This is a genomic window from Asticcacaulis sp. P2_B1 (assembly GCF_056404915.1).
Window position 1 is genome coordinate 795373 of record NZ_JBFUDD010000001.1, and the last position, 57034, is coordinate 852406.

The following is a 57034-nucleotide window of genomic DNA, read 5'->3' on the forward strand; positions in this document are numbered from 1 at the left end:
GCGGCCAATATGATCGACCTGTTCGCTGTTTCAGCGGGGCCGCAGATCATCTGCATGCCGGGCCTGATCCTGGACACAGCCGGCCGCTGGGCGGGTCCGCCCGAGCAGGCCCTGTCGCCCGATATTTTCGTGTCGCGCGCTATCGACCGCCAGGCCAATGCCGCCCGCCGCGACGCCCTGCTCAGGATTTGTCATCCGCCCGCGCCGCCCAAGCCGCCTAAGCCTTAAAGCGACTCCATAAACCGGCAGGCTTCGCCCTGGCTCGGACCGACTATTTCGTCATCGCGCATGACGACCTTGCCGCGGATAATGGTCGCCTTGGGCCAGCCCGTGACCTCCATGCCGTCGAACGGCGTCCACCCGCTCTTGGTGCGCATATCGGCATGTTTCAGCACGCGCTTGTGCTTGAGGTCGACCAGGGTGACGTCGCCGTCATAGCCTTCGGCCATCCGCCCCTTGTTGGCGACGCCGAAGACACGCTGGGCGCCGGCCGAGGTCAGGTCGACGAGGCGCTCCAGCGTCATCCGGCCGGCCGCGACATGGTTCAGCATGACCGGCAGCAGGGTCTGCACGCCCGGCATGCCGGACGGCGACTGCGGATAGGGCTTGGCTTTTTCCTTCAGCGTATGCGGCGCATGGTCCGAGCCTAGCACATCGGCGACACCGCCGGTAATACCGCGCCACAACCCTGTCACATGATATTGGTCGCGGATCGGCGGGTTCATCTGGGCCAGGCCCTTGAGCCGCTCATAGGCCTCCGGCGCCACCAGGGTAAGGTGCTGCGGCGTCAGTTCGACCGTGGCGATATCCTTGTGGTCGGCCAGGAACTCGATCTCTTCGCGCGTCGTTACGTGCAGGACGTGGATGCGCTTGCCGGCCTCGCGCGCCAACCGCACCAGCCGGTGCGTCGACTGGATCGCCGTCTGGGCGTCGCGGACGAAATCGTGACTGGTCCAGTCGTTCTCGCGCGCCAGCGGCCGGCGTTCGGCCAGGCGGTATTCGTCCTCGCTATGGAAGGTGGCGCGGCGATTGACATTTTTCAGCACACTGGCCACGCCGGCATCATCGGCGATCAGCAGGGTACCGGTTGAGGCGCCCATGAAGACCTTGACGCCGCAACAACCCTTGATCCGCTCCAGTTCTCCCAGTTCGTGAACGTTTTCATGCGTGCCGCCGACATAGAAGGCGTGATCGCAATGCATGCGGTGATGGGCTCGCGCCAGCTTATCGGCAAAGGCTTCGGCATTGGTCGTGGTCGGATTGGTGTTGGGCATTTCGAATACCGCGACCACGCCGCCCATAACGGCGGCCTGACTGCCGGTCTCGAGATCTTCTTTCCATTCCAATCCCGGCTCGCGGAAATGGACCTGGGTATCGATAACCCCCGGCATGGCCAGCAGGCCGGTGGCATCGAAAACATCGGCCGACGCGGCCTGAGACAGATCGCCGAAAGCGGCGAACTTGCCGTTGCTGATGCCAATATCGCCCTTACCGCGCTCGGCATGATTGATGATGTCGGCATTACGAATGATGAGATCAAATGTCTTAGGCACTGTATGCCTCCATCATTTTATGTTGCGCTACCGCTCCGCTGCTTGAGCGCGGGTCGGCATTTCGGATGATGAGATCAAATGTCTTAGGCATGGCCGAGCTCCTTCAATGCACCGATATCGCTGGATGGGTCATCCTCTTCAGCGGTCCGCTCCGGCGTGGCGACGGCGATGCTGTCATAGACCTTGTCGATCGATAAATCCAACATATGGCAGACATTCTGCTTCAATTTCGGGTCAACGGCGCGGATATCGGCGAAGCGGCGCGGGCCACGAACAATATGAACATTATCGCCCATCGGCGCGTCGCCGTCGTCCGACGGCCCCAGCAGGCCGAAGGTCGGCACACCGGTCGCGGCCGCCAGATGCAGCCAGATCTCATCATTGCCGATAAAAGCGGCGCCGTGGCGGATGGCGGCATAGGCGCTCAGCAGATCCAGCTTGCCCGTCAATTCCATGACAAGGGCGCGCGGCGTCGCCATGCGCAAGGCCAGGGCGGTATCGTGGTCGGCCTGGGTGCCGAGAATCAGCAGATTGTGGTTAGAGAATGGTCCGTTCTCACGCATCAGCTTGGTCGCCAGTACGGCATAACGCTCGGTCGGCCATTTGCGCCCCAGCCAGGTCGCGCCGGGCGCGATGACGATCAGCGGCGCGATGCCGCGGCCATGGGCGTCAAGGAAAGTCCTCACCTGCGCTTCCCGCGTCGGCGAGACCTTGAGCATCGGCTTGACCTCTTCCGGATCGAGCGCCAGCTTGCGGCAGATTTGTTCCAGAGGTCCGGTCGGATCATTTGCGTCGAGGACGAAGCGCGTTTTCGAGCGGATCATACGCGAAATCATGGTCGGCCCGATATCGACCAGCAGCCCCCACGACCGGCGGCTCAGTTCGCTCAACGCTCCCAAAGCCTTGAGATTGAAGATCGCGCCTTCGAAGGCCTGGATTTCGTCAATGCCGTCGTCATCCTGGAACAATTCCGCCGACAGCTTGGTCGTCACCAGCGTAATGCGGGCATGGGGGATTTCGTGCTTCAAACGGCGGATGACGCCGCTGAGCGCCAGCGCCTTGGCCGGTTCGCATAGCGCCAGCAGAAGAATCGGAAAGTCAGATTTCATGCTTCCTACTTAATCGCAAAACCGCCTATAGCAAGAACAGGTCTTCATACACACGTATCTGTCATGACACGCATAACCTCCTTAGCCCACCGCGCCTTGATCAGCATTGCCGGCCCCGACTGGGCCGCCTTCCTGAAAGGTTTGTGCACGGCCGATATCGACGCCGTCATGGATGATTCGGCGAAGGGGCTGTTCCATAGCCTTCATTACGGGGCTTTTTTGCGGCCTCAGGGCAAGATGATCTGCGACTGTATCCTGCAGGCGGTATCTGCTGACGAGATCTGGCTGGATGTCCCGCTATCCGAACGCGATGAACTGCTGGCCAAACTCAACATGTACAAATTACGCGCCAAGGTGACGATAGTGGCGCTCGATCGCCCTGTCTTCGTCGCCTTTGGTGGAGACTTGCCGGTGGGCTTCGCGCCCGATCCGCGCGGCGCCATCGTTGGAGCCACGTTCGGTTTCGCCTACACGCCCCAAGCGGAAAATGCAGATACGGATACCTGGGTCGCCTTCCGCTTCCGGCACGGCTTCAGCGATCCAGGCGTCGATTTCGTCCAGGACGAACTCTATCCTATCGACGCCAATCTCGACCTCCTCGACGCCATCGATTTTCACAAGGGTTGCTTCATCGGCCAGGAACTGACCTCGCGCATGAAACGCCGTGGCCAAATCAAGAATCGCATCCTGCCGCTGATTCATGCGGGCCATCTCGTCAAAGGTGCGGAAATTCTCCTCGGAGAACGCAAGATCGGCGAGGTTCTCAATACGCATGACGGGGCGTCCCTCGGCCTGATGCGGCTGGACCGCCTCGAAGGCGGCCAAGCGACCTCCAGTGGCATGAACCTCGAAATCGACAGGCCCGACTGGATAAAAAGCCACGTTCCAACATCTGTATAAAAATTAGATATATCAGAGATTTAACCTATGTGCGACCTGCCACGCTGTTCCTGGCCCAAGTCCGATCCGCTCTATTGCGCTTACCACGACACCGAATGGGGCGTGCCGGAATTCGACTCGCGCGCCCTGTGGGAGAAACTCGTCCTCGACGGTTTTCAGGCCGGCCTGTCCTGGATCACCATCTTGCGCAAACGCGACGCCCTGCGCGCGGCCTTTGCCGGCTTCGATCCCGAAAAGGTCGCCCGGTTCAATGATGCCGACATCGAGCGCCTGATGAACGACGCTGGCATTATTCGCTCGCGCGCCAAGATTCTCGCCGCGATCGACAGTGCCCGCATCACCCTTGACCTGCGCGACAAAGGCACAAATTTCACCGACTTCATCTGGGCCACCCAAGATCACAAGCCGCTCAACAACCATTTCGAGCACGGCCAGATTCCGACCGAGACGAAAGCCTCGCAGGACCTGTCAAAGCTCTTGAAATCAAAGGGTTACAAATTCTGCGGCCCGGTCATCGTCTACGCCTTCATGGAGGCCGTCGGCATGGTCAACGACCACGTCGTCACCTGTTTCCGTCACGCGGAGGTTGCCGACCTGATGGAAAAGAGCTAGCCTCCCCAATAAGCTGGCCTTTTCAACATTGTGCGCCGGCAATATAAGGGGATTTCCATGGCCTTGATGTTTCAGCCTTTTGTGAAGTACGTCGATTTTCAAGGTCGGGCCCGTCGTAGCGAATACTGGCTGTGGTTCCTCTTTCAGGTGATCGTCGGCTTCATATTCGGGTTTTTGAAGAGTTCAATGGGTGGCAGCGGCGCCGCTGTCATCCAACTTGTCAACGGCGTGTTTTCGCTGGCTATCCTGCTGCCAACCCTTGCGGTCGGTGTTCGCCGCCTTCACGACACCAACCGGACAGGCTGGTGGGTCGCCTTCCCGATCGTCGTGGGCATCGCCGGCATCATCTTCTTTATCGCTACTCAGGGCCCCTCTGCCCTGCCGATCCTGCAGCAACTCAGCGAAGGTGGCACGGTGGCGTCTCCGGCGCTCAGCAAGCCGGCCGCGCTGATGCCGGTGATCTGGGTCGCTCTCGCCTATCTCTTATCCTGGCTGATCGTATTTATCTTCAACGTGCTCGACGGCACCCCCGGCCCCAACAGGTTCGGTCCCGATCCCAAAGGCCGCGGCGGCAATATCAACGTTTTCTGATCCCTATTCGATAACCAACGGTCTTGTCTGCGCCCGTGCAACTTCTGGATTGCCTGCGCTAAGGTTGCCGAACTGCTGAAAATGACATAAATTGCCGATAGCGTCGTTTTCGACCATAGGGGGATTTCATGGAATTAATGTTCAGGCCGTTCGTGCGTTATGTCGACTTTCAAGGCCGCGCGCGCCGCAGTGAATATTGGCTTTGGGCGCTCTTTCTATTCCTCGCCTACACGGGCCTGACCATCCTGCAATATGCCATGATATTCGGCATGGCCGCCAGCAGCCAGGGTAAAGACGGCGCGGCCGCCGGCGCAGCGGGTGCCATGGGCCTGATCTACCTGGTGAAGATTGTCTTCTGGCTTGCCGTCCTTCTACCTAGCACGGCCGTCGCTGTCCGCCGCATGCATGATATCAACCGTTCCGGATGGTGGATCGTCTTTCCCTATGTCGTCCTGCTGGTCGCTATGATCGTGGTCGTTTCTCTGAATGGTGAATCCTTCATTAATAACATAAAGACCATGGAAGGTATGTCGAACAGTAACGATCCACGTGCCGCCATCGCCATGGTTATGTCGATCATCCGTCCGATGATGTGGATTTTCCTGCCGTTCTTTCTCGCAAAAGTCGTAACCTTCGTTTTCCGCGTCACCGAAGGCACGCCCGGCAACAACCGTTTCGGCCCCGACCCAAAGGGCCGTGGCGGCAATATCAACGTCTTCTGACCACAGTATTTGGGAGTTTGCGCCATGTCCAAGACGCCCGCCATGTTCAGAGCACTCACTCGCTATGCCGAGTTCAACGGCCGCTCCAATCGCGCCGAATTCTGGTGGTTTCTGCTCGGCATTTACCTCATCGAGGGCCTGCTTTACGGCGGGCTCTATCTCAGCTCGCTGAAAAACGGCCGGTTCGATCTCGAGACCTTCCTGCCGCACTATATGCAGTTTTCGCCGATCATCAGCCTGTTCGGCCTTGCCATCCTGGTTCCGATCCTGGCGGTCACCGTCCGGCGGCTGCACGACATCAATCATAGCGGTTGGTGGATAGTGGCGCCCATGGTCATCAGCGTCGTGGCCTATGTCGTCTTCCTCATGGTCAAGGGTGAAGAGCTGTTTACCCTGATGCTCAATATGGGGCAGCAAATGCAGGAGATGGAGACAAGCAATCCTGGCGCCCTGATGAACCCCATGACCAGCATGACGACGGTTCTAAAACTGGAATGGCCGCTATTCCAACTCATGCTGCCCTGGGTCTTAATCCCTAGCCTGTGCGCGCAACTGATCTTCTACGTTTTCCTCGCCTTGCCCGGATCCGCCGGCGACAACAGGTTCGGCCCGGCGCCGGTCAAGGGTTGATTACAGCGAATTCACTTGCCTGTTAGAAGGGATTTGCCTAATTTTCGCCACAAATCCTGGAGGGGAAAACCATGTCGACTTGGCCTTTGATGTTTCAGCCGCTGCAAAAATACGCAGAATTCAACGGCCGTTCGCGCCGTTCCGAATTCTGGCTGTGGGTATTATTCCGCATCCTGCTCGGCATGGGCCTCGGTTCCATCGCCATGATGACGATCTTTACCGGCATCAATTTCGAGCACCCAGAACCCGAACAATTCATGGCCCGCTACTTTACCGTCATGCCGCTGTTCAGCCTGATTAATCTCGGTCTCTTTCTGCCCACCCTGGCCGTGGCGGTTCGGCGCCTGCATGATATCGGCCGCACAGGCTGGTGGCTGGTCATGCCGATTGTCGTCATGACGGTCGGCATGGTTTTGTTTTTCATCATCTTTGGGACGCAAGTCATCCCCCTGATCAGCAACGGCCAGGAACATATGAGCGATGAGCAAGGCGTCAAATTCGCCCTGACCATGTTCGGCTCGATGTTCCTCTGTGTCTTTCTCCCGATCCTCATCGCCGAGATCGTCATGCTGGTCTTCTACGTCACCGAAGGCAAACGCGGCCCCAACCGCTTCGGCAATGACCCCAAGGGCCCGGCGCTCAACGACACACCTTAACCAAAACTTTTAAGCTCGCTTTCAGCTATGGCGGTCTAGTCTGCGGAAACCTCCCCAGACAGAAAAAGCCGCCATGCCCCTGATCTTGCAGCCCCTGGCGAAGTTCGCCGTCTTTTCCGGCCGTGCCCGTCGCAGTGAGTACTGGCTGTTCCAACTGCTGCAATTTGCCGTCTACTTCACCCTCGCCATAATGGCGGTCGTCACCATGGCCGACAGGCCGGTCGGCGCTGTTGGCCTGTTCGGCATTATGGGGCTATTGGCTCTCATCCTGCTATTGCCCAATCTGGCCGTGACAGTGCGCCGTCTGCACGACAGCGGCCGCTCCGCCTTCTGGATGTTGCTCTATGTCCCCGGCCTTCTGAATGGCGCGCTTGCAGGCGCGCAGATGTCGGCAAACCACGGCCTGCCCGTTGCCAATCCCATTCTCAGCCTTCTATCAGGCGCAGCCAATATCGCCCTGTTCATCCTGATGGTGCGGAAAGGCGAAACCGGGGCTAATCGCTTCGGTCCCGACCCCAAACAAGGCGTCGACATCGCGTCCGTTTTCGATGCGCCCGAAAGCGAACTGGAACCGCATCAACCCGTCTTCGACTTCAGCTCCGTCGCCAAGCCGGTGCCGCGTAATATCACCTCGCCGCCGACGCGGCCCTTCGCCCGCCCCGCCACCGTGACGTCAAGCCCGCCGACCTTCGGCAAAAGGCGCTGACATCACCGACGATTCACTGTAAACGCCTCATCATGGTGGATTACAGTTATGAATCGGAAATCGTCGGCCTGGTTTGCGGCGTCGACGAAGCTGGCCGCGGTCCCTGCGCCGGTCCCTTATGTGTCGCCGCCGTTATCCTCGATCCCCAAGCCATTCCCGCCGGCATCACCGATTCCAAGGCTTTGAGCGAAAAACAGCGCTTCGAACTCGAACCGCAAATCAAGGCCGCCGCCCGCGCCTGGTCCGTCGTCACGGTGACGGTCGAAGAGATCGACACGCTTAACATCCTGTGGGCCACCATGGCCGGCATGAAGCGCGCCGTCGAAGAGCTCCGCCCCACCGCTCACCACGCCCTGATCGACGGCAATCGCTGCCCGAAGCTCACCATTCCTTCTACCGCTATCGTCAAGGGCGACGCCCTGTCGCTCAGCATCGCCGCCGCCTCGATCCTTGCCAAGACCGCTCGCGACCGTATCATGATCGAGATGCACGATATCTATCCGGTCTACGGCTTCAAAGGCCATAAGGGCTACCAGGCGGAAGCGCACCTCGAAGCCTTGCGTGTCCATGGTCCCTGCCCCATCCATCGCCAAACCTGGGCGACCATCAAAGACCTCGCTGTCCCGGCCGCTCCAGCAGTCCTGGCGGAATAGTATAGCCCCCCGAGCTCAACCGCTCTCTCCACCTCCGTAGAAGAACGAACTCTAAGTCTTGCAAAGACTTGGCCAAGAACTGGGCAAGCGCGACTGCGTGCCGTCCGGGGGGGCCTAGTCCCTATGCGGCGAGCCCTGCGGCGCCTGAGCAATAAAAAAGAACAAAACGAATCCAAAAGCGCGACCTTCGCGACTCACCCCTAAAAAAACGAATCCGCCGATTCGGCGACATGGTTAATTTAACCCGCTCTTAACTGCGTCCTGATTCTAGTCATGAGATTCAGAGGCTTATCCGCCTCGCTGGTCCGAAATGGACCGAATACCCGTGTCAGAAGGATCAACCCGTGCGCCAATCCCCCGTCCGCAAACTGCCCGCCCTCATCTCCGCGACGCCGGCCCAGCTGAAACTCGACACCATCCACCTCGGCGAATGCGTCGAAGTGCTGAAATCCCTGCCCGACGCCAGCGTCGATCTCGTCTTCGCCGACCCGCCCTATAACCTGCAATTAGGTGGCGACCTGCTGCGTCCCGATAACTCCAAGGTCGACGCCGTCGACGACGATTGGGACCAATTCGCCTCCTTTGAAGCCTATGACAAATTCACCCGCGAATGGATGCACGAATGCCGTCGCGTCCTGAAGGACGATGGCGCCATCTGGGTCATCGGCTCCTACCACAACATCTTCCGCCTCGGCGTCGCCATGCAAGACATGGGCTTCTGGGTGATGAACGACGTCATCTGGCGCAAAGCCAACCCTATGCCGAACTTCAAGGGCACCCGCTTCACGAATGCCCACGAAACCCTTATCTGGGCGACCAAGGCCAAGGGCCAGAAGCGCTACACCTTCAACTACGACGCCCTGAAAGCCTTCAACGAAGACACACAGATGCGTTCGGATTGGTCGATCCCGCTGTGCACGGGCGAAGAACGCCTGAAGGACGAAAACGGCAACAAGGCCCATCCGACCCAAAAGCCGGAAGCCCTGCTCTACCGCGTCCTCCTGGCCTGCTCAAAGCCCGGCCACGTCGTCCTCGACCCCTTCTTCGGCACCGGCACGACCGGCGCCGCCGCTAAGCGCCTCGGCCGCCACTATATCGGCATCGAACGTGACCCGGCCTATCAAAAGGTCGCCGCCGAGCGCATCGCCCGCGTCATCGCGGCGACCGAAGCCGACCTCTCCGTCATGGGTTCGAAAAAGTCGGAGCCACGCGTCCCCTTCGGCGCCCTGGTTGAGGCCGGCCTCATCCATCCCGGTGACATGCTCTATACCCCCAAGGGCGACAAGACCGCGCGCGTCCGCGCCGACGGCTCCCTCGTCCACGGCGATCTCTCCGGCTCCATCCACAAGATGGGCGCCATGATGGAACAAAGCCCCGCCTGCAACGGCTGGACCTATTGGCGTTTCAAGAGCGACGCCGGCCTCAAGCCGATCGACGACCTGCGCTCCCGCATCCGCGCCGACATGAACTAGCCAGGGTCGCGGACCCTGGACCCGAAACTGACGCTCGCGAACGCCGGTTCACGCTAAGAGTTGCACGGGTTTGCGGCTAGCCGTTCAGCTGCCGGAGCGGCGCTCCGATTGTCCCGAAGACGGCGTCATAACACCGCTTTGCCTAAGCGGTATCATGACTCGATACGGGATAAAATCAATCATTGACAAAGATTCGGAGCGTGGTCGGAGTGCCGAAAACCGCCAGAACCACTCCGAATCTCACCACGACATTCGGGCCCTTACGCCTGCAACTGAAAGCGCACGGTCAAACGCACTCGCATGCCTTCGGTCGCCTGGCCGGAACGGGTGGTGTCGCCGACCACCCAACCATGCAGGTTATCGACAGCCGAATTCACAAACCCCCGGTCGGCGATATTATCCGCAAAGGCCTGGCAATCCGTCAGATGGCCGGAATGGGCGATCGTGCAGACGATGTCGAAAGACTTGCCCTGGTCGGCCAGATCCATATCCGAACCACTGGGCCGATACGGCCTGGCATCGGGCTGATAGAGAATCACCAAATCCGATAAACGGACATAATCTTCAGCCTGCGCGGCGCCCGCCACACCCGCCATGGCCAATACAACCAACAAAATTCCCCGCATGACAGCCTCCCCGCTGCTCGTACTTTGCGGTGAACCTGTCACTTTTTGACATTAAAGTCAAAAATTACTGCGCGGGCATGGCTGTCGCCATTTTTTGGTTGATGTCGTCCAATCGCGTGAACTGGCAGGTGACCACAAACTTCTTGCCGGCCGTCGGCTGACCGTTATGCGCCTTCGGCTCAACCACCCACTGCCCGACATTGGTCAAGGCCCGGCTGACGAAATTCTGGTCGACCATATTATTGTTGTCGGCACGGCAGCCCCCCAGATGCCCATCGGCGCCGATGACGCAAGCGACATCGAAACTCTTGCCGGCATCGGCCAGGTCGTAATTGGTGCCGTCAGGTTGATAGCTGCGCGGCGCCGGCAGATAACTGATCGTGACATCGCTCATATGCAGCGCATCCTGGGCCATCACGGTGCCGGGCAGGCTGAGGCCTAAAGCGGCCAGGGTTACCAGAACTTTTTTCATCATCCACCTCCAGCCGCATCAGGGCCATCATGGCGCCAACCTATCAGCGTCACCCACGCCGATCCAATGACAAGACAGTGTCCATTAAATCAAGGAACCATAAGTTTCGAACTTCAATGCCTTGTGGAAAACCGTAGGTAAACTGCGCTGATCGGCCAATGGCAACAATTGCCAATCATTATGTGCCCTTATCAGGGCTTGACCTTGCACGCCTGAAATACGCGCCAGCCATACCTCCTGCGTAAGCGCGAAATGGGTAAAGACATGCTCGTAACGTCCGGCCTTGCTAAAGGCCAGGTCCGGCATGGTTACCTCGGCATCACTCCACGGTCTGTCCCGCCATTCGGTATGCGGCAACCCAAGCATTCCGCCCAGCAAGCCCTTGTCCGGCCGGCGCTCGACCACCACGGCGTCGCCGGCAATAATCAAAAATACGATGCCGTGCCGCCGCGGCCGCGCCGCCTTTTCCAGCTTCACCGGAAACCGCTCCGGCTCACCGCGCCGAAAAGCCAGGCAGGCCGTCGCCAACGGACACGCTCCACATAACGGCGCCTTCGGCCGGCACACCAGGCTAGCCAGATCCATAAGGGCCTGGGGCCAGTCGCCGGCCCGATCCGCCGACACCCACTGTGCCGCAGCCTCGCGCACCGTCCCTTTGGCAGCAGGCAAAGCCTCTTCGATGGCATAAAGCCGCGTCATGATACGTTCGATATTACCGTCGACGACATTGGCCGCCTTGCCAAAGGCGATCGCCGCCACGGCCGCCGCCGTATAGGGCCCGAACCCGGGCAGGCTCAGCAGGGCCGCCTCATCGTCCGGAAACACCCCGCCATGATCGCGCACCACGACCCGCGCGCATTCCAGCAACCGCCGTGCCCGCGCATAATAGCCAAGCCCCGCCCACTCCGCCATGACGCGGCCGTCCTCTGCCGACGCCAGTTCGCCCACCGTCGGCCACAGGCGCAGAAACTTGTCATAATAGGGTGTGGCGTGCGCCACGGTCGTCTGCTGCAACATGACTTCGGACAACCAGACACGGTAAGCGTCACGTTCTCCCCTACGCCACGCCAGGTCGCGGCCATGGCCGTCGTACCAGCGCAAAACGGCTGCCCTTAAGGAGGCGACAACCGCTTCGTCTTTCCGTATAATCACCGCCATGAAACGTCCTCTGCCCTCACTGGAAGACTCGGTACGCATCCTGCGCACGACTCACACCAAACGCGCCCCGCGCGTGGGGCCGTCCGTACAAAAACAGGTTCAGCCCCTGCTGAAAAGCCTTGCCGCACGATTTGAAGGCCTCGAAGACGGTTCCTCCAAGCTGAAAGCGCGCTGGCCCGAGATCGTCGGCGAAAGTTTAAGCAAGCTGTGCGAACCCGTCCGCGTCATCAAGACACGCACCACGGCGGCCAATCCCAAGGGCGGCGTCCTCGAAATCCGCGTCGCCGGCGCCTATGCCGCCTTGATTCAGCATCAATCGGCCGTCCTGCTCGACCGCATCAACCTCTATCTCGGCGGCAAGTCGATCGAGCGCCTGCGACTCATCCAGGGCCCGCTGACAGCGCCGAAAAAAGCGCCCCCGCCGGCACGCCCGCAACCGCTCAGCGCCGCCGAGGAACTACGGCTGCAGCAGTCCCTGGGCGACGTCCCGGATGAAAAGCTGAAAAAATCTCTGCTCCTGCTCGGCCGGGCCGTCATGAAGCGTCAAAATATGAAATAAAATGGCAGGCTTCCCCGCCAATTTTCGGCCCGAAACAGGGAATAGATATTTACAGCGTAAGCAGACGCTATAATAAAGAGCACACATCAGGGGCAAAGCCTCGCCCGAACCTCCATCGGCGGAAACACGATATGAAAAACCTCTCCTTCGGGCGCGCAGCCCTCCTGGGCCTCGTTGCCGGCGCCATGCTCCTGGTCGCCGGGTGCAACAAGGCACCTTCGGCCGCGGCCGGCGATGACATGTCCCAGGGCGATCCCAAGGCCAAGATCACCGTCGTTGAGTATGCTTCGGTCGCCTGTCCCATCTGCGGCCGCGTCAACGACACCATCATGCCGGAATTCAAGAAGCGCTATATCGATACCGGCAAGGTCCATTATATCTATCGTCCGATGATGACCGGTAACCCTTCCGTCGCCACCGCCGGTCACCTTCTGGCCGCCTGCGCCGGCAAGGACAAGTATTTCAGCGTCATCGACGCCGTCATGCGCTCGCAACAGGAAATGGATGCCGGCGGCCCGCCGGAACAATATACCAATGCCCGCCCTGTCCTGCTGAACATCGCCAAATCCGTCGGTATAGACGCGGACGCCTTCACCAAATGCGTTTCGGACCCCAAGGCCATCGAACATCTCAATGACCTGAACCAGCAATACCTGACCAAGGATGGTATCGAAGGCACGCCGACCTTCTTCGTCAATGGCAAGAAGGTCACCGGTATCCCGAACGACATCTCTTACTTCGACGACGCCATCAAGAACGCGCCCGCAGCCAAGTAACCGAACATGTTGAAACGCTCTGTCTTCGTCGCTGCCCTGCTCTTGCTGAGCCTTACCGCCTGCAATAGCCGGAAAATGACGCCCTTGCGCGACGAAGACATGAGTATGGGACCGGCCAATGCCAAGGTGACCCTGGTTGAATACGCATCGGTCACCTGTTCGCATTGTGCCGAGTTCAACGCCGACATCCTGCCGCAGATCAAGACCAAATATATCGACACAGGCAAGATCCGCTACGTCTACCGTGAGGTCCTGACGCCGCCGAACAATATCTCCGCCTCGGGCGTCCTCCTCGCCCGCTGCGCCGGCAAAGAGAACTATTTTAAGGTCATCGACGCCATCATGCGCAGCCAGGATGCCATGTTCGCCGACGGCACCGACGCCAATGCCCTGCCGACCCTGCGCACGATCGGCACCTCGGTCGGTTTGACCAAGGACCAGTTCGACAAGTGCATTACCGATCCGGACGGCAATACCCGCATCGCCACCAACGACGAGAACTACACCAAGTTCGACGGTATCAAGGGCACCCCGACCTTCTTCATCAACGGCAAACTTTTTCAGCGCCACTCTGGCGACTTCGCCGAATTCGACCATGCACTGACCTCGCAACTGGACAAAAAGTAAGCGTATGAAACGCCTGATCGCCTTCCTCGCCCTGCTGTTCCTGTTCGTATCGGCGATCGTCAACGCCGCTCCCAAGCCGGCGGCACCGCCCGTCGTCGGCACGGTCCTGCCCACCGACCGCATCCTCGGTAACGCCAAGGCCAAGATCACCATCATCGAATACGGCTCCGTCGCCTGCCCGATCTGCGCCCGCTTCAACGACACCGTCATGCCCGACCTTAAGTCGAAATATATAACGACCGGCAAGGTTCGTTATATCTTCCGCCCCATGCTGACGGGTGTCCGCACCATTGCCGTCGCCGGCACCCGCCTGGCCGAATGCGCCGGCAAGGACAAATATTTCGACGTCGTCGACACAGTCATGCGCGCCCAAAGCGAATATTATGCCATGGGCGAAAACAACATGCTGGCGGCGCCCGTCTTGAAACGCATCGCCGGCGACTACGGCTTCAATGAAGACGCCTATAATAAATGCGTTCTCGACCAGGCCGGCTTGACGGCCCTGAACAACGCCAACAATGCGGCTATCGCTTTTGGCGTCAGCGGCACCCCGGCCTTCTTCATCAATGGTCAGCCTTTCATCTACAAGGGCACGGGCATCGCTGAATTCGACGCTGCTATTGCCGCAGCCAAATAGGCTGGGTAAAACTGCATTCCCCTGTGGCTTGTTTTACGGCTCGGCTTGACATGCTATAGCCGTTAAGAATCAATTAGGATTCGTGTACCCGCCTAAAAAGGCTTCCGTTGCAGTTCCAGAAGATCAAACTTTCCGGCTTCAAGTCCTTCGTCGATGCGACCGAATTTCGCATCGATCCGGGCCTGACCGGCATTGTCGGCCCCAATGGCTGCGGCAAGTCGAACCTGCTGGAAGCCTTGCGCTGGGTCATGGGCGCGACCTCGGCCAAGGCCATGCGTGGCGCCGGCATGGACGACGTCATCTTCGCCGGCTCCGACAAACGCCCGTCCCGTAACTGGGCCGAAGTCACCCTGACCATCGACAACAGCGAACGCCTGGCGCCCCAGCCCTTTACCGATCAACCTGTTCTCGATGTTGCCCGCCGCATCGACCGCGGCGCCGGTTCCTCCTACCGTATCAACGGCAAGGAAGTTCGCGCCCGCGACGTCCAGCTCCTGTTCGCCGACGCCTCGACCGGCGCCAATTCCCCGGCCCTGGTCCGTCAGGGCCAGATCTCCGAACTGATCGCCGCCAAACCGCAAAACCGCCGCCGCGTCCTCGAAGAAGCCGGCGGCGTCTCCGGCCTGCACACCCGCCGCCACGAAGCCGAACTGCGCCTGACAGCCGCCGAAAGCAACCTGTCGCGCCTCGACGACATCGCCCGCGAACTCGACAGCGCCCTGTCGCGCCTCAAACGCGAAGCCCGTCAGGCCGACAAGTACAAGAAGATTTCCGCCGAAATCCGCGCCCTGCAAAAATCTATCCTGCACGCCAAATGGCTCGAAGTCCGCGCCCTGCTCGAAGGCGCCGTCACCGACATGCAGGCCCAGGCCCTGCGCGTCGAAACCTCGACCCGCGCCGCCGCCATCGCCCAAACCGTTGCTCTCGAAGCCAATGAAGCCATCGCCCCGCTGCGCGAAGAAGAAGCCATCGCCGCCACGGTCAATCATCGCCTTAATATCGAGAAAGAACGCCTCGACCTCGAGGAAAAGCAGGTCGCCGGTGAGATCGAGCGCCTGAAATCCGAGCTGGCGCGCCTGAAAACCGACTTCCAGCGCGAACTCGACCTGTCGTCCGACGGTTCGATCCAGGTCGAGCGCCTGCAATCGTCCCTCGCCCGCGTCCAGGCCGAGATCCAGGACGCGCCCTCACGCGAACCCGAGCTCAAGGCCGCCCTCGACGCCGCCGAGGCCGAACGCCGTCAGGCCGACTCCGCCATCGAAGCCATGGCCGCCGAGCAGGCCGCCCAGGTCGAGCGCCAGCGCCTTGAAGCCGCCCGCCTGGCCGAAGCCAAGGCGCGCTTCGACCGCATTGCCGCCCAGCTTCAGACCGCCCACAACGAACGCCATGCCCTCGGCACCTTTGACTATGCCGCCGTCGACACCCTGAAGGCCCAGGCCGAAACGGCGCACAACGATCTCGACGCTGCCCGCAAAGCCGTCGAAGCCCTCGAAGCCGACCGGGTCGCCCTCGTCAATGCCGAAGCCCTGGCGCGCAAAACCGCCCGCGAACTGGAAGACAGCCTCGGCCGCCTGACCGCCGAGGCCCGCGGCCTCGCCCAGATCCTGTCCGGTAATGGCAAGACCACCAAACCGGTGCTCGACGAGGTCCGCCCGGACAAGGGTTATGAGCTGGCCCTCGCCGCCGGCCTCGGCGACGACCTCAATCTCACCCTGTCGAAAAAAGATAGCCTGACCCTCGCCTTCTGGAGCGAGGACTTCGAATCCAAGGCCGCCCATATCGATCTCAAGGCCCTGGGCGTCGCGCCCCTGTCCACCCATGTCCGCGCCCCGGCCGCCCTGGCCCTGCGCCTGTCGACCATCGGCGTAGTAGCGGCGGCTGATGGCGACCGCCTGCAAACCCAACTCCCCGTCGGTGCGCGCCTGGTCTCCAAAGAAGGCGATCTGTGGCGCTGGGACGGTCTGATCGTTCGCGCCAAGGCCCCCAAGCCCGCAGCCGTCCGTTTAGCCCAGCGCACCCGCCTGGACGAGCTCGAAACCGAGATCGACAAGGCCAAGCCCGCCTTCACCGCCGCCCAGACCGCGCAACGCGAAACCGCCGACGCCCAACGCGTCCACGAAGAGCAGTTGCGCCAGGCCCGTAACCGCCTGCCCGACCTCGAACGCGGCGCCCGCAACCGTCAAAACGCCCTCGAAGAACGCCTGCGCGCCCAGACCCACTATGAGGCCCGCCTCGAAGGCCTCGAGGCCAGCCTGGCGCGTCTGTCCGGCGACCACGGCGAGATGGAGCACCTCTATAAGCTGGCGGTCGCCTCGCAATCGGCCGCCATCGACAATACCGGCATGAAGGCCGCTCTCGACAGCGCCCGCGCCATCGCCCAAAGCAAACGCCAGTCCGTCATGGCTGCCCAGCAGATGCTCGACCAGGACGTCCGCGATCGCTCCGCCCGCGAAGGCCGTGAACGCACCCTGACGCGTGAACTGACCGAATGGGCCCGCCGCACCCAGGACTCGGGCGCCCGCTTGCTCAAACTGGAAAAAGACCAGGAAACCGCTCGCGCCGCCCTCGAGGCCGCCCAGTCGGCGCCGCATCAGTTCGAATCGAAGCGCCTGGCCCTCGTCGATTCGCTGCAAACCGCCGAAAAGCGCCTGAGCGAGGCCCGCGACAAGCTCAATGCCGCCGAGTCGGCCCGCCGCGACTCCGAAATCAACCTGCGCGGCGTCGAACAGGAAGCCTCGGCAGCCCGCGAAGAGCGCGCCGGCGCCCAGGCCCGCCTCGAAGCCATCCAGGCCAAGGCCGCCGATATCGAAGCCACGATCCTCGATCAGACCCAAGGTACGCCGGACGACCTCGGCCGCCGCCTCAAGGAAGAAGCCATCGCCACGCCGGCCGACGCCTCCGGCGCCGAATCGCTGCTGTCGGGTCTTGAGCGCCAGCGCGACGAGCTGGGCGCCGTCAACCTGCGCGCCGAAGAAGAAGCCGCCGAATACGAAGGCCGCCTCGATACCCTGAGCCGCGAACGTTCCGACCTGATCACCGCCATCGCCAAGCTGCGCGACGGCATCGACGAACTGAACGCTGAAGGCCGCGAACGCCTGCTCAAGGCCTTCGACATCATCAATGAGCATTTCAAGGTCCTGTTCGTTACCCTGTTCGACGGCGGCTCGGCCGAACTTCGCCTGGTCGAATCGGACGATCCCCTCGAAGCCGGCCTCGAAATCTTCGCCTGCCCGCCGGGCAAGCGCCTGTCGACCATGAGCCTGATGTCCGGCGGCGAGCAGGCCCTGACCGCCACGGCGCTGATCTTCGGCGTCTTCCTTGCCAATCCGGCGCCGGTCTGCGTCCTCGACGAAGTCGACGCCCCACTCGACGACGCCAATGTCGACCGCTATTGCCGTCTGCTGTCCGAGATGCGCAACCGCACCAAGACTCGCTTTATCGCCATCACCCACAATCCGGTGACCATGTCGCGCATGGACCGCCTGTTCGGCGTCACCATGAGTGAACGCGGCGTCTCGCAACTGGTGAGCGTCGATCTGTCGCAGGCGGAAGCCTTGGTGGCCGAAAACGTCGCCTAAACTGTCCGCATGTCGAAATATAGTGTTCGGTGCGCCAATCTATCCACCGAAAGCGTCGTCTTTTGGGACATTTTATTCTTGGCGGCCGCCAAAGGCTACTTTGTAACACTCTAACCATCCTCCAACGCCACATTTCCGCCGCGGCATGACAACGCCATGACAGCGTTGTTTCGATATTATTTTCAAAGGCCAGCATTTTATTCCCGTCATTTGCTTGACCTTTGGGGAGGTCTTGAGTAGGTTCCGCGCCGTTCGAAGCCGGAATAGCGACCCCGTTATTCCGCCTGTTAGGTGCTGAACTGTGACAGATGAACCCCCAGTAGATCCCCGCTCCGAAGATGAGTTGAAGGATCTCGACCAACGCCTGAAAGCCATTGAAGCGCGTAAGCGCGGCAAGGGCGATCATAGCGCGGAAGTCGGCGCCAATCAGGGCTATCAAGCCCTGGGCGAGCTGATCGGGGGGATTCTCGGCGGTCTGGGACTGGGATGGCTTTGCGACAAGTGGCTGGGCAGCACGCCCATCTGCATGATCGCGGGGGCAATTTTGGGCATGGTCGCGGCGGTCTATCTGATCGTCAAGCAGGGCCAGTCTAAAGGTTAAGAACGGCATGACAGCCTCATCCCTGAGGTATCCGTCAATTTGGTTTTCTTCGCCCTTCGGGTGCGAACAAGTTTAAGAGGTTACAGGCTGATGGCCGCACACGATCCGCTCGAACAGTTCCAAATCCAGGAAGTCGTGCACCTGCCGACGGTCGCCGGTATCAACCTGTCGATCACCAATTCGGTCTTGGCTATGATGATCGCGGTCGGCCTGACCATCCTGTTCTTCGCCCTGACGACCGCCCGCGCCAGCATCATTCCCGGCCGCGGCCAGGTCATGGCGGAAGGCCTGTTCGGCCTCATCGACGACCTGACCGAATCCATCATCGGCCACGACGGCAAGCAGTTCATGCCGTACGTCTTCACGCTTTTCCTCTTCATCCTGAGCTGCAACCTGCTCGGCATGTTCACCTATTTCACCGCGACCTCGCAAATCGCCGTCACCATCACCCTGGCGGCTATGACCATCCTCATCGTCATCGGTGTCGGCGTCCTGCGACACGGTATCGGCTTCTTCAAGATGTTCGTGCCGTCGGGCGTACCCTGGTACATCTTGGTCGTCCTGGTGCCGATCGAAGTCATCGCCTTCGTCATGCGTCCGGTCACCCTGACCCTTCGTCTCTTCGGCAACATGCTGGGCGGTCACATCGTGACCCAGGTCTTCGCCGGCTTCATCATCGCCACGGCGACCCTCGGCCTCGGCGGCTATGCCATCGGCCTCCTGTCGCTCTCCACCATCGTCGCCCTGACGACCCTCGAATTCCTGGTCGCCTATCTGCAAGCCTTCGTGTTTGCCGTTCTGACCTGCGTTTACCTCAGTGACGTCGTCAATATCGGCCACCACTGATTTTCCTCAACCCTTCTATACCAACTGGAGTTTACACCCCATGGATCTCGCTTCCGCCCAAGCCATCGAACTCGGCCTCAAGTACATCGGCGCCGGCCTCGCCACCCTCGGCATGATCGGCGCCGGTATCGGCCTCGGCATCCTGTTCGGCAACTACTATGTCGGCGCCCTGCGCAACCCTTCGGCCGCCAAGTCGCAACAGACCAACCTCTTCATCGGCATGGCCTTGACCGAAGCCCTCGGCATCTTCTCGTTCGTTATCGCCCTGCTGATCCTCTTCAACCCGAAGTAAGATCGACAAGCGCTATAAATCGCGCACCAAACACGTTCGTACACCTGAGTGCCTGACTCCGTTTTCGGGGTCGGGCCTTTAAGGACAAGCTATGCAAGCCGCTACCTCCTCCGAGGCCACGACCACCTCCTCCGCCGACGGCAGCCTCGCGCCGGCTGTGACGACCTATGCCTCGACGGTGCCGTTGAACAATTCCCAGGCGTTGGCGCAAGCCAAGGCCGGCGGCGTCGCGGAATCCACGACGGCGACGACCGGGCATCCCGCCGCCGAAGGCGAAGGCGGCCTGCCCCAGCTCAATACCGCGCATTGGGGCGGCCAAATCGTTTGGCTGCTGATCATCTTCACGGTCTTCTACGTCCTGATGGCCACCGTGTTCACGCCGCGCATCCGCAAGGTCCTGAACGTTCGCGGCTCGACCATCGCCGAAGACCTGGCCAATGCCCGCGCCAACCGCGACGAAGCCGAAGCCCAGGCCAAGCAGGCCGCGGCTGAAACGGCCGAAGCCCACGCCGCCGCGCGCAAGCTGGCCGCCGAAGCCGTCGCCCGCTCCAACGCCGAAGTTGCCGCCCTCACCGCTGCCGAGGACGAAAAACTTAACAAGCGTCTCGGCGAAGCCGAAACCCGCATCCGCGCCTCGCGTGACGCGGCCATGGCCCACGTCGCCGACATCGCTTCGGAAACGGCCCAGGCCCTGGTCGAAAAGCTGACAGGCAAGCCCGCCACCGCCGCCGCGCTCAAATCCGCCATCGGGAAGGTCTAGGATCATGGAATTTTTAGCCGATCCCGAAAACTGGGTCCGTATCGCCCTCGTCGTCTTCCTGCTGATCCTCATCGTCGTCAAGGTGCCGGGCAATCTGTGGAAGTCGCTGGGCTCGACCGGCGACGCCGTCCGCGCCGAACTCGACGAAGCCGTGCGCATCCGCCAGGAAGCCACCGACCTGCTCAACAGCATCAAGGCCCAACGCCAGGCCGCCGAAGCCAAGGCCCGCGAAATCATCGCGCTCGCCGAGGAACAAGCCGCCCGTCTGGCCGAGGAAGCCCGCGCCAAGCTGGCCGAAACGATCGAACGCCGCGAAGCCCTGGCCGAACGCAAGATCGCCCAGGCCGAGGCCCAGGCCGCCGCCGACGTCAAAGCCGCCGCTGCCGACCTGGCCGCCAACCTGGCCGAGACCATCCTCCTGGACCGCGTCCAGAAGGCCGGCACCGACGCTCTCGTCGACAAGGCCATCGGCCAACTCGAAGGCCGCTTCAACTAAGCGCCACCGCATTTCGAAAACAAGAAAAGCCCGAAGCCAGAACGCTTCGGGCTTTTTCTTTGTTAAGGGAAGTCGCAGGGGGCGATCCCCCTGCACCCGGATGTTATTTAGACCGATTGCCGATCATCGCGATCAAGCCGACGATAATTCCGAGGATCAGAACCTGGCCGCATTCGATGATCGTAGGAAAGACAATGGCGATATGGGTGGCGTGGACGGCCTTATAAGCCGTAAAACTCCGCAGACCGTTGTACAACACAATCAGTGCAGCCAATCCGGGCGCAGCCACGCCGATGAAGGACAACAGGCCGCTACGCCCGCCGCGCCGCGTCAGCGCGACAATGATGGCGACGATGCCCATGACAAGGATCACCAGCACGGCCAGCTTCGTCAGGGCGTTAAGCCCCATGAACACGTCAACCGGATTGGCCGTGGCCAGGGTATTGAAAAATATCTTTGAATTGCTCGGCGTCATAAACTCCCCCTACTTATTGAAGGCAAGCTTACCACGAATGGTCACGATCGCAACGGCCATGAAAAAACCCTCAGGCCTTAAGCTGGAGGCTTCTTCTTCTCTTGAACTGCGGCCTCAGACCGTGCGCGGCCGGCGAAAAAACCGGCGCCGGAAACCGACAAGCGCCCACTTGCCACGCAGGAAGAAACGTTCAACCTTAAGGACCTGTTGCCAGAAGATCGAAGCCAGCGGCGGATTGCGCCGCAGCAGCTTACGGATCGGCATGACCCAATTGGGGTGACGGCGCTTCAGGTGAATGAACTGGCGGCGCGCCCAGAAGGCATTGCGCAGTACCAGGATCAACCCGACGACGATCAGGAAATAGTGGCCCGGCACGATGATCAGAACAAAACCAGCCGCGATCAGTACGAAACCAAGCGCGATCAGAACCCAACCCAAGACCTTCTTGGAGAAGCGCTTAATGGCGCGCTTCGCCATACGCAGATTACGCAGGATCGGCTTGTTGTGCACCAAGGATGTTCCGGGTTCGCTCGACATGGTCTTGATCAAGGCGCCTTTAGTCGCCTGTTAGCTCTGGATATTGCACCGTGATACGGCCTGCTGAACCCCATATGGAGAGGCATATGGGCATTGTAAAGGCACGGATTGAAGATCAGGTGAATGTGGATAAAAATTAATTTTCGTAAGGGCAAGTTTGTCACTTCAGCCATTGATTTTACGAAACTTTTCGCCTTTCGGATCACTCCATCTGTCGCAATGCCTTACCGAAAGTGAAACTCTGTCCACAGGCCTCACACGGCCGGACGCATGACCTTCGACGGATCCGGCTCGGGTCTGCTTTTGCGACGATGACGCAGCAATCCCTTCACATCGTGGCGAAACCGGTACATGAAACGCCACTTGGCCGGCAGGAGCCGCCGCTCGACCCGCATGGCCTGCAGCCACAACAACGCGACCACCTTGGCGCCCGGCCGCAACATGGCGCGCAAGGGTTTCAACAGCCGAGGATATTTCTGCACCAGCCGGACGAACAGGCGCTTCACCCACACGGAACTGCGGAGCAGGATGATCAGGCCGAGCAGGATGATGGGAACGCCAAAGGGCCCGGGCAACGGCGTAATCACCACGCCTACCAACATCAAACCCAAGCCGAGCAAGGTCATCAATACCTTGATAAGAACTGCCATACCCCGGACTACCCTCACAGTTTCGCCGGCATCGACGATGCCGGCGATCTGAAATATCAGACTTCCCTTAGATGGGGAACAGGGCGCGATGCCGCAAGTCGCCTCAGCTAAAGGCCAGCCGCGGTTGCCGTGCCGCCCGCGTCTCATCCAATCGCTTGGCCGGCGCCAGATAGGGCGCGCCCTTGAAACGCGACACGTCGCCCTTCAAGGCGGCTTCGGCCAGGGCGCGCAGCACCGCGATAAAGCGGTCCAATTCGTCCTTGGATTCGGTTTCCGTCGGCTCGATCAGCATGGCGCCGTGGACGACTAGCGGGAAATACATGGTCATCGGATGGAAACCTTCGTCGATCATCGCCTTGGCGAAATCGAGCGTCGTGACGTCCGAACCTTCCAGCCAGCGATCGTCGAACAGGGCTTCGTGCATGCACGGCCCCTGCGGGAACGGCACGCTCATCAAATCGCTCAGCGACGCCTTGATATAGTTGGCGTTCAACACCGCGTCTTCGGCGACCTGACGCAGGCCGTCGGAACCATGGCTCAGCATATAGGTCAGGGCGCGGATGAACATGCCCATCTGACCATGGAAGGCGCACATGCGGCCGAAATTGGCGCTGGACGCACCCTCGTCGTGCTCAACCAGATCGAATGCGCCCTCGCCCGCCAAAATCCACGGCTTGGGCGCATAGGCCGCCAGGGCTTCGGACAGCACCACCGGACCGGCGCCCGGACCGCCGCCGCCGTGCGGCGTCGAAAACGTCTTATGAAGATTGATGTGCATGGCGTCGACGCCCAGATCGCCCGGGCGCACCCGGCCGACAATGGCGTTGAAATTGGCGCCATCACAGTAGAAATAGGCGCCGGCGGCATGGGTGACGCGGGCGATCTCAATGATGTCGCGCTCGAACAATCCGCAGGTATTGGGGTTGGTCACCATGATGGCGGCGACATCGGGCCCCAGCTTCGAGGCCAGGTCGGCGACGTCAACGCGGCCGTCGGCGGTCTGGGCGACTTCCTTGACCGTGTAACCGACAAAGGCCGCCGTGGCGGGGTTGGTGCCGTGGGCCGACGTCGGCACCAGCACCGTACGGCGATGGCCCTGACCGTGGGCCTCGTGGGCCGCCTTGATGGCCAAGAGCCCGCAGAGCTCGCCGTGGGCGCCGGCTTTCGGCGTCATGGCGACGGCGGGCATGCCGGTCAGGGTCTTCAGCCAATGCGCCAGGGTGTCGATGAGCCCCAGCGCGCCCTGCACGGTCGAAACCGGCTGCAGCGGGTGGATATCTCCCAGGCCCGGCAGGCGCGCCATCTTCTCGTTGAGCCGCGGATTGTGCTTCATGGTGCACGACCCCAGCGGATAGAGCGCCAGGTCGATGGCATGGTTCTTTTGCGACAGTCGCACATAGTGGCGCATGGCTTCCGGCTCGGTCAGCCCCGGCAATCCGAGATCATCGCCGCGCACCAGATCGCCGAGATCCGATGTGTCAATGGCGATATCGGCGAAGTCGACGCCGGTGCGATTATAGTCGTCCTTCTCGAAAATCAGTGGCTCGTTCTGCAACAGGCCGCGCCCACCCAGCAACGACTTGAAGGATGTGATTTCGACATCGATTTCCGGCGCCGAAGGCCGACCGACAGATTGCATACCCATTACGCTACCTCTTTCAGGGCCGCGACCAGCGCCGCCATATCGCCATCCGACACCGTTTCGGTGACGGCCACGATCAGATGATGTTCAAAACCCGGTTCGTTCTGCAAACGCGCGAACGGCACGCCGCCCAGCACATTCTTCGCTGCCAGGACTTCGACGACGCCCATGGCCGGCTTGGTCAGCTTGACGGTGAATTCATTGAAGAAGCGCGGCGTTACCACCTCGTGACCCGCGGCAACCAACTGGTCCTTCAGGGCATGCGCCTTGGCGTAGTTGATCTTGGCGACGCGCTTCAAACCTTCCTGGCCCAGCAGGCTCATATGGATCGAGAAGGCCAAGGCGCATAGGCCGGAATTGGTACAGATGTTCGAGGTCGCCTTGTCGCGGCGGATATGCTGCTCGCGCGTTGACAGGGTCAGAACGAAACCGCGCTCGCCATCGGCATCGACGGTCTCGCCGCACAGCCGGCCGGGCATCTGGCGCAGGTATTTTTCCTTGGCGGCGAACAGACCGACATAGGGACCGCCATAGGACAGCGGCACGCCGATCGACTGGCCTTCGACGGCGACGATATCGGCGCCCATCTCGCCCGGCGATTTCAGGAGGCCCAGGGACATAACCTCGGTGACCACGACGATCAGCAAGGCGCCGGCGGCCTGGGCTGCGGCGGCAATCTTGCTGACATCGGTCGCCGTACCGAAAACGTTCGGCGTTTGCACGACGACACAGGCCGTGTCGGCGTCGATATGGGCCAAGACGTCGTCCTCGGCGTCGACAGCCGTGGCGCAAGCCTCAGTTTCAATACCGACGGCGTGGGCCAGGGTTTCGACCGTTTCACGATAATGCGGGTGCAAGCCGCCCGACATGACCGCCTTGTTGCGGCGGGTGATGCGCGTCGCCATCAGCACGCCTTCGGCCGCGGCGGTCGAGCCGTCATAGAGCGACGCATTCGCCACCGGCATGCCCGTCAATCGCGCCACTTGCGACTGGAACTCGAACAGGACCTGGAGCGTTCCCTGCGCGATTTCCGGCTGATACGGCGTGTAGCTGGTCAGGAATTCCGAGCGTTGGATGATATGATCGACCGTCGCCGGGATATGATGGCGATAGGCGCCGGCGCCGACGAAGAACGGCACCTTGGCCGGGCTGACATTTTGCCCCGCGAACGCTTGCAATTGCGCTTCGACTTCCAGTTCGCCGGCATATTTCGGCAAATCGACCGTACCGCTGCGCCGGGCCGACGCCGGCACATCGACGAACAATTCATCGATCGACGTAGCGCCGACCTTTTCCAGCATGGCGACGCGGTCGTCCGCGCTCAGGGGCAAATAACGCATGATACAGACCTTACAGAGTGGCGAGATAATCTTCGTAGGCGGCGCGGTCCATCAGGGCGTCCAGCTCCGAGGGATCCGACAACTTCAGCTTGGCGATCCAACCGGCGCCTTCCGGAGCGGCATTGACGACGTCCGGGCTGTTCGACAGCTCGGTATTGGCATCCAGCACTTCGCCCGACACCGGCGCATAGACGTCGGAAGCCGCCTTGACGCTTTCGACGACGGCGAACCCGTCGCCCTTCTTGATGACCTTGCCGACGTCAGGCACCTCGACGAAGACGACATCGCCCAAAGCGTTGGCGGCGTAGGCGGTGATCCCGACCAGGGCGACATCACCCTGCATCTCGACCCATTCATGATCCTTGGTGAACTTCATCTTGATACCCTCAGGCTTTAGGTTTGCGGTGGTAGCCGTTCTTAACGAACGGCAAGGCGACGACTTCGGCGGAATAAGGCTTCCCGCGCACTTCGATATCCAGGGTCTGACCGATCGCGGCTTGCGACGGCGGCACATAGCCCATGGCGATGGAATAACCGAGGCTCGGCGACGGCACGCCGGATGTCACGACGCCCAAAGCCGTACCGTCCTTGGCCAGTATCTTCGCGCCGTCGCGCGCCGGCGGACCGCTCAGCAGCTTCAGCGCCACGCGGACGCGATCGAGCTTTCCCGCCAGTTGTTCGGTGATATGGTCGCCACCACGGATATCGCCACGGCTCAGCCGCGACTTGTTCATGGCGAAACCGAGATTGGCCTCGACCAACGTGTAGCTGGCATCCATCTCATGACCATAAAGCGGCATGCCGGCTTCCAGGCGCAGGCTGTCGCGCGCACCCAGGCCGATGGGCTTGACCAGCGGATCGGTCAGCAGGCGATCCCACAGGTCGGCGACACGCGCCTCGGGGAAGCTGATCTCGAACCCGTCCTCGCCGGTATAGCCCGAGCGCGACACATAGGCGGTCTCGCCCATGATCTCAAAGGTTCCACATTCCATGAAATATAAGTCGCACGCCGCCGGACATAGCGACTGCATCACTTGCGACGCCTTGGGACCTTGCAAAGCCAGCAAGGCTCGATCGGCCAGGACCTCGAACTCAACATCGGCGCCGGTTTCATCATCGGCAATATAATCGGCAATGATGTCGAAATCCTGATGCTTACAAGCGGCGTTTACGACCAGCAGGAAGCCGCTGGCCTCCGGACGCGACACCATCCAGTCGTCAAGAATGCCGCCGTCTTCAGCCAGCAGCAAAGAATATTTCTGCTTTCCCGGAAGTAAAATCGAGAAGTCGGTCGGCGTCAAACCTTCCAGCACGGCGATGGCGCCCTCGCCCGTCAGCCTTGCCTGGCCCATATGCGAGACATCGAACAGGCCGGCATTTTCGCGTGTCCATTTGTGCTCGGCCATCACCCCTTCATACTGCACCGGCATGTTATAGCCGGCGAAGGGCACCATCTTGCCGCCAAGGGCGACATGGCGATCGAACAGAGGTGTGGATTTCAATAGGTCTTCGGACATGGGGGCAGCACTCAAAACAGGGATGACGAATGATCGTTTCTGCGCCCCCGCTGTCCTTGGAACCTGAGAGATTTAGGCTTGCGCCGTTGCTCCGTCGGTGGAACCTTCCGGTTCACTTTCCAGCGTTTGAGTTATCTTACGGTCCGTGGGCCTGAGCGTTTCCGGGGCGGTTGCGCCTTCGGCGTCGTGACGAGTCACGAACTCTCCCGTAAGGTTGTTTCGCTTGTGCGTTAACACTTGGGCAGAGTCAAGGCAGGTTTTGTCATAACACGCCCTCTTGAAGAAAAAGCCATGCAGCGTAAGTTCGCCTCATGACCACGTTTACCATCGGCTTCACCCAATCGACGGCGCAGCATTTCTTCGCCCGGCTGAAACAGGCCGGCGTCAAGCGCGTCATCGATGTCCGCCTGCATAACAGCTCGCAACTGGCCGGCTTCGCCAAGTCCGAGGACCTTGCCTTTTTCCTGAAAGCTTTGGGCGGTATGGAGTACAGCCACGAACCTGCCCTCGCTCCGAACGAAGCCATCTTCACTGCCTTTAAGAAACAGAAGGGCGACTTCCAAGTCTTCCAGAAGGGCTATTTGAACCTGTTGGCCGAGCGAACAGTCGAAAACCTCTACAAGCCGGCGTTGTTCGAAGGCGCTTGCCTGCTGTGTTCTGAAGCCGACTATCACCACTGTCATCGCCGCTTCCTGGCCGACTATCTCAACGACAAATGGGGCCAGACGCTTAAGGTCGAACACCTATAGTCGACCGTATTTGCCGATAAACCGCGCGCGATGGCGATATTCGGAGTAGCCGAGGCCCTTTTTACGGGAAGCGACACTCCGAATAGAAGTTTACGGCATCATAATACCTTACTTCTGGTAGCAGGCAGCGGCTGGGGGAGCGATCGCGGGTTTGCCCTTAGCCGTTGTTGACGATCAGCTTCAAATGGCCCTTTTCGCGCAGTTGCGGCGGGTCATAGACCATCGGCCGCTCGACCTTTTCGCTCTTGCGCAGGAAGCGCGCCTTATACTTGGCCATGTGCGGCAATAACGACGCCTCAAGATGCGCCGTGGCGATCTCCACACACTGATCGGCCATGCGCTCGATATGGCGGTTGTGCTGGCGGCCGGGCGGCGTCACCAAAACCAGCTTCTTCTTCGGGAAGCGCTCTTTCAGATAGCGCGCCGTTGCCGCATGATCGCCGTCGGCCGTCACCAGGTAACAGACGTCAAACAGATCGTCCTCAGCATCGGCCGCGATCGACAAAGCGAGATTGACATCGCCCTGCTTTTCGACCGCCATCTGCCAGGTATGGCCGCAGCTATTACAGCCGTCCGTCGAATGCACGAAATGTCCCATGCGGCATATGACGCCCTGCCCCTGCAAGGCCTTCCTATAGTCCTCGTGGCGCTTCATATTGGCTTTGTTCTGCGGTTGATGCGCCGAACACCACACGACCCGCTTAACGACCTCGGACTTCGGCGCGATCGCCCGCGCCAAAGCCTTGAGATTCAGCCATTTCAGATAGGGCCGCTTATAGGCATCGACGGCGTGATAGAGATTGAAACCGTCGAAATAGAAGGCGGCCCGCTTGCGAAACAGCGGCAACCTCCATCCCCCAGACTTCCCCTCACGCGACGCCATGAACCACCCGTTAAGACTTTGGTAACAGTAAACTCCAAGTCCGGGCGTTTGTCAGCAGGTTTCCTCCGACGGACGATTAATTCGGAGTCAGCCGCAGTTGGCGTCGTGCCAATCCTGCAAGGCCTTCGCCTCAAGCGCCTGACTCTCGGAAAGAGACTGGCCATATTGCTTCTTGTCCGACTCTGAACGCATCAAGGGTATCATTTGACTGAGATAGTCATTGCCATTGTGGATATCGGCCCACCAGTTTCCGTCGCGGATACACGTATCCGTTTCGCCCGTTTCGCCATTGGCATTGGCGTTGGCTCCGGCCACCTGCTCATAATATTTGTACTGCAAATCTCGTATCTGCACGACCCACGGCTGCAAGGTCAGCGGCACCCACGCGACGTCTCCGCCGCTTGACAAGGCCGCCAGATTGTCCCGCGCCGTGGCATTGTTCGGATCGACTTCCAGCGTCTTTTGATAGTCAGCTGCCGCCTGGTCTTTTTGCCCAAGTTTGTAATCGGCATAGCCCATATTTTCATAGACCTCACTACGGGCGATGCCTAGTGCGAGGGTCTTGGCCATGTCGTCGCGCGCCGCCGCCCACTGCCCGCCGGCGAGGTAGGCTATGCCTTCGGCAAAATGCGCTTCCGGATCATTCGGGTCCAATTGGATCGCCTTGGCCAAATCCGCCATATCCGAGCCGTCGTAATCGCTGTCGTTATTGGGCGCCAACCGGCTGAGATAGAGTGTCGCCGATCCACGCTCACGGTAGGCGGACTCGAAGTTCGGATCGAGTGTGTAGGTGCTCTTGAAATCGATGATGGCATTGCGCGAGTCGTAGACGTCCCAGGCATTGGGATCATACCGCCTGGCTGCCCCTCTTAGATAATAGTAGGGCGCCCGTTTGGGGTCGGCGGCGATGGCCTTGTCGGCCAATATGCGGGCGACATCAAATTGACCGCCGCGATAGAAGCCTACGCCCTCGGCATAAACGGCGAACGCACTATCGGGATGTGCTGCAGCGGCAGCGATCAACATATGTATGGCCGTGTTGGCGTCGTCGTTGGTCATGGACGTATTCATGGCTTTCGCCGCGGCGACCGTGTCCGCATCGGCGTCGCCGGGAATGGCGATCAGGATCAATGGCGGCGGTGGCATGGCTGAGACGGCACCGGCAATCAGGACACCAGCCGCTAATACCCCACCCGCCACAGTTTTCACGATCAATGTCATGGCTCGCCTCCGCACAGGTCAGCCCGGCACGGACTGTTTGGGGTTACCGTACGCTTAGCGCCTCGCGCGGCAAGTTACAAACGCTGTTATCCTGTAGCGGCTTACATCTGCTCCGGAGCACTCAATCCCATCAGGTCGAGGCCCAATTCCAACTGCTTCAGGGTCACCGTCACCAGCCCCAAACGCGACGCTTTAACCGCCGCGTCGTCGCCGACCAGCACCGGACAGGCGGCGTAGAACTTGGAAAACGCCTGGGCCAGCTTGTAAACATGGTCGGCCAGGATATTCGGCGCCCGCTTGAGATAGGTTTCCTTCAAGGCATTGTCGAAGGCGTCTAATAACAACACCAATTCGCGTTCCGCCGGCTCGGCAACCACGATCGCACCCGCCGCGACGTCTTGCTCAACGGCCTTGCGCAGGATCGATTTCATCCGCACCGCTTGATAGAGCAGATACGGCCCGGTCTTGCCCTCGAAGCTCATGAAACGGTCGAGGTCGAAGATGTAATTGGTCAGGCGATGGTTCGACAACTCGGCGAACTTCAGCGCCGCCACAGCGACCTTGTGCGCCGTATCGGCAAAAGCCTCTTCCGACAGCCCCTCGCCAAGGCCCGTTTCGTGCAACCGAACGGTCGCCTTGTCCACGGCCTCCGACACCAGTTCATGCAGTTTCAAGGTCCCGCCGGAGCGCGTTTTGAACGGCTTACCGTCCGGACCGTTGACCGTCCCATTGGCAGCATGTTCCAGGTGGCCAGGTACGGCATAGCCGGCGAGATAAGCGGTTCTGAACACTTGCTCAAAATGCTCGGCCTGACGGTTGTCTACCACATAGAGACTGAGATCCGGCTGCTGTTCGGCCTTGCGTTGCACGATGGTGGCTACGTCGGTCGTACCGTACATGGCCGACCCTTCGGAGGATACGACCAATAATGGCGGCGGGCTCGGCCCCTCAACGATCGTGCCGTCGTCCAGCTTCTTTTTTCGCGTCTCGCCCGGCCTGGCGACGTGGACCACGCGGGCGCCCTGATCGTCGACCAGCAATCCCTTTGCTTTCAGGTCTTCAATCATCGGCTCGACGTATGGGTCGGCGTCGGATTCGCCGTTCCACAGGTCGAACTCTACCCCCAGGGAGGCATAGTCGCGCTTGAGCGCTTCGCGGCTGACCACGACAAAATGTTGCCACAGGGCGCGATAGCCCGGGCGACCATGCTGAAGCTCGCGTGTCGCCTTACGCGCTGCGTTCAGGAAATCCGTATCCTTGGCCTCGATACGCGCGCTGGTCTTGGGATAGATGCGCCCAAGGTCGGCCAGCGACACCGGCGATTCTTCGGGATAAGGGCCGGAATAGTCTTCATCAAAATAGGGTAAGTCCGGCATCTCTTCGGACACGCCGACGATCAATTGCCCCATCTGGAGGCCCCAGTCGCCGAAATGGGCGTCGCCGACCACGTCGTCGCCGAGGAAACGCATGATGCGCTTCAAACTCTCACCGATCACGGCCGTCCGCAGATGGCCGATATGCATTTCCTTGGCGACGTTCGGTCCGCCGAAATCGATGATCACCTTGCGCTTGGCCGCGACCTTCGGCGCGCCCAAACGCGCGTCGCCGGCGATGTCATTGACGCGCGTGCTCAAGGCGCCGTTGTTCAAAACGAAATTGAGAAAACCCGGTCCGGCGATATCCAGCGACTGAATCCGCACGTCGTCCTTCAGATGCGCCACGACTTTGCTGGCGACCTCGCGCGGATTGGCCTTGGCCGCCTTCGCCACGGCCAAAGCGCCATTGCACTGAAAATCCGCCAAATCCGGACGATCCGACGCGTTGACGCGCCCGGCCGCAGTGTCAAACCCTTCGGCGACAAAGGCACGCGACGTCACATCGCTCAGTTGTGTGCGAAAATCGTGGGAATCGGCAAAGGCTTCGACAAAGTCAGACATGGGAGAAGAAATCCGGGGAAAATTTACCGCTCCCCATACGCCACGCCTGCCGTCAAAGACAAGTCCTATTGGGCCGGTTGCTTCTTTTCGACCGGGCTGACATAGCGGAAATGCTTGCCTTCGCGGTTGAACTCGACCATTTGCGGCGTCACGTCGAAACCGACCAGGACTTCGAAATTCGAGCCGGCCACCGTGATATTGGCGCGCGGAATAACTATATCCTCGATGCGCGTATTAACGTCGATCTTCGGTTCGCCATTGGCGAAGGTCACCGGCAGCTCAAATTCCTGCTTGGCCAGTACCGTCTTGTCCTTTTCGGTCACAGCAATCCAGTAGTGATAGACCTTGCTCTGCCCAACAGCAGCATCGCCGCGGCCCAGGGAGAAGCTGATATCCATGGCGACCTTGATCGGATCCGTGCCCTTATAGGCGCAATCCGAAGCGATACCGTTGATTTCGCCGGTCCATTGCGCCGCCTGGGTGGATTCCTTGTTGTCCTTGAATTCCTGATAGCGGGCAGCGTCGTACAGCACCTTGACGAAGGGGCACGGCCCTTCCGCCTTGATTTCTTTCATGCGCAGGTTCTTGCCGTCGAATTCCTCGTCGCGCTTCTGCTTGGCTGCCTGGTCGTTATCGCCACCGCCCTGCCCCTGGTCCTGCGCATGGGCGACAGCCAGGGTTCCGGCACTGAGCAGAAGACCGAGAGCCAGACCTGACATGAGGCGACGCGAGAGAACGGACATAGAGGATCCTTGTAATTCATCCGGGAACAAGCGAAGGCCCCCGTAACGCTGTGTAGCGCTTTGGTTTCGCTTTTCAAAGAGTTTTATCGAGCGACTACGGCCAAAACACGGCGGATAGCGGTCACCTGTGACAACTTAATCAAACCGGACCTTTCATCTGGCAAAGCGGCCCGAAAACGCTTATGTAGACAGGCATGAGCCCTTCCCTGACCGTCTATCTCGCCACGCCGCGCGGCTTTTGCGCCGGAGTCGATCGCGCCATCCAAATCGTCGAACGCGCCCTCGAACTGTACGGCGCCCCCGTCTATGTCCGCCACGAGATCGTCCATAACCGCCACGTCGTCGACCGCCTGAAATCCCTCGGCGCCGTCTTCGTCAAGGAGCTGGACCAGTGTCCGCCCGACCGTCCGGTGGTCTTTTCCGCCCACGGCGTACCGAAATCCGTCCCGGAAACCGCGCGCGACCGCAAGATGTTCTTCCTCGATGCCACCTGCCCCCTGGTCTCCAAGGTCCATGTTGAGGCCGAACGCCACTTCTCCGAAGGTCGCGAAATCATCCTGATCGGCCATGCCGGCCACCCCGAAGTCATCGGCACCATGGGGCAACTGCCCGACGGCGCCGTCAAGCTGATCGAAACCGTCGAACAGGCGCGCGTCTTTACACCGATCGACCCGGCCAATCTGGCCTTCGTCACCCAGACCACCTTGTCGGTCGACGACACCGCCGAAATCGTCGCTGCCCTGCAATCGCGTTTCCCATCGATCGCCGTGCCGCACAAGGAAGACATCTGCTACGCCACCACCAACCGCCAGGAGGCGGTCAAGTCGGTCAGCGGCGATTGCGACCTCGTCCTCGTCATCGGCTCGGCCAAGTCGTCCAATTCCCAACGCCTGGTCGAAGTCGCCATGCGCGCCGGGGCCAAGGCGGCCTACCTGATCGACGATGCCTCGAACGTCGACTGGTCGTGGTTCGACGACGTCAGGACACTCGRCATTTCGGCCGGAGCCTCGGCGCCGGAAAACCTGATCACCGACCTGGTCGCAGCCGTGGCGGCGCGCTATGACGCCGAGATCATCGAAAACGCCGGTGTCCGCGAAACCGTAACCTTCAAACTGCCGCGTGTCCTGACCGAAGCGTAAACAGGGGCTTTCCCGCCCCCGCGACTCCGCTATAAGGCCCCCATGACCTCCGATCGACCCAAAGTCACCCTCTATACCGACGGCGCCTGCAAGGGTAATCCCGGCCCCGGCGGCTGGGGCGCCGTCCTGATGTCCGGCGTCCACGAAAAGGAACTCTACGGCTATGAGCCGCAGACGACCAATAACCGCATGGAAATGATGGCGGTCATCTCCGGCCTCGAAGCCCTGAAGAAACCGAGCGACGTCGCTCTTTATGTCGACAGCCAATATGTCCTGAAGGGCATGTCGGAATGGATCCGCGGCTGGAAGGCGCGCGGCTGGAAGACCGCCGACAAGAAACCGGTCAAGAATGACGACTTGTGGAAGCGCCTCGACGCCGCCTGCGCCCCGCACAAAATTAAATGGCACTGGGTCAAGGGCCATGCCGGCGACGAACTCAACGAACGCGCCGACCAACTGGCCAACAAAGGCATCGAAGAAGCCCGAATGCGGGCGTAAAACGGGTCATGCCTTTTCTTGCCGCCGTGTCCGGATTTGAGGGCGGTAAGGTTTGATCCACAGATTACGCAGATGAGAAACACTGCGTCGGCTAACCCCACGCTTCCGGCGCGAAACGTCAATATCAGGTCTTCATGACGCTACGCATCACGATGATCCACCCACATCGCCCCATACTGGCCGCGGTAGCGGCCATCTTCATCTGCGTAATCTGCGTAATTTGCGGATAAAGCCTTGCGATATGCGCCACGCATGGCGCCTTCCGACGCGAAGTCACGCCTACAACGCCACCAAATCCCGCTTATACCGCCGCCAATTCCTGACATAATGTGCCGCTGAATGTTTCAGCATGCCGATCTGCTCCGGTGTCAGTTCGCGCACCACCCGCGCCGGCGAGCCGACCAGTAACACGCCGTCCGGATACTCTTTACCCTCCGGCACCAAAGCCCCGGCCCCAACGATCGAACACGCCCCGATCCGTGCATGCCCCAATATCACCGCGCCGATTCCAATCAGGCTCCCCTCCCCCACCGTGCAACTATGGATCATGGCCTTGTGCCCGATCGTCACGTCATCGCCGATGGTCAGAGGCACGCCGTCGTCGGAATGCAGCACCGCACCATCCTGGACATTGGTCCGCGCACCAATAACAATAGGATCATTGTCTCCACGAATAACCGCGTGAAACCAGACACTTGCGTCTTCGCCCAGGGTCACGTCACCGATAATATCGGCATCCGGCGCGATCCAATAACGCTCGTCCGCCGGCAGCTTCGGTGTCTTCAAACCCAGTCGATATAGCGGCATGGCTTCTCTCCACAAGCGTGTTCCCTTTATGATGTTTTTGCGAAATTGTCACGGCGGCCGGTATTTTTAATATATCGCTAACCATAGTAAACGAATCTGGTAGCGTCGAGACAGGGCGGGAATCACTTCCGCTCCGGACCGGCGGAATCGTTTAAGGTTTCAGCCTTAGAGGTAAAAGTGGTTAGACGGGTCGCGTATTTCACCCTGATTTTCTCCCCACCGCCGAACGCCGGCCCGACGGCCGATGGTGGCGCCCCCTGCGGACGTTCACCCCATTCCTTCCTCCCCATCGTATCCAGGGCGAGCCTTCACGGGCCTCGCCCTTTTTCATGTCTTCAAGGAGCCCATCCATGACCAAGCGATCCGTCAAACGCTTTATGCGCGAAGGTACTCTGGACACAGAGCAATATGCCTCCGACACCAAGGTCCGCCGCCTCAGTGTTCATACCGGTGGCGCCAGTGCATGGAATCCTATGAACGGCCAAGGGGCTCCCTCGAACGAAGACCGCGACCAATCCTACGTCAAGACGATCAAGCCGAAGTCCGAAGGCCAGGCCGCCATGATCAACGCCATCGATGAAAAGAACCTCGTCCTGGCGCTTGGGCCCGCAGGTACCGGTAAAACCTATCTTGCCATCGCCAAGGCCGTCGAAGCCCTCGAAGCCGGCAAGGTCGGCCGCATCGTCCTGTCGCGCCCGGCCGTCGAAGCCGGAGAATCGATCGGCTTCTTGCCCGGCGACATGGAAGACAAGCTGGCGCCTTACTTACGCCCGCTCTACGACGCCCTCACCGACCGCCTCAGCATGAAGCGCGTCAAGGCGCTGATGGCCGAAGGCCTGATCGAAATCGCCCCGGTCGGCTATATGCGCGGCCGCACGCTCAACAACGCCTTTGTCGTCATCGACGAAGCCCAGAACTGCACCTATGTCCAGCTCAAGATGCTGCTGACACGCCTCGGCTGGAACTCGACCATGGTCGTCACCGGCGATCCGCAACAATCCGACCTGCTCACCGGCCTTTCTGGCCTTGGCGATGTCGCCGACAAGTTCGAAGCCGTTGACACCATCGCCGTCGTCCGCCTCAAGGACAAGGACATCGTCCGCCATCCCCTGGTGGCGCAGATGCTCGGCGTTCTCTAACCCGTTCCCCTTCCTCCCCGAAGGCTACTCAGTCTCCCGGTCTCTGGCCGGGAGACTTTTTTACGCACCCGCGCAAAGGAAAAGGCGGCAGGGTCACCCCTGCCGCCTTCACTATTCAACCTGTTGACGAAAAGACGTTCAGGTCAACTCAACGTCTTTTCCAATTAGAAGTCCTTCGAGATGTCGATAAAGAACTGACGGCCGATCAGGCCGGAATAGGTGTACTGGCTGGAGAACGGAATTTCACCGATCCGGCCGGCCGAACCCGAAGCCACACCGGAACCGATGGTCGGTGCGAACTTGTTCAGGATGTTACGCGCGCCAGCAACAACCGTGAAGGTTTTGGCGCGGTAACGGAACGACAGGTCGTGGGTGACGAACGGGGGCACTTCGGCGACATAGCTGTTGCCGGAGGCGGTCAGGCCGGTTTCGCCAAAGAAGCCGATATTGCTGGCGTTACCGACATAGTTGACCGTCCAGGCGACCGTCCAATCCTTGTGCTGGAAGGCCGTTTGAATGTCGCCCGCCCAGTGTTGCTGGCCGATCGTACCCGTATAGTTGATGACATCGGCGCCTTCATACTGCTGCTGCTTGTCGTACTTGTAGTAGGTGAAGGTCGCGTCCGAGGTCAGCTTGCCGTAGTTGAATTCATGCGAATAGTTCGCCGTGAAGTCGATACCGGCCGAAGCTTCGGTCGGAATGTTACGATAGCTGCCGTCGATGGTCAGAATGCCGTTATAGGTCGGCGAGGCCGAATTCATATCGCGGGTGAAGTCGTCGCAGAAGCCCGGCTGGGAACGGAACTGGACGCTGTTATAGCAGGCGGCGATAACGGCGGCACCGTTGGAGGTGATCTGGTCGCTGATCTTGATCTTCCAGAAGTCCATGGCGAACTTGAAGCCGGTGTTCGGCGGCGTCAGGACGAAGCCGAGAGTCGTGGCGTAGGAGGTTTCCGGCTTCAGATCCAGGCCACCGCCCGTGGTGATCAGGGCCGACGGGTTGTTACCCGTGTAATCGCCCGGCACACCATCGGCGGCGCAGTTGGCGCGGATCGTGGCATTGACCTTGAAATCGCCGTCTGGTCCCAATTGGTTATAGCGAATGCAGGGGTCGACCGAGGTTTGGTTCAGATAGCCGGTCTGGTCGTTCAGGTACAATTCGTACAGAGCCGGAGCGCGGAACGAAGTGCCTGCCGTACCGCGAACGCGGAAGATGTCGTCGACAGCCCAATCGAAACCGGCCTTATAGGTATAGGCGGTGCCGACGCTCTTGTAATCGCTGACGCGACCGGACAGGTTGACCGTCAGGTCTTCAACAAACCGGTGGCCCTTGAGGAGCGGAATTTCCAGTTCGCCGTAGATTTCCGACAACCGGTCCGTACCCTTGGTTTCGCCGGAGCTGGTGCGATTGTAGGAGTTGCCGCTCAGCGACAGCGCACCGGGCGTGTCATCGATCTTGTCTTCACGGAAGCTGATACCGAAGGCGCCGCCCAGGGCGCCGGCGGGCAGTTGCATGATGTCGCCGGTGAGCGAAGCTTCAGCCGTCGTCTGGGTATAGTCGGTCTTGCCGTGGTCGACCGTGAAGTAATAGGCTTCTTCGGCCGGGGTCAGCTTGCCCAACAACAGGGCGTCGGGGGAGAACAGGTTGAGCGGGACGCAACCGGCCGGTGCGCCGGCGCCGCATTCGTCGATATTGATGAATTGGTTCTGGTCGAAGCCGGTACCCCAGTTGACGCGGTCGGCATAGACGACGTCGTCGTCATATTTGCCGACGCTCTTCGAATAGGACACGTAGGCGTCGTACTGCCAGGTGCCGATGTCGCCACGAACGCCACCCAGCAAGCGGCCGAGATCGACCTTCTGGCTGGAGTTGGACGGGTGCAGGACAACCGGCTGGGCGTAGATCTGCTGCGGGCCGTAACCGATGGTGTCCGGCAGGATGTTGACGCTGGAATTGTTCGAATAGTAGGGGAACAATTCACCCCAGGCGGTCTGGGACGACTTGCGTTCACCGAACATCGCTTCGGTGTAGAGTTCACCGCCGCCCAGCCAGTCGGGGCGATAATTGCCCTGGGCATACAGGTTGAAATCCTTGGCCGGAGAAATCGCGGTCGTGTTCAGCGCTTCCGGGGGATTGTCGTATTCATAGGCGGCATTCGTGCCGTCATATTGCGTGAAACCGCCCGGCAGGCGGCCGCTTTGGTTCAGGCCCGGCGTGTAGAAGAAGATGTCGCCGGTGATATTGTCGTAGACGCTGCCCTGGAAGATGCCCGACGGGTTGTAGCACTTGGTTTCGCCGGTACGCGGGTCGATGCGGTCGGCGCTGGTGCCGTCTGGCTTGGTGCGCAGAAGACGCGAGCACGACAGCGCCTTGCGATCCGAGTAACGCAGAGCCTGACGCTCATAATACTGACCGCTGACCAGGAAGCTGCCCTTGTCGAAGGTCTTGCCCCACTTGGCGCTCAGCGTATATTCGTCAGCGCCTTTCTCTTCCGACATGCGGTCGGTGGCTTCGATCTGGAAGCCGTCATAATTCTTGTCGGTAATGATGTTGACGACACCGGCAACGGCATCGGAACCGTAGATCGACGATGCGCCGTCGGTCAGGATTTCATAGCGCGATACCACCTGTTGCGGGATGAAGCTGAGGTCGACCGGGCCGACCGTGCCGCTGATGCCGGCCGGCGGCATGCGGCGGCCGTTGATCAGGATCAGGGTGCGGTTGGCACCGAGGCCGCGCAGCGACAGGGTGTTGATACCGTCACCACCGCCAACGATATAGCCGGTGAAGGTGCTGTTGATCTGACCGGCGCCATTGGCGACCGATGCGCCTTGCAGAACTTCGGCGGGATTGACCATGCCCGACAGGCTGGACTTTTCGGCCGTGATCACCTGAACCGGCGAAGCGGAGTTGAAAGTGCTCTTGCGGATGCGCGATCCGGTGATAACGACTTCGGTACCGGTGTCTTCGGCAGGCGCGGCGGCCGGGGGCGTCGTCGTGTCCTGGGCGGCCGGGTCCTGAGTCGCCGGGGCGGCATCTTGCGCCATGACCGGCAGACCGATGACCAGCGAGGTCAGAACGGTACCAGCTAACAGCCATTTGCGGGTGTGGTTCGGTTTCAACATTAAGAAGCTCCAATGTGGCAGAATGACAATTCCCCGGTGTCGATGGAGACACTATCTCGTCACAATCGTGACGCAATAGCGAAGTGGTTGCAAAAGAAAGTTACGTCATACGTGTGATTATGATGTCGCACTTTTGTCGCAAAAAGCCCCGCAAGCGAACTTGCGGGGCTTTATAATTATAGCATTATTTACACTTTATTGATCAATTGATCAGACCGCACTTCGGGCTTTTGAGGTAGTCCTGGATATAACCCAGGGCTTCTTCCTGCCATTCGACATGCCAGGGTATGGTGTGCCACATCCCCTTGATTTCATGATATTCGATATCCTTGCCTGCCGACTTCATGGCGGCATAGAACATGCGTGAGTGGTCGGTATCGGCTTGGCGATCGTGATCGCCGTGGAACAGCATGATCGGAATATTGGCGTTGGCGACATTCTTCAAAGGATCCATGCCGGCCACCGTGTGTCCCTGAATGTCACGCTGGATGTGGCTGCCGCCCCACAGGTTGCCGATGCGTTGCAGGCTCGATACCCCTGCCCCGGCAATGGCGCACTTATACGGGCTGTTCGGGCGGACACTGGCGGCCATGGCGGCGAACCCGCCATAGGAGTAACCGAAGATCGCCATCCGCTTCGGATCGGCGACGCCCCTGGAAACCATATAGGCCGCAGCATCGTCATTATCGTCCGACATCTTCTGGCCCCACTCGTTATCCCCGGCCTTCCATAACTTGTCGCCCCACCCTTCCGAGCCGCGATACTGCGGCTGGATGACGGCAATGCCGCGCGTGGCAAAGAACTGCGGCCAACCGGTCGCATCCCAGCCGCCCTCGTCGCGCGCCCACGGACCGCCGTGCGGCAGGACGATCAACGGCACCGGTCCCTGGTCGGGCGTCCAGCCGCTCGGATAGGTAATATAGGCCGGAATATCCAAACCATCGCGCGCCTTATAGGTGACGAACTCCGGCTTGCCCAAGGTCGCCGGATCGATCCACGGCCGTTCCCCGCCCAGCGAAACGACCTTACTGTCCTTGTAGAGATAATATTGCGGCGGGAAGTTCTCGGCCGACACCTCGACGACGGCTGTATCCTTGGTGTCGCGATTGATGCGCAAGGTGATATCCTTGCCCGGGAAAGCGGCCTTCAACGACGCCTGGGCGGCCGCCCACGTGTCGTCGAGATAGGCGACGCTGGTTTCCGGCCCCGCCACGGCGACGTCGAAGACGGACGTCGTCCTGTGAACGCGGTCGATATCGAAGCCGAGGCCGGCAATATCGTACTTTTCATTGGCGAATAAAGGCTCGGCGGCAAAGGTCTGGGTCTTGATATCGTAATCATAGACCGCGACGTGATCACTGTTCAGATTCGACGCGACCAACAGCTTGCCGGGATCGCTGTCATAACCCAGGACGTCGATCTTCTTGCGGTCCTTGACCAGGTAGCTGAGCGGCGCCTGGTAAACCCACGCCCCGCTGTCGTCCTTGTAATAGACTTTGTACATATATTCGCCGCCTTCCGGCGTGACCTGCGCCTTCAGCCGCGGATCGCCGGTATTGAGGTCGACGCCCTCGGACAGAAAGGTGAATTCGTCGCTGCCCAGGACCAGGGTTTTGGTCTTGCCGGTTTCGGTATCGAGTTCGAAAATCTTCTGCACGAACGATTCGGGGTCGACGCCGGCCATCAGCACCTTGTTCGGATCGTAAAGGTTGTTGTTGAAAATGGTGGTCGAAATGCCGCGCTCCAACTGATCGCGAACATCCTTGTTCAGCGTGCCGGTGATCTTGAACGGCTCTTCGATATGCTTGCCTTCCAGGTCGGCATAATAGAGCTTGTTGGTGAAGGTCGGCTTGCCGTCATAACCGTTGATCGCCTGTTCGGTGACGAAGTAGATCTTCTGTGAGGTGAAGAAGTTGACGCCGACAATGCGTTGCGTCGCCGACGGAATCCAGATCGGCGTCTTGCTGAGGTCGGTGGCGTCCCAGATCGAAATCACCGGCCACTTTTGACCCTTGGCCGCGACAAGGGCGGCAATGTGCTTGCCGTCGGGCGAAATGACGACATTGGTGATGGCGGGATATTGCGCGATGTCGTCGATCGACATCGGCTTGGCCGGCGGCGTGTAGCTACCTGCCTGAACCAGGGTCGCCATGGAACCGGTGAGCGCCGCAGCCAGCGTCGCGAGGGCGACCGTCTTCATGAGAAACTTAAGGTTTTTCATTGGTTTAGGCATAGGCGTGCACTCCGTGATCGTGATTGGTTACAATTGAGCCCTTTAACCGTGCAACCGTCAAGAGCCTGTCGGCCGCCAGACGATAATGTTACCAACTTGTAATCATCAGACGAAACGCTAACCCGGCAAACGACGGCGCAGCACGACTGGCAGGCACAGGCCATACAGGGCCGCCCCCAATAGCCAGACCAGACCGGGAAACCACGACCGCGAGGCGAAATAGATGGCCGCCACCGCAACGGGCGCTATGATCGAAGCCAGGCTGGTCAAACTGGCCATGACACCGCGCAGCCGCCCCTGCCCGTCATCCGCCACACCGTTGGACAACAGGCCTTCCAGAACCGGCGCGCCGATGCCGCCCAGGCAAAACAATGGAATCAGGACAAACGCCATCCAGCCCTGGTCGGCCAGGGCGATACAGACATAGGCCGCGGTGTCGCAGGCCATGCCCAGCAAAAGCGTCCCCCTTTGCCCCAGCTGGCGCGACAGCGGCCCGGTCAGGAACGCCTGGGCCAGGGCGTGGAACAGCCCGAACAGGCCCAGCGACAGGCCGACGGTCAGCCCCTGCCAGTGAAACCTGCCTTCGCCGTACAGCACCCAGACCGTAYCGCCGACCTCGCCGATCATGGCGAAGACGACAAATACAGCCAGTAACGGCGCCAAAACCGGAAAGCTGAACACCCAGCGAAACGCCGACAGCGGGTTGAAGTCGAACGGCTCCGTCGCCGCCATGGGCGCCACCCGCGGCAACAGAACCATGGTCATGACCAGGGCGACGGCACTGACCGTGGCGGCGGCGATGAACGGATAGGACGCCCCCCACCCGGACATGACCCCGCCCAAGGCCGGCCCGACGATGAAGCCGAGGCCGAAACAGGCGCTCAAACGGCCGAAACGCTCCGCCCTTTTGTCCGGCGGCGTGATGTCGGCCAGATAGGCCGAGGCGACCGCCATATTGGCGCCGGTCATGCCGGCTATGGCGCGCCCGGCGAACAACAGCCACAACAGCGGATGCAGGGCCATGACGGCATAGTTGACGCTCGCCCCGGCCAGGGACAGCAGCAGTATCCGCCGCCGGCCGAAGCGGTCGCTCAAACTTCCCAACAACGGCGAGAACAGAAATTGCATCAGGGCGTAAAGACCGAGAAACGCGCCGAACGGCCAGCCGGTCGCCGCCTCCCCGCCCAGGCTGCGCAACAGATCGGGCAGGAACGGCAGGACCAAACCCATGCCGGCGGCATCGATGACGATGATCAGATAGATGACGGCCAGCATCCTGTCGTCCTGAGATTTCGCTGTCGGGTCCATGGCGCCTTGTGACGGCAATCGCTATCGTGTGCAAGAGAGGGTTCGACGCCGGCCGTGTTGCGGCAACGTTGCCGTCATGGCCAAAGATTTGAGCCTACATACCTACATTTTTCAGATTGGACGTTTTTATTCAATTCTATCAAATGTCTATATTTTTTAATAACTTAACCAAAAAATACCGCTGGCGGACGCGCCCATATCATGCTTACCTCCCTCACTCGACCACACAACAATGGGAGAAACATAATGGGTTTTCACGATAACCAACTGCAAAATGAGGCGACCGAAGCCCGCATCCGTAACGCCGATTTCGAAGGCATCCGCTTCAGCGGCCACCTCGACGACGGCAAGCTCGTCGTCGAGGGCGTGCTCGCCGATCAGGCGACGCTCGACGGCATTCCGGTCGGCATCTATGTCATCGAAAAGGACGGCACCCTGGTGTCGTGCAACCAAACCGCCATCGGCGCCTGGGGCCGTTCACCCGAACTGGGCGCCTCCGAGAAATATTGCGGCGCCCATATCCTGCGCTATCCCTCCGGCGAAATCATGCCGCACGCCTCGGCGCCGCCCTCGGTCGTGATCAACAACGGCGGCACGGTGCGCGACGCCGACGTCATCTGCGAACAGCCCAACGGCAATCGCCTTCTGGCCCTTGTAAATGTCTTCCCGATCCGTAACGCGGACGACGACGTCGTCGGCGCCGTCAACGTCTTCCGCCACAATACCGCCAAGACCGTCGCCGGCCTGAACGCTTAAACACCGCTCCACCTCCCCGAACAAAACGCCCCACGGTTATCAAACCGCGGGGCGTCCGTCTTTAAGGCGCCACCGCCATCTCAAATGGCACGGCCGGCAAATCGTCAACGCTGTACAGATTGACATAGGGCGCGTTCGACCACGCATAGCGCACACTGACGACCTCCGGGCGATTGGCGCCGGGCAGCACGATCTGCTCGCCCTTCACCACGGCTTCGGCGAAATCGCAGACATCCACGGCCGTACACACCTCGAACCCGATCGCCTGATGCGAGCTATAGGTCAGCAGTCCGCCCTGGGTATCCTTGAAACTGACGACCAAATCCGCCCCCGACCGAGTCACTCCGGTCGCTTCAGGGCCGCCAGGACTGACATTCTCACCATAGGCAACGCTCCGCGCGGCACGCGCGAACCTCTGCCCTACAATGTTCTTCTGCGTCGGATGGATGTCCGTGCGGTCGCCGACATCGATCGTGACGATCAGTCCGGCATGTGGATCACGGTCCACCGTCAAGCGCTGGGCCTCGCGCAATTCCGCCCAATCCGACTTGCCGGCCGTCGTCGACACCGCCCCGTAAGACGACAACTGCGCCACAAAAAACGGCAGTTCCGGCTTGCCGAAGCGTTGGCGCCAATCCTTCATCAACAACGGCAACAGGGCCTGATATTCCTTAGCCTTGTCGGCATTGGCCTCGCCCTGATACCACGCCGCCAGCTTGATCGTATAGCCGCTGACGGGCGCGATCATGCCGTTATACAGGGTCGACAGGCTGGTCGGAATGGCCCACGGCGTCGCCGGCTGCGGGTCCCAGCCCTTGGCCGGCGTGCCGATCTGATAGCTCCACGGACCTGTGATCGGCACGACCTGGCCGTCCGACATCTTGATGAAACGATTCTGCGGCGAGCCGGTCAACCCGCCGCCACTGCCGCCGCTCAGCACGCGCTCGACTATGACATTCTTGCCCTCTTTGAACACGCCGGCCGGCACCGTATAATCGCGCCACAACCACGACATACCACCGCTGCCGACCCACACGCCGTTGATCCAGGTCGCATCATAGGTATCGATGGGCCCCAGCTGAATCTCGTTGGCCGTCTTCGCCTGATCGGCCGTCAGCACCACCGAGGTGCGGAACCACGCCACGCCGTCGAAATCCTTGAAGGCGTCGATGCCCGCATCCTTCCACGACCCGGATGGGTTCATTGTCGGCCAGGCCGAATCGTCGAAGCCCGGCGCGATCCACGCCCGCTGGGCCTTGGCCTTGGGGTCGTGCGCGTCCCACCATGTCTCCTGGACCTTCGACTGTTGCGCCAGGGCCTTGTCCGGCGACTTGGCGTACATGGCGATGGCGTCGACCCCGGCCGTATAGGCCGGCACGGTGCGCAGCGAGTCTTCGCTGATCCAGCCCTGGACCGTCGTCCCGCCCCAATAGGAGCCGATAAAGCCGACGGGCACGTTCTGATCCTTCTGCAACACCTTGGCCATGTAGTAACAGACGGCCGAGGCCTCGCCGACCGTATCCGGTCCCACCACCTGCCACTTGGCCGGCAGCTTGATATCCTCCTGCACGGCCGCTTCGCTGTCGTTCTGGACATTGAAGAAACGCATATTCGCATTGGCCGAAGAGCCGATGTCGCCCCAGGCGCCGGTCGCCAGCTTGGCCGGAAACTGCATGTTCGACTGGCCGCCGCACAGATAGACGTCGCCGACCAGGATATCGTTGAGCACCGATGACGCACTACCGGCGTCCGTCACGCTGAGACTGTACGGCCCGCCGGCCTTCAACGCCGGCACCGTAGCACTCCAGCGGCCGCCGGCATCCGCCGTCACCGCCACCGACTGACCCGCCACCGCCACGGTCAGCTTGTCCTGAGGCGTCGCCGTCCCCCAGACATGGACAGGCTCGTCGCGTTGCAGGACCGCATGATCTGTAAAGGCCTTGGCGAACTGCGGCGCCCTATCGGCCAGGGCCGGCGCGGCCATAAAGGCCATGGCTAGGGCGGTGCAGCCCAGATAGAATTTTTGCTGTTGTGACGTCATGGGGACTATTTCCTCTTTTGTGCGCGCTGCGCCCGTGACGGCGGCAGGTATCGTTGGCGGCGATATCGACAAAGAATGGCCCCGGCTTCAAGTCTTAATTTCGCCAGTCGCACGGCCGCGGCTTTATAAGCCTTACGCGTCTCGGGATCCCGCGCTCAGATCGGTCCAGTCCAGCTCTTCCTCGACGACATGATAGGCATCGTCGCCGATCTTTTCCTCGCGACGCAGGCGGTCGAGCTCCTGCCGCGCCGCCGCGATTGATCGCCGGCGCAGGGCATACAGTTCGCCGGCAAAGGGGTCGCCGCCAGCCTTGGTGGCCGTCAGCGACTCCCGGTAATCGGAACGCAGGCGTTCGGCGGCGTCCCCCCTCGCGCCGTCCAGCGAGGCGATGGCGGCCTTCAACACCCCGGCCCGCGCCCGCGTCACCTCGTCGGCGATCAGGGTGTCCTCCCTGAAACCCAGCCATTTGACCAGTGGCCCCAGGGTCAGCCCCTGCACCAGCAAGGTCCCCACCACGACGACAAACGCGGTCAATTGCATGAAATCGCGATAGGGAAACCCTGCCGGCAGCGCCATGGCGGCGGCCAGGGTAACGATGCCGCGCATGCCGGACCAGCCGACCACCGTCGCCTCCTGGCTGCTCAGCCGGCCGTGGTGCTGGCCCGGCAAGCGCTGCATGGCCCACATCAGCCCGACCCAGCCCAGCCGAACCACGATGACCGCGACCAATATGGCAAAGGCCGCAACGCCGTACCGCACCAGTTCGGCGGCATCGAGCGCCTCCACGATCGGCCGCAACTGCAAGCCGACCATGGTGAAGGCCAATACATTGAGCACGAAGGTCGCGGTTTCCCACACGGCGAAGGTCCCCACCCGCATATTCGCCGGGACGACAAACGCGCCGCGCCGCGCCGCCGTCAAACCGAAGGTGACGATCGTTACCACCGCCGACAGCCCCAGCCCCTCGGCCAGCAACCACACGATAAAGGTCATGATGAACTGCAACACCGCCGCCGGCGCCATCGTCTTCACCGGTTTGAGCAGCCAGCCGGCGGGATAGGCGATCAGCCAGCCCAGCGCCACGCTGCCCATGATGATGAACGGAAAGGCCGGGAGGTCATGCAGCAGGCTGAAACCGCCCACCGCCGCCGTCGCGACGGCCGTGCGATAAATGAGCAGCGACGAAGCGTCATTGAGCAGGCTCTCGCCCTCCAGTATGGTGCGGATACGGTGCGGCGGATTGACCTCGCGCAGCACCGCCAGCGCCGCGATGGCGTCCGGCGGCGCCAGCAAGGCCCCCAGCGCGATCGCCGCCGCCCACGGTATGCCGGGAATCAGCCCGCGCGTCAGAGCGGCGACGACGACGGCGGTCAACACAACGGCCACCAGCACCAGCGATACGATCGGCCGCCAATCGCGCTTCATATCGCGCTGCGAACTGTCATAGGCGGCATCCAGCAGGACCGGCGCCACGAACAGCGCCAGTATCAGGTCCGGCGGTATAGCGATGGTTGGCAAACCCGGCACCAGCGCCAGCCCGGCTCCACCTACGGCCAATAAGGTCGGATACGGCACCCGTAACCGCTGGGCCAACAGCGACAACAATGTCGCCCCCAGTAGCAAGGCCAGCAGAAGTTCGAAAATCATCATGGCCGGTCTCCGGTAAACCCATAGCGGATTCGCACAAATCGGCCCTCAGGTAAACCACCGGGCCTTGCTTCCGCGCCCCTCCCCGTCATACTGTCGGCCATCCTTTCAACCCAGGTCACCCCATGAAACTGACATCCCGCCGCGACGCTTTCAAAACCGTGCTCCTCGGCGCGGCATCGACCCAGCTTCTTGCCGACCCGGCGGCCGCCAAGACCGCCAAACCCAGAGCCGTCCCCAAACATGCAGGCGGCATCGAGGGCCAGCGCAAGGCCGACCTCGGCAACGGCACCTATCTCAACCCCATCATTGCCGGCGATCACCCGGACCCGACGGTGCTGAAGGACGGCGACGACTATTACATGACGTTCTCGTCAATGATGTCCTATCCCGGCATCATCATCTGGCATTCACGCGACCTGGTGAACTGGGCGCCCATCGGCCCCGCCCTCACCCAACCGATCGGCTCAGTCTGGGCCATGGACCTCGTCAAGCACAACGGTCGCTACTTCATCTATATTCCCGCCACGCCCGGCGGCAAACAATCGATCCTGGTCATCCACGCCGACAGCATTCACGGCCCATGGAGCGACCCGATCGACCTGAAGGTCGACGGCTGTATCGACCCCGGCCACGCTGTCGGCGAAGACGGCAAACGCTACCTCTTCTTCAACGGCGTCCGCCGCATCGCCCTGACCGACGACGGCCTGGCAACCGACGGCCCGCTCGAGCAGGTCTATACGCCCTGGCATTATCCGGACGACTGGGTGGTCGAAATGTTCGCTCCCGAAGGCCCGAAACTGTTCCGCCGCGGCGACTGGTTCTACCTCGTTTCGGCCGTCGGCGGCACGTCCGGCCCGCCGACCAGCCACATGGTGACCGCCGCCCGCTCCAAATCGATCCACGGCCCGTGGGAAAACTGCCCGTACAACCCCATCGTCCACACCAAGAGCGCCGACGAACCCTGGTGGTCGCGCGGCCACGCCACGCCCTTCGAAGGCCCCGGCGGCGACTGGTGGATGATCTATCACGGCTACGAAAACGGCTTTTATACCCTTGGCCGCCAGGCCCTGCTGGAACCAATCGCCTGGACCAGCGACGGCTGGTTCCACGCCAAGGGCGGCACCTTGTCCGAACCCATCGCCAAACCGGCAAAAGGCCAACCCAGCCCCTCGGGCTTTGCCCTGTCCGACGACTTCTCGGCCAATAAATTCGGCACCCAGTGGACCTTCTTCAACCCGGGCCCGGATGAAGCCAAACGCGCCACCTATGGCGACAAATCCCTGACCGTAACGGGCAAGGGCACGACCCCGGCCGACTCGTCGCCCCTCACCTTCCTGGTCGGCGACCGCAGCTACGAGGCCGACATCACCATCGACCTGGCTGCTGATAGCCAGGCCGGCATCACCCTGTTCTACAGCGAACGCATGTACTGCGGCGTTGGTTTCACCCCAACCCAGATGTACACCTATAATTACGGCCAGGAACACGGCTGGATGCGCCAGGACCTGGCGTTCAAGACGGTGCGGCTGCGCGTCACCAATCACGGCAACATCGTCACCTTTTACTATTCCGGTGACAGCGGCCCGTGGATCAAACACCCGTGGCAGCTCGAGGTTTCGGGCTACCACCACAATGTCTTCGGCAGTTTCCTCAGCCTGAAATACGGCGTCTTCGTCACCGGCACGGGCTCCGCCACCTTCCGCGATTTCGTCTATCGCGGCGAAGGCCAGATCACGGCCTAACCCCTCGGCTGCTTGTCGAACACCTTCAGACCGGGATCCAGCACATCCCACGGGTAACCGCGCGCGCCATAGGTGACGACCTGTGGCGCAAACCGGCCCGGGTCATCGAGACTGCCCACCCGCACGGCGACAAAATCGGGCATGCCGGCAAAGGTCAGATAGACCGCCACCCCGCACGTCCCGCAAAAATGCCGGCTTTTCGTCGAGCCGCTGTCCGTCGGCATGTCCCAGGTCTTCTCGTCACCTGTCACCTTCACATTTTCCCGCCGGAAAGTGACGTAGGACGCATGCCCTGAACCGCTTTCGCGCTGACAATCGCGGCACTGGCAATGGTTGGAAAACAGCGGTTCCCCGGCGATCTCGTAACGGATCGCGCCACATGCGCACCCGCCTGTATAGGCCTCACTCATCCCACATCTCCTTAACATTAAGCCATTGATTTCCACGCATCCCTGCGCCCTTGAGGCGTAGTGGTGGGGTGCCCTACTTCCCCTGCCTTTCCAAGCGCCACGCAAAGCGCCGTGCAGGATTGGACAAACCCCACCTATTCACCGTCATACCTGGCTCAGCTCCGCCTTCATCACCAGCCCTCCGACGATCGAGCCGGTCTCCAGCAACGATTTCAGGTTCGACAGGATTTTCGGCCATCCGCCCGACACGGCACCGATAAGCTTCGAATCCGGCACGCCGATCGAATGCGTAATGGTCAGCTTGGCGGCCGTCTCCCCGGACGGCTCGATCTCGGCCACCATACGGCCATAGCCCTCGGCATGGGCTTCCGGCATCCACTCGCTGCGCCAGCTCAGGACCAGCCGCTTCGGCGCCTCGACCTCCAGCACTTCGCCGGAATCCGCCATCCCGCCGCCGCCCGGCTTTTCCAGGGTCCACGGCGAACCGACCTGCCAATCGGTCTCGAACGTACTGCCGAAGAAATACTGCCGCATGAACTCCGGCGTAACCAGGGCTTGCCACACCTTTTCGGGGGCGGCATTGATATAGGTGACATAAACAAAGCGACTATCCGTCATGACCATCTTCCTTTTGTGATGTGGTGATACCCATGGGCCCGCCTTCGAGCCCGTCCTTCAAATCCGACAGCACGCGCAACCGCGGCCGTTCGAACTTGCCGATCCAGCGCTCAGCGATCTCATTGATCGGCACCGGATTGAGAAAGTGCAGCTTTTCGCGCCCCTTCCACTGGACAGCGACCAGATTGGCCTCTTCCAGAATCTTCAAATGCTTGGCCACAGCCGGCCGTGTCATCTCCAAACCCTTGCACAGTTCCATCAGGCTGAGCCCGCTTTCCGCGAACAACCGGTCCAGCAGCGCCCGCCGGCTGTCATCCGCCAGCGCCCGAAACACCGCCGCCTGATCCGCCACCCGATGTGGAACTTTTTGGTTTCCTGTCATGACGACCTTATAGGAAACCTTTTGGTTTCATGTCAAGGGACAAATTGCCAGAGCTATCGTTAACTCATCTCGCCGCACGCGCCGAGCCCGACGCCGACTACAGCTTCTGATCCAGACGGGCTTCCAACACCGCGCGATAATGACGGCTGACCTTCACGCGCTGGCCGCTTTTGAGCACCGCATCGAACTCGCCGTGGGTCAGTTGCTCCAACTGCACGATCTTGTCGATATTGACGATCGCCGACCGGTGCACCCGCGCAAAGTGCCGGGGATCGAGCTTTTCGGCCAGCATGCTCAGCGGCATACGATGCAGGATTTCCCTACCGGCGCCGTGCAGGGTGACATAGACGCCCGCGCCCGCGATCCAGTCGATATCTTCCGTCCGGACGAAGCGCGTTATGCCCGCCGCCTTGACGACCAGCCGGTCCCAGAACACCACCGGCGCCGGCGCCGCCTTCGCCAGCCGCTCCATCATCCGCCCCAGAGCCACCATGAAACGCTCGTCGCTGAACGGCTTGAGGAGATAATCCATCGCATTGGCTTCGAACGCAGCCACGGCGTGCTGATCATAGGCCGTGACGAACACTGTCGGCGGCAGCCGCTCCGTGCCGACAGCCGACACCACGTCCAGCCCTGACAATCCCGGCATCCGGATATCGAGAAACACCATGTCCGGACGTTGATGCGCGATGATATCCGCCGCCATGTCGCCGTTGTCGGCCTCGATGATCGACCCGATCGCCGGGGATCCGCTCAACAGGTCGATCAACCGCCGCCGTGCCGGCGCTTCATCGTCGGCCACCAGGACCGAAAACACCTCAGGCGGCATCTGCGCCTCCTTTTCCCTGCGCAACAGGCAGGCGCGTCTCGGCGATGACGCCCCCCTCCGGGCGCGGACGGACGCTGAACGCCCCCGCCGGATAGAGCGCCAACAGGCGTTCGCGCGTCGCCGACAACCCGATCCCGCCATCGCGTTCGAGGCTCCATCCGGCCGGCAAGCCGACGCCGTCATCCTCCACGCGGACGACCAGGTTACCGCCTTCAACCGTCAACGCCACCCATATCCGCCCGCCCTTGACCCGCCCGCCGATCCCGTGGCGCACCGCGTTCTCGACCAAGGGCTGGAGCAACAAGGACGGCATGTGCAAGGCCCGCGCTTCCGGCGCCACGACGGTGTCGAAGCTTATCCGCTCGCCGAAACGCATCTTCTGCAAGGCGACATAGGCGTCGAGAAACGCCAGTTCCTCGCCCACGGGCACCATCTGTGCGTTCTGCGCCTTCAATGACAAACGCAGCAGGTCGGCCAGGTGCTCGATCATCCTGCGCGCCGTTTTCGGATCGCGCTCGACATCGGCGCTGATCCCGTTCAGCGCGTTGAACAGGAAATGCGGGTCCAGCTGCGCCCGCAAGGCCTGCAACCGGGCCTCGGCGAAGCGCCGCTCCAACCGCTCGATGCGCAGTTCGTTGCGCAAATGATGGCGATAATATTTGATCGCCTGCCACACCCCGGTGATCAGGGCGTAGACCATCAGCGACCACAGGAACCAATCCAGCAACGCCACCGGCTGTTGCCAAGGATTCCAGTCGTTGAACCCCAGGGCATATTCCAGCGTGGCGGCGACCGCGACATAAACCGCCGACAACAAGATACCGAAGACCAGGTGCGCGCCGATCCACAGCCGCCATCGCGCCCGCGGATCGGGCAACCTGGCGTCATAGGCACGGATCACCGGCGCCAGGAGCCCCCAAAGCTGCCAGTTCACCATGACGGCGAACAGAGCGTTGAACCCGCCGCCGCGCAACACGTAAGGCAGGGCGAATATACAGCCGATCGCCGTCCAGACGGCAGCGAACCCGATGACTTTCAAAATCCCCGCATATTTCGCCGTCATGGCGATCCCCCTGGCCGACCGTGCCGCATCCATACCTCCGTCGCCTTGCCGCGTGAAGGCCATATCCTCCGACAGGCCCGCCTGCCATCCGGTTCGCAACATCATAGTCCGTCCTGCCACAAAAGCTTGGCCTTTTGCCCGCCGCATACGCTTGTCTGCGCAAAACCGCGATAAAGCTGGAGGAAACCAATGATCCGTCGCCTGGCCGCCATGACGTCCGCCCTCGCCCTGTTGACCGCCGCGCCCGTCCTGGCCGCGCCGATCGCCACCCTCGACCGCGATGGCGCCTGGGTCACCGTCGAAGCCTATGGCCCCAATGTCGTTCACGTCACCATCGCCGCCGACAAGTCCGAGGCGCTCAAGACCGCCGGTTACGGCATCCTGACCGGCAATGCCGACAATGCCGCCTTCAAACAAACCGGCGACAGCAGCGGCGACACCTTCGCCAGCCCCGCGCTCAGCCTGCATATCGATGCCGCCCCGCCGCCCCACGCGCCGTCGCAGAGCGAAAAGTATTTTGTGCCGCCGCTGGCGCCGGTAGGGCTCCAGGTCAAAAACGCCCGCGGCGAGACGGTCCTCACCATGAATGGCTGGGAAATGGCGCCGCACGAGGTCAATGGCGAGCAGACCTATCAGGTCGGCGCCACCTTCGCCGCGCCGGCGGATGAGCATTATTACGGCATGGGTCAGAACCAGCAGAGCCTCGGCCCCCTCGACCTGCGCGGCCGCGTCATCGACTGTCAACATTGGTATGACGCCCCCGGCGGTGAAACCGTCTGCGTGCCGTTCATGGTCTCGTCCAAGGGCTACGGCATCGTCTGGGACAACGCTTCCGATACCCGCTTCATCGCCGCCATCAATGGCAAGACCAGCTTCCAATCCAAGGTCGGCGAAAGGCTGAGCTTCTTCGTCATCACCGGCGACACGCCCGAAGCCATCTATGGCGCCTATGCCCGCGTCACCGGCAAAACGCCCATCCCGCCCAGGGCGGCGTTCGGCCTGATCCAGTCCAAGGTGCGTTACAACAGCCAGGACGAGGTCCTGCGCGTCGCCAACACCTATCGTCAAAAGCAGTACCCGCTGGATGTCATGGTCGTCGACTGGTTCTACTGGACGCGTATGGGTCAGATGGATATCGACCCGGCGCAGTTCCCCGATCCCGACGCCATGAACAAGCAGCTCCACGACACCGGGATGCAGTCGATCGTATCGGTATGGCCGCGTTATGAGACCTCGGGCCGTTATTATAACGAACTCGATTCCAAGGGTTATTTCCTCAAGGACAAGAACGGCAAGACCGTCGACGGCCTGCCCTTCCGTTCCGACCGCGCCGGCGCCCTGATCGACTCGACGAATCCCGACGCTCGCAAATGGTACTGGGAGCATGCCCGCGATAACATTATGTCGCGCGGTTTCGACTATCCGTGGCTGGACGAGACCGAGCCCGACCTGGTGCCGGACGGTTTCTTCTATGCGATCGGCTCGGGCGACCGCTACCACAATGTCTACCCCCTGCTGCACGTCGAAGGTTTCGCCGACAATATGCGCGCCTGGAAACCGGAAAAGCGCGTGCTGATCCTGTCGCGCGCCGCCTATTTGGGATCACAGCGCACCGGTGCTTTGTTCTGGTCGTCGGATATCAACCCCAGTTGGGAAGCCCTGACGCGGCAGATCCCGACGGGGCTCAACATGACGGCGTCCGGCATCGCCTATTGGGGCAACGATATCGGCGGCTGGCAGTATTTGCCGCAGTCGACCAACGCCACCAAACCGCCCCTGCTCGACCCGTCCGATGCCCGCGATGTCGTCGGCCAGAACAACGACTACCCTGAGCTGCTGACGCGCTGGTTCGAATACGGCACCTTCCTGCCGACCCTGCGTCTGCACGGCCAGCGCCAACACACGGAAATCTGGGCCTATGGCAAACAGGCCGAAGCCGTGCTGGCGAAATACGATCGCCTGCGCTATCAGTTGATCCCCTATATCTACAGCCAGGCCAAGGCGACCTATGACACCGGCGCACCGTTCATGCGCCCCCTGTGGATGGACTTCCCGAACGATCCCAATGTCGCCGACCTCGGCACGCAATATATGTTCGGCCCGGCCTTCCTGGTCGCGCCCGTGACCGAACAGGGCCAGACTGAAAAATCGGTCTACCTGCCGGCCGGCGCCGACTGGTACAATTACTGGACCAATGAAAAGACCGCCGGCGGCCAATGGATCAAGGTGGCCGCCCCGATCGATCAGATCCCGGTCTTCGTCCGTGCAGGCTCGATCGTGCCCCTGGGCGCCGACATTCAATCGACGGCGACAAAGCAGGCCATCGCCTCCATCCGCGTCTATGCCGGCCAGGACGGCGACTTCACCCTCTATGACGACGACGGCACATCCTACGACTACGAAAAAGGCAAGGGCACGGTGACGAAGCTGCACTGGAACGACGCTTCAGGCACCCTAAGCGTTCCCGCCGGCGACAAAACCTTCGCCAAAACCGCGCCGGGTCTGGTCAAGCTGATCTCCGCCCAGTGAAAACCGCCCTCGGTCTCATACCAACGGCGTATGGCTTTGACTCATGATTCGCGCGCTTATTCGTTGTGCTGATCGGACCTCATACTTCTGCACCGCTTTGCGCTTCACTTCTCCTGCCCCGTTTTGGTCGCCGCCAATCTCAACTGGTTTGTCTGGCCAGGGGGGCGGGCTTCGGTCACGCACCCAGCGTGTAGTCGCGTCCGTCATACCCGGGGTCATTCAAACGAGTGGCCGTCATGACAATTCTATTTATGCGATTGGTAAGCCATCACCGAACCTACAACCTGGCTCATTTGCCATGGCGGGCGCTAAACCGCAGTCCCGGCACCGTTAAGGCCGCTTCGGTCCCCAATTCATCGGACGCACCGCCTAAGCGGAATGAATAGCGCCCAGGCGCAATCACCCACTCATGCGTCGCCTCGTCGTATACAGCCAAGAGACGCGGATCGATCTTGACCGTCGCCCTGCCGCTTGCGCCCGCGGCAAGGGTCAACTTGTCGAAGGCCGCCAGCCGCTTGGGCGCCTCCCATCCCGCGCTGTCCGGGCCTGAAACATAGACCTGGCCGACCGCCTTACCTTCTCGCTTGCCAGTATTGGTTATGGTGAAGCTAACCGACAGATCGCCCGGCCCGCCTTGGACGGTCAAGTCTGAGTATAGGAAGGTCGTGTAGCTCAAACCATGGCCGAAGGCGTAGAGCGGTTTGAAGCTCTTGGCGTCGTACCACTTATAGCCAATTGCCGCGCCTTCGCTACAGCGGGCGGTAAAGGGCGTGCCCTCGGGCAACCCTTCCCCATCCAGTTTAGCCCGTACCAATTGCTCGTCAGACGCCGGAAAGGTAATCGGCAAATGGCCGGACGGATTGACCTCGCCCGTCAGAACCCGAGCTATCGCCTCCCCACCGCGCGCGCCGGGGTAAAAGGCGGCAAGAATGCTTTTTACATCTTTTGCCCACGGCATCAGCACGGGGCCACCACTCTCGACGACGACAATGACGTTCGGATTGGCCTTGGCCACGGCGGCGACCAGGTCGTCCTGATGGCCCGTCAATGACAGAGACACATCGAAGGCTTCGCCAGCCCACTGATGGACAAATACAATGGCCACGTCGGCGGCCGCGGCCGCCCTGACCGCCGCGGCAATATCATCGCCAGAATTGTACGTGAAGCGTGTCCGCGGTCGCAGCCCCTGCAGCGCCTTCATGGGGGAGGACGGCTGCCAAATCACCGGCCCCGGCCAAGATGTCGGTTCCAGTCCCGGTACGGCATTTCCCCCGACCGGCGTGACGCCGGACGACCCGCCACCCGCCAACACAGCTTTATCGGCATAAGATCCGATGACCGCCACCGATTTTGGCGTCTTCAGCGGCAGCAGATCGCGATCGTTTTTCAGCAGAACAAGAGACTGTTCGGCGGCGGCCTGGGCAACCTGGTGATCCGCCGCGAAGTCGATCGATGCGGCCTTTGCGGGCGCTTCGTCAATGGGATTATCCATCACCCCCTTATCGAACAAAGCCCACAGGATGCGACGGACCATATCGTCAAGCCTGGCTTGAGCGACCGAACCATCGTCAAGCGCATCCTTCAGCATGACACCGAAGAAGGGTTTCTTGTCGAAAGGGAAGCCTGACTGCTGGTCCAAGCCGGAATTGGCAGCGTGGACGGTAGAGTGGACGGCACCCCAGTCAGACATGACATAACCCTTGAAGCCCCAGTCGCTCTTCAGAGTTTGATTCAAAAGCTGGTCGTTCTCACATGCATAGATGTCGTTGATCTTATTGTAGGAGCACATGACCGAGCCCGGACTGGACTGCTCGATGGCCATCTCGAAGGCCAGATTATCGCTCATACGAAGCGCCGGTTCGGAGACCTGCGCGCTCACGATGGTGCGGCCGGTCTCCTGCGAATTAATCGAAAAATGCTTGACTGTCGAAACGATGTTGTTCGCCTGGATGCCCCTGATCAAACCGGCCGCCATGGTTCCGGCCAGAAGTGGGTCCTCGCCGGTATATTCGAAGTTACGACCATTCCGGGGTTCACGC

Annotated in this window: 55 protein-coding genes and 2 riboswitches (2 of these 57 running past the window's edge); of the genes, 27 read left to right on the plus strand and 28 right to left on the minus strand. The window is 60.9% G+C overall.

Annotated elements, in window-relative coordinates:
* Positions 1 to 228: the 3' portion of a hypothetical protein gene (locus AC1DX3_RS03830; protein ID WP_476987903.1), read on the plus strand. Its footprint begins 621 nt before the window's first position; only the last 228 of its 849 coding nucleotides appear in the window; its start codon lies off the left edge, out of view; it ends in the stop codon at positions 226 to 228.
* Here the strand turns inward: AC1DX3_RS03830 and AC1DX3_RS03835 are convergent.
* Positions 225 to 1553 (minus strand): dihydroorotase, encoded by a 1329-nt coding sequence (locus AC1DX3_RS03835; RefSeq protein ID WP_476987904.1) that lies wholly within the window; start codon positions 1551 to 1553, stop codon positions 225 to 227. The genes AC1DX3_RS03830 and AC1DX3_RS03835 overlap by 4 nt on opposite strands.
* An 83-nt stretch (positions 1554 to 1636) precedes the next feature.
* The gene (locus tag AC1DX3_RS03840; RefSeq protein WP_476987905.1) at positions 1637 to 2662 is read right to left on the minus strand and encodes a glycosyltransferase family 9 protein; all 1026 of its coding nucleotides are present in this window, start codon (positions 2660 to 2662) and stop codon (positions 1637 to 1639) included.
* Between the two features lie 63 nt (positions 2663 to 2725).
* Between AC1DX3_RS03840 and ygfZ the strand changes: the two genes are divergently transcribed.
* The 9 genes from ygfZ to AC1DX3_RS03885 all read left to right on the plus strand — a co-directional run bounded on the left by ygfZ (position 2726) and on the right by AC1DX3_RS03885 (position 9604).
* Positions 2726 to 3562: a CAF17-like 4Fe-4S cluster assembly/insertion protein YgfZ gene (gene ygfZ, locus AC1DX3_RS03845; RefSeq protein ID WP_476987906.1), complete on the plus strand. Its 837-nt coding sequence runs from the start codon at positions 2726 to 2728 to the stop codon at positions 3560 to 3562.
* Positions 3563 to 3589: 27 nt separating this feature from the next.
* Entirely contained in the window at positions 3590 to 4174 is a 585-nt protein-coding gene (locus AC1DX3_RS03850) for a DNA-3-methyladenine glycosylase I (protein WP_476987907.1), read from the plus strand.
* Positions 4175 to 4231: 57 nt separating this feature from the next.
* Positions 4232 to 4765, plus strand: a complete 534-nt coding sequence (locus tag AC1DX3_RS03855; protein ID WP_476987908.1) for a DUF805 domain-containing protein — start codon at positions 4232 to 4234, stop codon at positions 4763 to 4765.
* A 128-nt stretch (positions 4766 to 4893) separates the two neighbouring features.
* Positions 4894 to 5487, plus strand: coding sequence for a DUF805 domain-containing protein (locus AC1DX3_RS03860; RefSeq protein WP_476987909.1), 594 nt, complete (start codon positions 4894 to 4896; stop codon positions 5485 to 5487).
* Positions 5488 to 5511: 24 nt separating this feature from the next.
* Positions 5512 to 6117: a DUF805 domain-containing protein gene (locus AC1DX3_RS03865; protein WP_476987910.1), complete on the plus strand. Its 606-nt coding sequence runs from the start codon at positions 5512 to 5514 to the stop codon at positions 6115 to 6117.
* Positions 6118 to 6188: 71 nt separating this feature from the next.
* Positions 6189 to 6773, plus strand: coding sequence for a DUF805 domain-containing protein (locus AC1DX3_RS03870; RefSeq protein WP_476987911.1), 585 nt, complete (start codon positions 6189 to 6191; stop codon positions 6771 to 6773).
* 73 nt (positions 6774 to 6846) lie between these two features.
* Positions 6847 to 7479, plus strand: a complete 633-nt coding sequence (locus tag AC1DX3_RS03875) for a DUF805 domain-containing protein (RefSeq protein WP_476987912.1) — start codon at positions 6847 to 6849, stop codon at positions 7477 to 7479.
* 32 nt (positions 7480 to 7511) lie between these two features.
* Positions 7512 to 8132 carry a ribonuclease HII gene (locus tag AC1DX3_RS03880; protein ID WP_476987913.1) on the plus strand — a complete coding sequence of 207 codons (621 nt, stop codon included), beginning with the start codon at positions 7512 to 7514 and terminating at the stop codon, positions 8130 to 8132.
* A gap of 401 nt (positions 8133 to 8533) precedes the next feature.
* Positions 8534 to 9604 (plus strand): DNA methyltransferase, encoded by a 1071-nt coding sequence (locus tag AC1DX3_RS03885; protein WP_476988032.1) that lies wholly within the window; start codon positions 8534 to 8536, stop codon positions 9602 to 9604.
* 260 nt (positions 9605 to 9864) lie between these two features.
* Here AC1DX3_RS03885 and AC1DX3_RS03890 read toward each other — a convergent pair whose 3' ends face one another.
* From AC1DX3_RS03890 to AC1DX3_RS03900, 3 genes are all read right to left on the minus strand, one after another.
* Positions 9865 to 10230 carry a hypothetical protein gene (locus AC1DX3_RS03890; RefSeq protein WP_476987914.1) on the minus strand — a complete coding sequence of 122 codons (366 nt, stop codon included), beginning with the start codon at positions 10228 to 10230 and terminating at the stop codon, positions 9865 to 9867.
* A 64-nt stretch (positions 10231 to 10294) separates the two neighbouring features.
* A complete protein-coding gene (locus tag AC1DX3_RS03895; protein ID WP_476987915.1) occupies positions 10295 to 10702 on the minus strand; it encodes a hypothetical protein in 408 nt (135 codons plus the stop codon).
* An 84-nt stretch (positions 10703 to 10786) separates the two neighbouring features.
* Complete coding sequence (locus AC1DX3_RS03900; protein WP_476987916.1) at positions 10787 to 11860, minus strand: A/G-specific adenine glycosylase; 1074 nt, start codon at positions 11858 to 11860, stop codon at positions 10787 to 10789.
* Here AC1DX3_RS03900 and AC1DX3_RS03905 point away from each other — a divergent pair.
* The 10 genes from AC1DX3_RS03905 (at position 11859) to AC1DX3_RS03950 (ending at position 21032) form a co-directional block, all read left to right on the plus strand.
* A complete protein-coding gene (locus tag AC1DX3_RS03905) occupies positions 11859 to 12419 on the plus strand; it encodes a DUF721 domain-containing protein (protein WP_476987917.1) in 561 nt (186 codons plus the stop codon). The two genes, AC1DX3_RS03900 and AC1DX3_RS03905, sit on opposite strands and share 2 nt — an antisense overlap.
* Positions 12420 to 12550: 131 nt before the next feature.
* A complete protein-coding gene (locus tag AC1DX3_RS03910; protein WP_476987918.1) occupies positions 12551 to 13195 on the plus strand; it encodes a DsbA family protein in 645 nt (214 codons plus the stop codon).
* 6 nt (positions 13196 to 13201) lie between these two features.
* Positions 13202 to 13822, plus strand: coding sequence for a DsbA family protein (locus AC1DX3_RS03915; protein ID WP_476987919.1), 621 nt, complete (start codon positions 13202 to 13204; stop codon positions 13820 to 13822).
* A gap of 4 nt (positions 13823 to 13826) precedes the next feature.
* Positions 13827 to 14459 carry a thioredoxin domain-containing protein gene (locus AC1DX3_RS03920; protein ID WP_476987920.1) on the plus strand — a complete coding sequence of 211 codons (633 nt, stop codon included), beginning with the start codon at positions 13827 to 13829 and terminating at the stop codon, positions 14457 to 14459.
* Between the two features lie 107 nt (positions 14460 to 14566).
* Positions 14567 to 18037: a chromosome segregation protein SMC gene (smc, locus tag AC1DX3_RS03925; RefSeq protein ID WP_476987921.1), complete on the plus strand. Its 3471-nt coding sequence runs from the start codon at positions 14567 to 14569 to the stop codon at positions 18035 to 18037.
* A 301-nt stretch (positions 18038 to 18338) separates the two neighbouring features.
* Positions 18339 to 18638 carry an AtpZ/AtpI family protein gene (locus tag AC1DX3_RS03930; protein ID WP_476987922.1) on the plus strand — a complete coding sequence of 100 codons (300 nt, stop codon included), beginning with the start codon at positions 18339 to 18341 and terminating at the stop codon, positions 18636 to 18638.
* A 90-nt stretch (positions 18639 to 18728) separates the two neighbouring features.
* A complete protein-coding gene (locus AC1DX3_RS03935; RefSeq protein WP_476987923.1) occupies positions 18729 to 19484 on the plus strand; it encodes a F0F1 ATP synthase subunit A in 756 nt (251 codons plus the stop codon).
* A gap of 40 nt (positions 19485 to 19524) precedes the next feature.
* Complete coding sequence (locus tag AC1DX3_RS03940) at positions 19525 to 19776, plus strand: F0F1 ATP synthase subunit C (protein WP_476987924.1); 252 nt, start codon at positions 19525 to 19527, stop codon at positions 19774 to 19776.
* 91 nt (positions 19777 to 19867) lie between these two features.
* Positions 19868 to 20536 (plus strand): F0F1 ATP synthase subunit B family protein, encoded by a 669-nt coding sequence (locus AC1DX3_RS03945; protein ID WP_476987925.1) that lies wholly within the window; start codon positions 19868 to 19870, stop codon positions 20534 to 20536.
* A gap of 4 nt (positions 20537 to 20540) precedes the next feature.
* Entirely contained in the window at positions 20541 to 21032 is a 492-nt protein-coding gene (locus tag AC1DX3_RS03950) for a F0F1 ATP synthase subunit B family protein (RefSeq protein ID WP_476987926.1), read from the plus strand.
* 103 nt (positions 21033 to 21135) lie between these two features.
* On the opposite strand, the gene AC1DX3_RS03955 is transcribed toward AC1DX3_RS03950, so the two are convergent.
* The 7 genes from AC1DX3_RS03955 to gcvT form a co-directional block, all read right to left on the minus strand.
* A complete protein-coding gene (locus tag AC1DX3_RS03955; protein WP_476987927.1) occupies positions 21136 to 21507 on the minus strand; it encodes a hypothetical protein in 372 nt (123 codons plus the stop codon).
* Between the two features lie 114 nt (positions 21508 to 21621).
* Positions 21622 to 22044 carry a hypothetical protein gene (locus tag AC1DX3_RS03960; protein ID WP_476987928.1) on the minus strand — a complete coding sequence of 141 codons (423 nt, stop codon included), beginning with the start codon at positions 22042 to 22044 and terminating at the stop codon, positions 21622 to 21624.
* Positions 22045 to 22298: 254 nt separating this feature from the next.
* The gene (locus AC1DX3_RS03965; RefSeq protein ID WP_476987929.1) at positions 22299 to 22694 is read right to left on the minus strand and encodes a hypothetical protein; all 396 of its coding nucleotides are present in this window, start codon (positions 22692 to 22694) and stop codon (positions 22299 to 22301) included.
* Positions 22695 to 22797: 103 nt separating this feature from the next.
* Complete coding sequence (gcvPB, locus tag AC1DX3_RS03970) at positions 22798 to 24339, minus strand: aminomethyl-transferring glycine dehydrogenase subunit GcvPB (RefSeq protein ID WP_476987930.1); 1542 nt, start codon at positions 24337 to 24339, stop codon at positions 22798 to 22800.
* Positions 24339 to 25676, minus strand: coding sequence for an aminomethyl-transferring glycine dehydrogenase subunit GcvPA (gene gcvPA, locus AC1DX3_RS03975; protein WP_476987931.1), 1338 nt, complete (start codon positions 25674 to 25676; stop codon positions 24339 to 24341). The genes gcvPB and gcvPA overlap by 1 nt, the downstream gene beginning before the upstream one ends.
* A 10-nt stretch (positions 25677 to 25686) precedes the next feature.
* Complete coding sequence (gene gcvH / locus AC1DX3_RS03980; protein WP_476987932.1) at positions 25687 to 26052, minus strand: glycine cleavage system protein GcvH; 366 nt, start codon at positions 26050 to 26052, stop codon at positions 25687 to 25689.
* Between the two features lie 10 nt (positions 26053 to 26062).
* Entirely contained in the window at positions 26063 to 27193 is a 1131-nt protein-coding gene (gene gcvT, locus AC1DX3_RS03985) for a glycine cleavage system aminomethyltransferase GcvT (protein WP_476987933.1), read from the minus strand.
* A gap of 40 nt (positions 27194 to 27233) precedes the next feature.
* A riboswitch (glycine riboswitch) is annotated at positions 27234 to 27322 on the minus strand.
* Positions 27323 to 27412: riboswitch (glycine riboswitch) on the minus strand. It abuts the riboswitch before it with no gap.
* 92 nt (positions 27413 to 27504) lie between these two features.
* Here gcvT and AC1DX3_RS03990 point away from each other — a divergent pair.
* A complete protein-coding gene (locus tag AC1DX3_RS03990; protein WP_476987934.1) occupies positions 27505 to 27942 on the plus strand; it encodes a DUF488 domain-containing protein in 438 nt (145 codons plus the stop codon).
* A gap of 157 nt (positions 27943 to 28099) precedes the next feature.
* Here AC1DX3_RS03990 and AC1DX3_RS03995 read toward each other — a convergent pair whose 3' ends face one another.
* From AC1DX3_RS03995 to AC1DX3_RS04010, 4 genes are all read right to left on the minus strand, one after another.
* Positions 28100 to 28789 (minus strand): NYN domain-containing protein, encoded by a 690-nt coding sequence (locus AC1DX3_RS03995; RefSeq protein WP_476987935.1) that lies wholly within the window; start codon positions 28787 to 28789, stop codon positions 28100 to 28102.
* 123 nt (positions 28790 to 28912) lie between these two features.
* A complete protein-coding gene (locus AC1DX3_RS04000; RefSeq protein WP_476987936.1) occupies positions 28913 to 30046 on the minus strand; it encodes a tetratricopeptide repeat protein in 1134 nt (377 codons plus the stop codon).
* A 101-nt stretch (positions 30047 to 30147) separates the two neighbouring features.
* Positions 30148 to 31983, minus strand: coding sequence for an arginine--tRNA ligase (gene argS, locus AC1DX3_RS04005; protein WP_476987937.1), 1836 nt, complete (start codon positions 31981 to 31983; stop codon positions 30148 to 30150).
* Positions 31984 to 32048: 65 nt separating this feature from the next.
* Positions 32049 to 32726, minus strand: a complete 678-nt coding sequence (locus AC1DX3_RS04010) for a Tat pathway signal sequence domain protein (RefSeq protein WP_476987938.1) — start codon at positions 32724 to 32726, stop codon at positions 32049 to 32051.
* A 194-nt stretch (positions 32727 to 32920) separates the two neighbouring features.
* Here AC1DX3_RS04010 and ispH point away from each other — a divergent pair, with 194 nt between their 5' ends.
* Together ispH and rnhA are read left to right on the plus strand one after the other, a co-directional pair.
* A complete protein-coding gene (gene ispH, locus AC1DX3_RS04015) occupies positions 32921 to 33865 on the plus strand; it encodes a 4-hydroxy-3-methylbut-2-enyl diphosphate reductase (RefSeq protein ID WP_476987939.1) in 945 nt (314 codons plus the stop codon).
* 42 nt (positions 33866 to 33907) lie between these two features.
* Complete coding sequence (gene rnhA, locus AC1DX3_RS04020) at positions 33908 to 34363, plus strand: ribonuclease HI (RefSeq protein ID WP_476987940.1); 456 nt, start codon at positions 33908 to 33910, stop codon at positions 34361 to 34363.
* Positions 34364 to 34642: 279 nt separating this feature from the next.
* On the opposite strand, the gene AC1DX3_RS04025 is transcribed toward rnhA, so the two are convergent.
* Positions 34643 to 35170 carry a gamma carbonic anhydrase family protein gene (locus tag AC1DX3_RS04025; protein WP_476987941.1) on the minus strand — a complete coding sequence of 176 codons (528 nt, stop codon included), beginning with the start codon at positions 35168 to 35170 and terminating at the stop codon, positions 34643 to 34645.
* Between the two features lie 350 nt (positions 35171 to 35520).
* Between AC1DX3_RS04025 and AC1DX3_RS04030 the strand changes: the two genes are divergently transcribed.
* Positions 35521 to 36309, plus strand: a complete 789-nt coding sequence (locus AC1DX3_RS04030) for a PhoH family protein (protein ID WP_476987942.1) — start codon at positions 35521 to 35523, stop codon at positions 36307 to 36309.
* Between the two features lie 164 nt (positions 36310 to 36473).
* Here AC1DX3_RS04030 and AC1DX3_RS04035 read toward each other — a convergent pair whose 3' ends face one another.
* The 3 genes from AC1DX3_RS04035 to AC1DX3_RS04045 all read right to left on the minus strand — a co-directional run bounded on the left by AC1DX3_RS04035 (position 36474) and on the right by AC1DX3_RS04045 (position 42975).
* Positions 36474 to 39434 (minus strand): TonB-dependent receptor plug domain-containing protein, encoded by a 2961-nt coding sequence (locus AC1DX3_RS04035; protein WP_476987943.1) that lies wholly within the window; start codon positions 39432 to 39434, stop codon positions 36474 to 36476.
* Between the two features lie 202 nt (positions 39435 to 39636).
* Entirely contained in the window at positions 39637 to 41634 is a 1998-nt protein-coding gene (locus tag AC1DX3_RS04040) for an alpha/beta hydrolase family protein (protein ID WP_476987944.1), read from the minus strand.
* A gap of 150 nt (positions 41635 to 41784) precedes the next feature.
* Entirely contained in the window at positions 41785 to 42975 is a 1191-nt protein-coding gene (locus tag AC1DX3_RS04045; RefSeq protein ID WP_476987945.1) for a TCR/Tet family MFS transporter, read from the minus strand.
* 246 nt (positions 42976 to 43221) lie between these two features.
* Between AC1DX3_RS04045 and AC1DX3_RS04050 the strand changes: the two genes are divergently transcribed.
* Entirely contained in the window at positions 43222 to 43731 is a 510-nt protein-coding gene (locus AC1DX3_RS04050; protein ID WP_476987946.1) for a PAS domain-containing protein, read from the plus strand.
* Between the two features lie 61 nt (positions 43732 to 43792).
* On the opposite strand, the gene AC1DX3_RS04055 is transcribed toward AC1DX3_RS04050, so the two are convergent.
* Together AC1DX3_RS04055 and AC1DX3_RS04060 are read right to left on the minus strand one after the other, a co-directional pair.
* On the minus strand, positions 43793 to 45772 hold the full coding sequence (locus AC1DX3_RS04055; RefSeq protein WP_476987947.1) for a sialate O-acetylesterase: 1980 nt from the start codon (positions 45770 to 45772) through the stop codon (positions 43793 to 43795).
* A 132-nt stretch (positions 45773 to 45904) separates the two neighbouring features.
* Positions 45905 to 47422, minus strand: coding sequence for a cation:proton antiporter (locus tag AC1DX3_RS04060; protein WP_476987948.1), 1518 nt, complete (start codon positions 47420 to 47422; stop codon positions 45905 to 45907).
* A gap of 122 nt (positions 47423 to 47544) precedes the next feature.
* Here AC1DX3_RS04060 and AC1DX3_RS04065 point away from each other — a divergent pair, with 122 nt between their 5' ends.
* On the plus strand, positions 47545 to 49164 hold the full coding sequence (locus tag AC1DX3_RS04065; protein WP_476987949.1) for a family 43 glycosylhydrolase: 1620 nt from the start codon (positions 47545 to 47547) through the stop codon (positions 49162 to 49164).
* Here the strand turns inward: AC1DX3_RS04065 and AC1DX3_RS04070 are convergent.
* From AC1DX3_RS04070 to AC1DX3_RS04090, 5 genes are all read right to left on the minus strand, one after another.
* Entirely contained in the window at positions 49161 to 49574 is a 414-nt protein-coding gene (locus AC1DX3_RS04070; protein WP_476987950.1) for a GFA family protein, read from the minus strand. The two genes, AC1DX3_RS04065 and AC1DX3_RS04070, sit on opposite strands and share 4 nt — an antisense overlap.
* 144 nt (positions 49575 to 49718) lie before the next feature.
* Positions 49719 to 50192, minus strand: coding sequence for an SRPBCC family protein (locus tag AC1DX3_RS04075; RefSeq protein ID WP_476987951.1), 474 nt, complete (start codon positions 50190 to 50192; stop codon positions 49719 to 49721).
* Entirely contained in the window at positions 50182 to 50574 is a 393-nt protein-coding gene (locus AC1DX3_RS04080; RefSeq protein WP_476987952.1) for an ArsR/SmtB family transcription factor, read from the minus strand. Before AC1DX3_RS04080 ends, AC1DX3_RS04075 begins: the two co-directional genes overlap by 11 nt.
* Before the next feature lie 97 nt (positions 50575 to 50671).
* Positions 50672 to 51403, minus strand: a complete 732-nt coding sequence (locus tag AC1DX3_RS04085) for a LytR/AlgR family response regulator transcription factor (protein WP_476987953.1) — start codon at positions 51401 to 51403, stop codon at positions 50672 to 50674.
* Positions 51393 to 52571 (minus strand): sensor histidine kinase, encoded by a 1179-nt coding sequence (locus AC1DX3_RS04090; protein WP_476987954.1) that lies wholly within the window; start codon positions 52569 to 52571, stop codon positions 51393 to 51395. Before AC1DX3_RS04090 ends, AC1DX3_RS04085 begins: the two co-directional genes overlap by 11 nt.
* A gap of 84 nt (positions 52572 to 52655) precedes the next feature.
* On the opposite strand from AC1DX3_RS04090, the gene AC1DX3_RS04095 reads away from it, so the two are divergent.
* The gene (locus AC1DX3_RS04095) at positions 52656 to 54995 is read left to right on the plus strand and encodes a glycoside hydrolase family 31 protein (RefSeq protein WP_476987955.1); all 2340 of its coding nucleotides are present in this window, start codon (positions 52656 to 52658) and stop codon (positions 54993 to 54995) included.
* 289 nt (positions 54996 to 55284) lie between these two features.
* Here the strand turns inward: AC1DX3_RS04095 and AC1DX3_RS04100 are convergent, their stop codons facing one another.
* On the minus strand, positions 55285 to 57034 hold the 3' portion of the coding sequence (locus AC1DX3_RS04100; protein ID WP_476987956.1) for a glycoside hydrolase family 3 C-terminal domain-containing protein. 524 nt of this gene lie beyond the right edge of the window; the window shows 1750 of its 2274 coding nt (coding positions 525-2274); its start codon lies off the right edge, out of view — the gene reads right to left on this strand; the stop codon is at positions 55285 to 55287.

Coding starts and splice junctions, on each gene's coding strand:
- AC1DX3_RS04055 (WP_476987947.1), bottom strand. CDS start 45,772: ATGACGTCACAACAGCAAAAATTCTATCTGGGCTGCACCGCCCTAGCC.
- gcvPA (WP_476987931.1), bottom strand. CDS start 25,676: ATGCGTTATTTGCCCCTGAGCGCGGACGACCGCGTCGCCATGCTGGAA.
- AC1DX3_RS04025 (WP_476987941.1), bottom strand. CDS start 35,170: ATGCCGCTATATCGACTGGGTTTGAAGACACCGAAGCTGCCGGCGGAC.
- AC1DX3_RS03850 (WP_476987907.1), top strand. CDS start 3,590: ATGTGCGACCTGCCACGCTGTTCCTGGCCCAAGTCCGATCCGCTCTAT.
- AC1DX3_RS03870 (WP_476987911.1), top strand. CDS start 6,189: ATGTCGACTTGGCCTTTGATGTTTCAGCCGCTGCAAAAATACGCAGAA.
- AC1DX3_RS03955 (WP_476987927.1), bottom strand. CDS start 21,507: ATGACGCCGAGCAATTCAAAGATATTTTTCAATACCCTGGCCACGGCC.
- AC1DX3_RS04030 (WP_476987942.1), top strand. CDS start 35,521: ATGACCAAGCGATCCGTCAAACGCTTTATGCGCGAAGGTACTCTGGAC.
- ygfZ (WP_476987906.1), top strand. CDS start 2,726: ATGACACGCATAACCTCCTTAGCCCACCGCGCCTTGATCAGCATTGCC.
- AC1DX3_RS03840 (WP_476987905.1), bottom strand. CDS start 2,662: ATGAAATCTGACTTTCCGATTCTTCTGCTGGCGCTATGCGAACCGGCC.
- AC1DX3_RS03965 (WP_476987929.1), bottom strand. CDS start 22,694: ATGGCAGTTCTTATCAAGGTATTGATGACCTTGCTCGGCTTGGGTTTG.
- AC1DX3_RS03900 (WP_476987916.1), bottom strand. CDS start 11,860: ATGGCGGTGATTATACGGAAAGACGAAGCGGTTGTCGCCTCCTTAAGG.
- AC1DX3_RS04080 (WP_476987952.1), bottom strand. CDS start 50,574: ATGACAGGAAACCAAAAAGTTCCACATCGGGTGGCGGATCAGGCGGCG.
- AC1DX3_RS04090 (WP_476987954.1), bottom strand. CDS start 52,571: ATGATGTTGCGAACCGGATGGCAGGCGGGCCTGTCGGAGGATATGGCC.
- gcvH (WP_476987932.1), bottom strand. CDS start 26,052: ATGAAGTTCACCAAGGATCATGAATGGGTCGAGATGCAGGGTGATGTC.
- AC1DX3_RS04035 (WP_476987943.1), bottom strand. CDS start 39,434: ATGTTGAAACCGAACCACACCCGCAAATGGCTGTTAGCTGGTACCGTT.
- AC1DX3_RS03990 (WP_476987934.1), top strand. CDS start 27,505: ATGACCACGTTTACCATCGGCTTCACCCAATCGACGGCGCAGCATTTC.
- AC1DX3_RS03940 (WP_476987924.1), top strand. CDS start 19,525: ATGGATCTCGCTTCCGCCCAAGCCATCGAACTCGGCCTCAAGTACATC.
- AC1DX3_RS03860 (WP_476987909.1), top strand. CDS start 4,894: ATGGAATTAATGTTCAGGCCGTTCGTGCGTTATGTCGACTTTCAAGGC.
- AC1DX3_RS03920 (WP_476987920.1), top strand. CDS start 13,827: ATGAAACGCCTGATCGCCTTCCTCGCCCTGCTGTTCCTGTTCGTATCG.
- AC1DX3_RS04065 (WP_476987949.1), top strand. CDS start 47,545: ATGAAACTGACATCCCGCCGCGACGCTTTCAAAACCGTGCTCCTCGGC.
- rnhA (WP_476987940.1), top strand. CDS start 33,908: ATGACCTCCGATCGACCCAAAGTCACCCTCTATACCGACGGCGCCTGC.
- AC1DX3_RS03945 (WP_476987925.1), top strand. CDS start 19,868: ATGCAAGCCGCTACCTCCTCCGAGGCCACGACCACCTCCTCCGCCGAC.
- AC1DX3_RS04050 (WP_476987946.1), top strand. CDS start 43,222: ATGGGTTTTCACGATAACCAACTGCAAAATGAGGCGACCGAAGCCCGC.
- AC1DX3_RS03935 (WP_476987923.1), top strand. CDS start 18,729: ATGGCCGCACACGATCCGCTCGAACAGTTCCAAATCCAGGAAGTCGTG.
- AC1DX3_RS03960 (WP_476987928.1), bottom strand. CDS start 22,044: ATGTCGAGCGAACCCGGAACATCCTTGGTGCACAACAAGCCGATCCTG.
- AC1DX3_RS04095 (WP_476987955.1), top strand. CDS start 52,656: ATGATCCGTCGCCTGGCCGCCATGACGTCCGCCCTCGCCCTGTTGACC.
- AC1DX3_RS03865 (WP_476987910.1), top strand. CDS start 5,512: ATGTCCAAGACGCCCGCCATGTTCAGAGCACTCACTCGCTATGCCGAG.
- AC1DX3_RS03880 (WP_476987913.1), top strand. CDS start 7,512: ATGGTGGATTACAGTTATGAATCGGAAATCGTCGGCCTGGTTTGCGGC.
- AC1DX3_RS03950 (WP_476987926.1), top strand. CDS start 20,541: ATGGAATTTTTAGCCGATCCCGAAAACTGGGTCCGTATCGCCCTCGTC.
- AC1DX3_RS04085 (WP_476987953.1), bottom strand. CDS start 51,403: ATGCCGCCTGAGGTGTTTTCGGTCCTGGTGGCCGACGATGAAGCGCCG.
- AC1DX3_RS03910 (WP_476987918.1), top strand. CDS start 12,551: ATGAAAAACCTCTCCTTCGGGCGCGCAGCCCTCCTGGGCCTCGTTGCC.
- AC1DX3_RS04010 (WP_476987938.1), bottom strand. CDS start 32,726: ATGTCCGTTCTCTCGCGTCGCCTCATGTCAGGTCTGGCTCTCGGTCTT.
- AC1DX3_RS03905 (WP_476987917.1), top strand. CDS start 11,859: ATGAAACGTCCTCTGCCCTCACTGGAAGACTCGGTACGCATCCTGCGC.
- AC1DX3_RS04075 (WP_476987951.1), bottom strand. CDS start 50,192: ATGACGGATAGTCGCTTTGTTTATGTCACCTATATCAATGCCGCCCCC.
- AC1DX3_RS03895 (WP_476987915.1), bottom strand. CDS start 10,702: ATGAAAAAAGTTCTGGTAACCCTGGCCGCTTTAGGCCTCAGCCTGCCC.
- AC1DX3_RS04000 (WP_476987936.1), bottom strand. CDS start 30,046: ATGACATTGATCGTGAAAACTGTGGCGGGTGGGGTATTAGCGGCTGGT.
- gcvT (WP_476987933.1), bottom strand. CDS start 27,193: ATGTCCGAAGACCTATTGAAATCCACACCTCTGTTCGATCGCCATGTC.
- AC1DX3_RS03915 (WP_476987919.1), top strand. CDS start 13,202: ATGTTGAAACGCTCTGTCTTCGTCGCTGCCCTGCTCTTGCTGAGCCTT.
- AC1DX3_RS04060 (WP_476987948.1), bottom strand. CDS start 47,422: ATGATGATTTTCGAACTTCTGCTGGCCTTGCTACTGGGGGCGACATTG.
- AC1DX3_RS04070 (WP_476987950.1), bottom strand. CDS start 49,574: ATGAGTGAGGCCTATACAGGCGGGTGCGCATGTGGCGCGATCCGTTAC.
- gcvPB (WP_476987930.1), bottom strand. CDS start 24,339: ATGGGTATGCAATCTGTCGGTCGGCCTTCGGCGCCGGAAATCGATGTC.
- AC1DX3_RS04040 (WP_476987944.1), bottom strand. CDS start 41,634: ATGAAGACGGTCGCCCTCGCGACGCTGGCTGCGGCGCTCACCGGTTCC.
- AC1DX3_RS03855 (WP_476987908.1), top strand. CDS start 4,232: ATGGCCTTGATGTTTCAGCCTTTTGTGAAGTACGTCGATTTTCAAGGT.
- AC1DX3_RS03875 (WP_476987912.1), top strand. CDS start 6,847: ATGCCCCTGATCTTGCAGCCCCTGGCGAAGTTCGCCGTCTTTTCCGGC.
- AC1DX3_RS03890 (WP_476987914.1), bottom strand. CDS start 10,230: ATGCGGGGAATTTTGTTGGTTGTATTGGCCATGGCGGGTGTGGCGGGC.
- argS (WP_476987937.1), bottom strand. CDS start 31,983: ATGTCTGACTTTGTCGAAGCCTTTGCCGATTCCCACGATTTTCGCACA.